The 56,963-nt window shown below is 62.0% G+C and carries 61 protein-coding genes, 4 tRNA genes and 1 pseudogene (2 of these 66 cut by a window edge); 25 read left to right on the top strand and 41 right to left on the bottom strand.

Annotated features, from left to right (window positions below):
* The 17 genes and pseudogenes from ruvC to AAFP29_RS12325 form a co-directional block, all read right to left on the bottom strand.
* Positions 1-542, bottom strand: partial view of a crossover junction endodeoxyribonuclease RuvC gene (ruvC, locus tag AAFP29_RS12405; RefSeq protein WP_419217665.1) — the 5' portion only. The gene continues 37 nt to the left of window position 1, outside the view; only the first 542 of its 579 coding nucleotides appear in the window; the start codon lies at positions 540-542; its stop codon lies beyond the left edge, outside the window.
* 178 nt (positions 543-720) lie between these two features.
* Positions 721-1,476 carry a YebC/PmpR family DNA-binding transcriptional regulator gene (locus AAFP29_RS12400; protein ID WP_419217664.1) on the bottom strand — a complete coding sequence of 252 codons (756 nt, stop codon included), beginning with the start codon at positions 1,474-1,476 and terminating at the stop codon, positions 721-723.
* A 95-nt stretch (positions 1,477-1,571) separates the two neighbouring features.
* The gene (pdxT, locus tag AAFP29_RS12395) at positions 1,572-2,273 is read right to left on the bottom strand and encodes a pyridoxal 5'-phosphate synthase glutaminase subunit PdxT (protein ID WP_419217663.1); all 702 of its coding nucleotides are present in this window, start codon (positions 2,271-2,273) and stop codon (positions 1,572-1,574) included.
* The gene (locus AAFP29_RS12390) at positions 2,270-3,127 is read right to left on the bottom strand and encodes an acyl-CoA thioesterase (RefSeq protein ID WP_419217662.1); all 858 of its coding nucleotides are present in this window, start codon (positions 3,125-3,127) and stop codon (positions 2,270-2,272) included. The genes pdxT and AAFP29_RS12390 overlap by 4 nt, the downstream gene beginning before the upstream one ends.
* Before the next feature lie 63 nt (positions 3,128-3,190).
* Positions 3,191-3,706: a response regulator transcription factor gene (locus AAFP29_RS12385; RefSeq protein WP_419217661.1), complete on the bottom strand. Its 516-nt coding sequence runs from the start codon at positions 3,704-3,706 to the stop codon at positions 3,191-3,193.
* Between the two features lie 165 nt (positions 3,707-3,871).
* Entirely contained in the window at positions 3,872-4,594 is a 723-nt protein-coding gene (locus tag AAFP29_RS12380; protein ID WP_419217660.1) for a hypothetical protein, read from the bottom strand.
* 332 nt (positions 4,595-4,926) lie between these two features.
* Positions 4,927-5,700 (bottom strand): annotated as a pseudogene (locus AAFP29_RS12375) (PP2C family protein-serine/threonine phosphatase); the annotation flags it as partial.
* Between the two features lie 67 nt (positions 5,701-5,767).
* Positions 5,768-6,673, bottom strand: a complete 906-nt coding sequence (gene pdxS / locus AAFP29_RS12370; RefSeq protein WP_419218088.1) for a pyridoxal 5'-phosphate synthase lyase subunit PdxS — start codon at positions 6,671-6,673, stop codon at positions 5,768-5,770.
* Between the two features lie 162 nt (positions 6,674-6,835).
* Positions 6,836-7,339 carry an NUDIX hydrolase gene (locus AAFP29_RS12365; RefSeq protein WP_419218087.1) on the bottom strand — a complete coding sequence of 168 codons (504 nt, stop codon included), beginning with the start codon at positions 7,337-7,339 and terminating at the stop codon, positions 6,836-6,838.
* Between the two features lie 17 nt (positions 7,340-7,356).
* Positions 7,357-8,481 carry a glycosyltransferase family 4 protein gene (locus tag AAFP29_RS12360; RefSeq protein ID WP_419217659.1) on the bottom strand — a complete coding sequence of 375 codons (1,125 nt, stop codon included), beginning with the start codon at positions 8,479-8,481 and terminating at the stop codon, positions 7,357-7,359.
* Positions 8,478-9,440 carry a phosphatidylinositol mannoside acyltransferase gene (locus AAFP29_RS12355; protein WP_419217658.1) on the bottom strand — a complete coding sequence of 321 codons (963 nt, stop codon included), beginning with the start codon at positions 9,438-9,440 and terminating at the stop codon, positions 8,478-8,480. The genes AAFP29_RS12360 and AAFP29_RS12355 overlap by 4 nt, the downstream gene beginning before the upstream one ends.
* Complete coding sequence (pgsA, locus tag AAFP29_RS12350; RefSeq protein WP_419217657.1) at positions 9,440-10,123, bottom strand: phosphatidylinositol phosphate synthase; 684 nt, start codon at positions 10,121-10,123, stop codon at positions 9,440-9,442. The genes AAFP29_RS12355 and pgsA overlap by 1 nt, the downstream gene beginning before the upstream one ends.
* Entirely contained in the window at positions 10,117-10,680 is a 564-nt protein-coding gene (locus AAFP29_RS12345) for an HIT family protein (protein WP_419217656.1), read from the bottom strand. The genes pgsA and AAFP29_RS12345 overlap by 7 nt, the downstream gene beginning before the upstream one ends.
* Entirely contained in the window at positions 10,673-12,733 is a 2,061-nt protein-coding gene (thrS, locus tag AAFP29_RS12340; RefSeq protein WP_419217655.1) for a threonine--tRNA ligase, read from the bottom strand. Before thrS ends, AAFP29_RS12345 begins: the two co-directional genes overlap by 8 nt.
* A gap of 122 nt (positions 12,734-12,855) precedes the next feature.
* Entirely contained in the window at positions 12,856-13,272 is a 417-nt protein-coding gene (locus tag AAFP29_RS12335; RefSeq protein ID WP_419217654.1) for a TIGR02611 family protein, read from the bottom strand.
* Positions 13,273-13,285: 13 nt separating this feature from the next.
* Positions 13,286-14,692 carry a glycosyltransferase 87 family protein gene (locus tag AAFP29_RS12330; RefSeq protein WP_419217653.1) on the bottom strand — a complete coding sequence of 469 codons (1,407 nt, stop codon included), beginning with the start codon at positions 14,690-14,692 and terminating at the stop codon, positions 13,286-13,288.
* Between the two features lie 94 nt (positions 14,693-14,786).
* A complete protein-coding gene (locus AAFP29_RS12325) occupies positions 14,787-15,740 on the bottom strand; it encodes an alpha/beta hydrolase (protein WP_419217652.1) in 954 nt (317 codons plus the stop codon).
* An 80-nt stretch (positions 15,741-15,820) separates the two neighbouring features.
* Between AAFP29_RS12325 and AAFP29_RS12320 the strand changes: the two genes are divergently transcribed.
* Positions 15,821-16,222, top strand: a complete 402-nt coding sequence (locus AAFP29_RS12320; protein WP_419217651.1) for a MerR family transcriptional regulator — start codon at positions 15,821-15,823, stop codon at positions 16,220-16,222.
* Between the two features lie 34 nt (positions 16,223-16,256).
* Here AAFP29_RS12320 and AAFP29_RS12315 read toward each other — a convergent pair.
* Positions 16,257-16,328: transfer RNA gene (locus AAFP29_RS12315), tRNA-Val, on the bottom strand.
* A gap of 239 nt (positions 16,329-16,567) precedes the next feature.
* Between AAFP29_RS12315 and AAFP29_RS12310 the strand changes: the two genes are divergently transcribed.
* The 3 genes from AAFP29_RS12310 (at position 16,568) to AAFP29_RS12300 (ending at position 16,856) form a co-directional block, all read left to right on the top strand.
* Positions 16,568-16,640, top strand: a tRNA-Gly gene (locus AAFP29_RS12310).
* A gap of 44 nt (positions 16,641-16,684) precedes the next feature.
* Positions 16,685-16,758, top strand: a tRNA-Cys gene (locus tag AAFP29_RS12305).
* Between the two features lie 23 nt (positions 16,759-16,781).
* A tRNA-Val gene (locus AAFP29_RS12300) sits at positions 16,782-16,856 on the top strand.
* Positions 16,857-17,825: 969 nt separating this feature from the next.
* On the opposite strand, the gene AAFP29_RS12295 is transcribed toward AAFP29_RS12300, so the two are convergent.
* Entirely contained in the window at positions 17,826-18,125 is a 300-nt protein-coding gene (locus AAFP29_RS12295) for a hypothetical protein (RefSeq protein WP_419217650.1), read from the bottom strand.
* Positions 18,126-18,272: 147 nt separating this feature from the next.
* Between AAFP29_RS12295 and AAFP29_RS12290 the strand changes: the two genes are divergently transcribed.
* The 7 genes from AAFP29_RS12290 (at position 18,273) to AAFP29_RS12260 (ending at position 22,976) form a co-directional block, all read left to right on the top strand.
* The gene (locus AAFP29_RS12290) at positions 18,273-18,908 is read left to right on the top strand and encodes an MspA family porin (protein WP_419217649.1); all 636 of its coding nucleotides are present in this window, start codon (positions 18,273-18,275) and stop codon (positions 18,906-18,908) included.
* 57 nt (positions 18,909-18,965) lie between these two features.
* Positions 18,966-19,280 (top strand): hypothetical protein, encoded by a 315-nt coding sequence (locus AAFP29_RS12285; protein WP_419217648.1) that lies wholly within the window; start codon positions 18,966-18,968, stop codon positions 19,278-19,280.
* A 512-nt stretch (positions 19,281-19,792) separates the two neighbouring features.
* Entirely contained in the window at positions 19,793-20,656 is an 864-nt protein-coding gene (locus AAFP29_RS12280; protein ID WP_419217647.1) for a hypothetical protein, read from the top strand.
* 623 nt (positions 20,657-21,279) lie between these two features.
* Positions 21,280-21,660, top strand: coding sequence for an NlpC/P60 family protein (locus AAFP29_RS12275; protein ID WP_419218086.1), 381 nt, complete (start codon positions 21,280-21,282; stop codon positions 21,658-21,660).
* On the top strand, positions 21,657-22,229 hold the full coding sequence (locus AAFP29_RS12270; protein ID WP_419217646.1) for a DUF3558 family protein: 573 nt from the start codon (positions 21,657-21,659) through the stop codon (positions 22,227-22,229). The genes AAFP29_RS12275 and AAFP29_RS12270 overlap by 4 nt, the downstream gene beginning before the upstream one ends.
* A 167-nt stretch (positions 22,230-22,396) precedes the next feature.
* Positions 22,397-22,597: a hypothetical protein gene (locus AAFP29_RS12265; protein WP_419217645.1), complete on the top strand. Its 201-nt coding sequence runs from the start codon at positions 22,397-22,399 to the stop codon at positions 22,595-22,597.
* 76 nt (positions 22,598-22,673) lie between these two features.
* On the top strand, positions 22,674-22,976 hold the full coding sequence (locus tag AAFP29_RS12260; RefSeq protein WP_419217644.1) for a hypothetical protein: 303 nt from the start codon (positions 22,674-22,676) through the stop codon (positions 22,974-22,976).
* Between the two features lie 24 nt (positions 22,977-23,000).
* Here the strand turns inward: AAFP29_RS12260 and AAFP29_RS12255 are convergent, their stop codons facing one another.
* Positions 23,001-23,714 (bottom strand): DUF1266 domain-containing protein, encoded by a 714-nt coding sequence (locus AAFP29_RS12255; protein ID WP_419217643.1) that lies wholly within the window; start codon positions 23,712-23,714, stop codon positions 23,001-23,003.
* A gap of 52 nt (positions 23,715-23,766) precedes the next feature.
* Positions 23,767-24,369, bottom strand: a complete 603-nt coding sequence (locus tag AAFP29_RS12250; RefSeq protein ID WP_419217642.1) for a DUF664 domain-containing protein — start codon at positions 24,367-24,369, stop codon at positions 23,767-23,769.
* A gap of 107 nt (positions 24,370-24,476) precedes the next feature.
* Between AAFP29_RS12250 and AAFP29_RS12245 the strand changes: the two genes are divergently transcribed.
* Positions 24,477-25,028: an N-acetyltransferase family protein gene (locus AAFP29_RS12245; RefSeq protein ID WP_419218085.1), complete on the top strand. Its 552-nt coding sequence runs from the start codon at positions 24,477-24,479 to the stop codon at positions 25,026-25,028.
* Between the two features lie 9 nt (positions 25,029-25,037).
* Here AAFP29_RS12245 and zapE read toward each other — a convergent pair whose 3' ends face one another.
* The gene (gene zapE / locus AAFP29_RS12240; RefSeq protein ID WP_419217641.1) at positions 25,038-26,051 is read right to left on the bottom strand and encodes a cell division protein ZapE; all 1,014 of its coding nucleotides are present in this window, start codon (positions 26,049-26,051) and stop codon (positions 25,038-25,040) included.
* Between the two features lie 101 nt (positions 26,052-26,152).
* On the opposite strand from zapE, the gene AAFP29_RS12235 reads away from it, so the two are divergent.
* Genes AAFP29_RS12235 through msrB form a run of 4 tightly spaced genes read left to right on the top strand, consistent with a single transcriptional unit; the run spans position 26,153 to position 30,259 of the window.
* Complete coding sequence (locus tag AAFP29_RS12235) at positions 26,153-26,872, top strand: dihydrofolate reductase family protein (RefSeq protein WP_419217640.1); 720 nt, start codon at positions 26,153-26,155, stop codon at positions 26,870-26,872.
* Between the two features lie 36 nt (positions 26,873-26,908).
* On the top strand, positions 26,909-28,495 hold the full coding sequence (locus AAFP29_RS12230) for an alpha/beta hydrolase (RefSeq protein ID WP_419217639.1): 1,587 nt from the start codon (positions 26,909-26,911) through the stop codon (positions 28,493-28,495).
* A 52-nt stretch (positions 28,496-28,547) separates the two neighbouring features.
* Positions 28,548-29,831 carry a glycosyltransferase family 87 protein gene (locus AAFP29_RS12225; RefSeq protein WP_419217638.1) on the top strand — a complete coding sequence of 428 codons (1,284 nt, stop codon included), beginning with the start codon at positions 28,548-28,550 and terminating at the stop codon, positions 29,829-29,831.
* Positions 29,828-30,259: a peptide-methionine (R)-S-oxide reductase MsrB gene (gene msrB / locus AAFP29_RS12220; RefSeq protein WP_419217637.1), complete on the top strand. Its 432-nt coding sequence runs from the start codon at positions 29,828-29,830 to the stop codon at positions 30,257-30,259. The genes AAFP29_RS12225 and msrB overlap by 4 nt, the downstream gene beginning before the upstream one ends.
* 33 nt (positions 30,260-30,292) lie before the next feature.
* Here the strand turns inward: msrB and AAFP29_RS12215 are convergent, their stop codons facing one another.
* From AAFP29_RS12215 to AAFP29_RS12190, 6 genes are all read right to left on the bottom strand, one after another.
* Positions 30,293-30,748 (bottom strand): DUF6611 family protein, encoded by a 456-nt coding sequence (locus AAFP29_RS12215; protein WP_419217636.1) that lies wholly within the window; start codon positions 30,746-30,748, stop codon positions 30,293-30,295.
* A gap of 101 nt (positions 30,749-30,849) precedes the next feature.
* On the bottom strand, positions 30,850-32,370 hold the full coding sequence (locus AAFP29_RS12210; protein ID WP_419217635.1) for a hypothetical protein: 1,521 nt from the start codon (positions 32,368-32,370) through the stop codon (positions 30,850-30,852).
* A 56-nt stretch (positions 32,371-32,426) separates the two neighbouring features.
* Complete coding sequence (gene hemQ, locus AAFP29_RS12205) at positions 32,427-33,122, bottom strand: hydrogen peroxide-dependent heme synthase (protein ID WP_419217634.1); 696 nt, start codon at positions 33,120-33,122, stop codon at positions 32,427-32,429.
* A gap of 58 nt (positions 33,123-33,180) precedes the next feature.
* Positions 33,181-34,791 (bottom strand): AMP-binding protein, encoded by a 1,611-nt coding sequence (locus AAFP29_RS12200; protein WP_419217633.1) that lies wholly within the window; start codon positions 34,789-34,791, stop codon positions 33,181-33,183.
* Between the two features lie 13 nt (positions 34,792-34,804).
* The gene (locus AAFP29_RS12195) at positions 34,805-36,151 is read right to left on the bottom strand and encodes a lipase family protein (protein WP_419217632.1); all 1,347 of its coding nucleotides are present in this window, start codon (positions 36,149-36,151) and stop codon (positions 34,805-34,807) included.
* Positions 36,148-37,461, bottom strand: a complete 1,314-nt coding sequence (locus AAFP29_RS12190) for a lipase family protein (protein WP_419217631.1) — start codon at positions 37,459-37,461, stop codon at positions 36,148-36,150. The genes AAFP29_RS12195 and AAFP29_RS12190 overlap by 4 nt, the downstream gene beginning before the upstream one ends.
* Positions 37,462-37,561: 100 nt before the next feature.
* Here AAFP29_RS12190 and AAFP29_RS12185 point away from each other — a divergent pair, with 100 nt between their 5' ends.
* Positions 37,562-38,221, top strand: a complete 660-nt coding sequence (locus AAFP29_RS12185; protein ID WP_419217630.1) for a TetR/AcrR family transcriptional regulator — start codon at positions 37,562-37,564, stop codon at positions 38,219-38,221.
* On the opposite strand, the gene AAFP29_RS12180 is transcribed toward AAFP29_RS12185, so the two are convergent.
* Together AAFP29_RS12180 and hemE are read right to left on the bottom strand one after the other, a co-directional pair.
* Entirely contained in the window at positions 38,218-39,573 is a 1,356-nt protein-coding gene (locus AAFP29_RS12180) for an FAD-dependent oxidoreductase (RefSeq protein ID WP_419217629.1), read from the bottom strand. The genes AAFP29_RS12185 and AAFP29_RS12180 overlap by 4 nt on opposite strands.
* The gene (gene hemE / locus AAFP29_RS12175; RefSeq protein WP_419217628.1) at positions 39,570-40,625 is read right to left on the bottom strand and encodes a uroporphyrinogen decarboxylase; all 1,056 of its coding nucleotides are present in this window, start codon (positions 40,623-40,625) and stop codon (positions 39,570-39,572) included. Before hemE ends, AAFP29_RS12180 begins: the two co-directional genes overlap by 4 nt.
* 101 nt (positions 40,626-40,726) lie before the next feature.
* Here hemE and AAFP29_RS12170 point away from each other — a divergent pair, with 101 nt between their 5' ends.
* Positions 40,727-41,347: a DUF3000 domain-containing protein gene (locus AAFP29_RS12170; RefSeq protein WP_419217627.1), complete on the top strand. Its 621-nt coding sequence runs from the start codon at positions 40,727-40,729 to the stop codon at positions 41,345-41,347.
* A gap of 3 nt (positions 41,348-41,350) precedes the next feature.
* Complete coding sequence (locus tag AAFP29_RS12165) at positions 41,351-42,628, top strand: HRDC domain-containing protein (RefSeq protein ID WP_419217626.1); 1,278 nt, start codon at positions 41,351-41,353, stop codon at positions 42,626-42,628.
* A gap of 60 nt (positions 42,629-42,688) precedes the next feature.
* On the opposite strand, the gene AAFP29_RS12160 is transcribed toward AAFP29_RS12165, so the two are convergent.
* From AAFP29_RS12160 to AAFP29_RS12135, 6 genes are all read right to left on the bottom strand, one after another.
* Complete coding sequence (locus tag AAFP29_RS12160) at positions 42,689-42,913, bottom strand: hypothetical protein (RefSeq protein WP_419217625.1); 225 nt, start codon at positions 42,911-42,913, stop codon at positions 42,689-42,691.
* Positions 42,914-43,016: 103 nt separating this feature from the next.
* The gene (locus tag AAFP29_RS12155; RefSeq protein WP_419217624.1) at positions 43,017-43,697 is read right to left on the bottom strand and encodes a DUF4166 domain-containing protein; all 681 of its coding nucleotides are present in this window, start codon (positions 43,695-43,697) and stop codon (positions 43,017-43,019) included.
* Entirely contained in the window at positions 43,694-44,653 is a 960-nt protein-coding gene (locus tag AAFP29_RS12150) for a DoxX-like family protein (RefSeq protein WP_419217623.1), read from the bottom strand. Before AAFP29_RS12150 ends, AAFP29_RS12155 begins: the two co-directional genes overlap by 4 nt.
* Positions 44,654-44,734: 81 nt before the next feature.
* Positions 44,735-46,663 (bottom strand): 1-deoxy-D-xylulose-5-phosphate synthase, encoded by a 1,929-nt coding sequence (gene dxs / locus AAFP29_RS12145; RefSeq protein ID WP_419217622.1) that lies wholly within the window; start codon positions 46,661-46,663, stop codon positions 44,735-44,737.
* 163 nt (positions 46,664-46,826) lie between these two features.
* Positions 46,827-48,134 carry a class I SAM-dependent RNA methyltransferase gene (locus tag AAFP29_RS12140; RefSeq protein ID WP_419217621.1) on the bottom strand — a complete coding sequence of 436 codons (1,308 nt, stop codon included), beginning with the start codon at positions 48,132-48,134 and terminating at the stop codon, positions 46,827-46,829.
* Positions 48,131-50,140 carry an APC family permease gene (locus tag AAFP29_RS12135; protein ID WP_419217620.1) on the bottom strand — a complete coding sequence of 670 codons (2,010 nt, stop codon included), beginning with the start codon at positions 50,138-50,140 and terminating at the stop codon, positions 48,131-48,133. The genes AAFP29_RS12140 and AAFP29_RS12135 overlap by 4 nt, the downstream gene beginning before the upstream one ends.
* Before the next feature lie 151 nt (positions 50,141-50,291).
* Here AAFP29_RS12135 and AAFP29_RS12130 point away from each other — a divergent pair, with 151 nt between their 5' ends.
* Both AAFP29_RS12130 and AAFP29_RS12125 read left to right on the top strand, forming a co-directional pair.
* Positions 50,292-50,957, top strand: a complete 666-nt coding sequence (locus AAFP29_RS12130) for a potassium channel family protein (protein WP_419217619.1) — start codon at positions 50,292-50,294, stop codon at positions 50,955-50,957.
* 52 nt (positions 50,958-51,009) lie between these two features.
* Entirely contained in the window at positions 51,010-51,669 is a 660-nt protein-coding gene (locus tag AAFP29_RS12125; protein ID WP_419217618.1) for a potassium channel family protein, read from the top strand.
* A gap of 27 nt (positions 51,670-51,696) precedes the next feature.
* Here the strand turns inward: AAFP29_RS12125 and AAFP29_RS12120 are convergent, their stop codons facing one another.
* Together AAFP29_RS12120 and AAFP29_RS12115 are read right to left on the bottom strand one after the other, a co-directional pair.
* Entirely contained in the window at positions 51,697-52,338 is a 642-nt protein-coding gene (locus tag AAFP29_RS12120; protein ID WP_419218084.1) for a DUF3159 domain-containing protein, read from the bottom strand.
* Positions 52,339-52,450: 112 nt separating this feature from the next.
* On the bottom strand, positions 52,451-52,825 hold the full coding sequence (locus AAFP29_RS12115) for an OB-fold nucleic acid binding domain-containing protein (protein ID WP_419217617.1): 375 nt from the start codon (positions 52,823-52,825) through the stop codon (positions 52,451-52,453).
* A gap of 124 nt (positions 52,826-52,949) precedes the next feature.
* Here AAFP29_RS12115 and AAFP29_RS12110 point away from each other — a divergent pair, with 124 nt between their 5' ends.
* Positions 52,950-53,654, top strand: coding sequence for an alpha/beta hydrolase (locus tag AAFP29_RS12110; RefSeq protein WP_419217616.1), 705 nt, complete (start codon positions 52,950-52,952; stop codon positions 53,652-53,654).
* Here the strand turns inward: AAFP29_RS12110 and AAFP29_RS12105 are convergent.
* Both AAFP29_RS12105 and dut read right to left on the bottom strand, forming a co-directional pair.
* Complete coding sequence (locus tag AAFP29_RS12105) at positions 53,651-54,442, bottom strand: DUF3710 domain-containing protein (protein ID WP_419217615.1); 792 nt, start codon at positions 54,440-54,442, stop codon at positions 53,651-53,653. The two genes, AAFP29_RS12110 and AAFP29_RS12105, sit on opposite strands and share 4 nt — an antisense overlap.
* 21 nt (positions 54,443-54,463) lie before the next feature.
* Complete coding sequence (dut, locus tag AAFP29_RS12100; protein WP_419217614.1) at positions 54,464-54,967, bottom strand: dUTP diphosphatase; 504 nt, start codon at positions 54,965-54,967, stop codon at positions 54,464-54,466.
* Between the two features lie 14 nt (positions 54,968-54,981).
* On the opposite strand from dut, the gene AAFP29_RS12095 reads away from it, so the two are divergent.
* Positions 54,982-55,527 carry a DUF3093 domain-containing protein gene (locus tag AAFP29_RS12095; RefSeq protein ID WP_419218083.1) on the top strand — a complete coding sequence of 182 codons (546 nt, stop codon included), beginning with the start codon at positions 54,982-54,984 and terminating at the stop codon, positions 55,525-55,527.
* Between the two features lie 100 nt (positions 55,528-55,627).
* On the top strand, positions 55,628-56,086 hold the full coding sequence (locus AAFP29_RS12090; RefSeq protein ID WP_419217613.1) for an SRPBCC family protein: 459 nt from the start codon (positions 55,628-55,630) through the stop codon (positions 56,084-56,086).
* A gap of 59 nt (positions 56,087-56,145) precedes the next feature.
* On the opposite strand, the gene AAFP29_RS12085 is transcribed toward AAFP29_RS12090, so the two are convergent.
* Positions 56,146-56,445 (bottom strand): DUF4193 domain-containing protein, encoded by a 300-nt coding sequence (locus AAFP29_RS12085; RefSeq protein ID WP_419217612.1) that lies wholly within the window; start codon positions 56,443-56,445, stop codon positions 56,146-56,148.
* A 431-nt stretch (positions 56,446-56,876) separates the two neighbouring features.
* Between AAFP29_RS12085 and cei the strand changes: the two genes are divergently transcribed.
* Positions 56,877-56,963, top strand: the start of a protein-coding gene (gene cei / locus AAFP29_RS12080; RefSeq protein ID WP_419217611.1) for an envelope integrity protein Cei. The gene runs 630 nt beyond the window's last position; 87 of the gene's 717 nt are visible here — the first part of the coding sequence; it begins with the start codon at positions 56,877-56,879; the stop codon falls past the right edge of the window.

The raw sequence follows: 56,963 nt of genomic DNA, 5'->3' as shown, positions 1-56,963 counted from the left end.
GCGATGCGTTGTTGATGATGGCGTTGCGCCACCTTGGCCCGACGTTCGGCCTCCGCCATGCGTTCCATCATCGGCCCGCGCCAGCAATGGGTAATCGCCAACGCGAGTGCGTCGGCGGCATCGGCCGGCTTGGGCCGCGTCTGCATACCGAGTATTCGGGTGACCATCGACGTCACCTGCGCTTTGTCCGCGCGCCCCGATCCGGTGACCGCGGCCTTTACTTCCGACGGAGTGTGGAACCGCACCGGAATCTCATTCTGTGCGGCCGCGAGTGCGACAACTCCGGCCGCCTGCGCGGTACCCATCGCAGTCGACACCTGATTCTGCGCGAACACCCGCTCAACCGCGACGACGTCGGGACGATGTGTATTGATCCAGTGGACCGCAGCGGTATGCACGGCCAATAACCGATCGGCCAGATCCATATCCGCCGGTGTACGCACCACATCGACGTCGAGTGCGACGACCGACCGACCCGCACCTGACTCGACCAGTGCGATACCGCACCTGGTCAGTCCGGGATCGACACCCATGACCCGCACACCACACCTCCGACACTCCAAAGCGAACAGCTGTTCGAGAGTCTAGCCGGTGGGTATGACAGCCGAGGGGAGCAACACGCATTGTGCTGCTGCCCACCCAACACCCCCGAAGCCAAAGAGAATCCCCTGCCGCGGCAGGAGATTCTCGGTGGATCAGCAGGTCGCGGCTGCGCCGACGCTAGTCCGCGTCGAGTTCGGCCAGCACCTCATCGCTGATATCGACATTGCTGTAGACATTCTGCACATCGTCGGAGTCTTCGAGCGCGTCGATCAGTTTGAACACCTTGCGCGCGCCATCGGCGTCAACGGGCACCTCGACCGATGCCCGGAAGTCGGCTTCGGCGGATTCGTAGTCGATCCCGGCTTCCTGCAACGCGGTGCGCACGGCGACGAGATCGGTCGGCTCGGAGACCACCTCGAAGGTGTCGCCGAGGTCGTTGACTTCTTCGGCGCCGGCATCGAGTACTGCCATCAATACGTCGTCCTCGGACTGGTCACCCTTTTCCAGCGTCACCACTCCCCGACGAGTGAAGAGGTAGGAGACCGAACCGGGATCGGCCATATTGCCGCCGTTGCGAGTCATCGCGGTTCGCACTTCACCGGCCGCGCGGTTGCGGTTGTCGGTGAGGCATTCGATCAGTACCGCAACACCATTGGGGCCATAGCCCTCGTACGTAATGGTCTGCCAGTCGGCACCGCCGGCCTCTTCACCACCGCCGCGCTTGCGGGCGCGTTCGATGTTGTCGTTGGGCACCGACGATTTCTTCGCCTTCTGGATAGCGTCGTACAGCGTGGGATTGCCCGCCGGATCACCGCCGCCGGTCCGCGCGGCGACTTCAATGTTCTTGACCAATTTGGCGAACATCTTGCCGCGCTTGGCATCGATTGCAGCCTTCTTGTGTTTGGTCGTGGCCCACTTGGAATGTCCACTCATCGCGCTATCGCCTTCCCTCGCACGTCTTCAGTACCCGCACGACGCATGGCGGGCCTGACTTTCGGGCGCCTTTCGGCGCGTCAACCTATGTGATCTTACCGACGCACCTTGGCGACGAAGTATTCGTGCACCCGTCGGTCGCCGGTCACCTCCGGATGAAACGATGTCGCGATCACATTCCGCTGCTCGACGGCGACGATTCGGCCCGCCGCACCAGTCCCGCTCGCTCCGCTCCCGGCGACACCCGCACCAGTCCCGCTCGCTCCGCTCCCGGCGACACCATCGGGCACCCGCGCCAGGACAGTCACGTCATCACCGGCTTCTTCAACCCACGGCGCACGGATGAACACCCCGCGCATCTTCGGCGCACCCGGCTTGTCGGTGATTCCAACGAAGTCGATATCCGACTCAAAGGAGGCGACCTGTCTGCCAAAAGCGTTGCGTCGCACGGTGATATCGAGTACGTCGAGATGCCTCGCGTCCGGTCTGGTGTCCAGAATCCGCGAACTGAGCATGATCATCCCCGCACATGAACCATACGCCGGCAATCCGTCGAGCAACTTATCCCGCAAAGGCTCGAACATGCCAAAGACCCCGAGCAACTTGCTCACCGTCGTCGACTCGCCGCCCGGCAGGACAATGCCATCAATCTCGTCGAGTTCACCGGCTCGCCGGACCGCCATTGCATCGGCGCCGCTCGCCTGCAACGCGGCGATATGTTCGCGTACATCACCCTGCAGCGCCAGCACTCCGATCAACGGACGCGAGGATGCGCCCGCTTGTTCACGTTGGGTCACTTGGCGTCCCGGCCGATCTGCTGTTCGAGAGTCTGATTGCGACCGGTGCGGGCCAACCCTTCCTGGGTGACCGCCGCGACCATCCGCCCCGACTGGTCGAAGATCCGCCCCTGCGTCAACGCACGGCCCGACCCCGCCGACGGCGAGGTCTGGTCGTAAAGCAGCCATTCGTCGGCCCGGAACGGTCGCATGAACCACATGGCGTGGTCAAGTGAGGCACCCTGCGGATGAATGCCGGGATGAACGACATTGGCCGACCCGAGCAGGGTCATGTCGGACATATACGCGAGAGTGCAGACGTGGAATACCTGATCGTCGGGCAGCCGATGTCGATACCGAAACCACACTCGTTGTTGTGCCGCAAAGTAATCCGACGTCGAGAGTTGATCGCGTGGCACCACCCGGATATCGAAATTCTCCCATTCGCGCAGCACCGACGCCAAGTGTTCGGGTGCCTCTTCGACTCGACTGACCAGCCCGTCCGGATCGGGGGCCGGGGGCATCCGGTCCTGATGTTCGATGCCCTCGTCGCCGAGTACGTGGAACGAGGCCGACATCGTGAAGATCGCCTCGCCGTGCTGTACGCCGGTCACCCGACGCGTGACGAAGGATCTACCGTCGCGAATCCGATCGACGAGAAATACCGCGGGGACATCGGGATCCCCCGGCCGCAGGAAGTAGCCATGCAGCGAATGAACGTGGAACTCATCGGAAACCGTGCGCGTCGCCGAAATCAAAGCCTGCCCGGCAACCTGCCCACCGAAAGTGCGACGCAGGTGTGAGGGGAAGGATGGGCCGCGATAGATATCGGCCTCAATCGCCTCGACCTGCAGAATTTCTTCAATGGTTGCCACCGGATCAGTATCGCTTACGCGCTCGCCGCGGGCGCAACCAACTCCCACGCCCCCGGGTGCGGACTACAGTTCGTCGAGCGAGATCAAGCCATCCTGCACGGCACGGGCGACCAGCGATGCCTTGGTCGGCGCCGGGCGACCGATCTCCGCGTACTTCGCTCGAATCCGGGTCAGGTGAGTGTTGACCGTGCCGAGTGAGATGAACAGTTCCTGACCGACCGCCGGCTTGGAGTCGACAAGCAACCAAGTGCGCAACACCTCGGCCTCCCGCGGCGTCAGAACCGGCCGGGGCAGATCGGTACGCACGTGCGAACCGGCGCGCTCTGCATTGTCGGCAGCGTCATTGATCTCGATTGAATCATGTTCTAACACAGGAACTTTCACCTCACGCAGTAGCGGCCGACGACGTTGCCCGGCGGTTGCCGGCCACACCGGCGACTGTTGTCCCGGTAACTGCATACGGCGAGCGGCCAAGCGCGCCAACGCTTCCTCGCGACGTCTAACCGACTCGGCACTACGACGAGCGCTCTGTTCGATGGCGGCGCTGGTGTACCCCTGCGAGATCATGGCTGCGGTCATTTCTCTCATCCTCACTACCGTGTTGTGCCCCAACGCCTTTGACGTGGCGAGCAGTTGATTGCTGGTGTTGGTGAGAACGTTATGAGAAATCGCCACGACCGTCGATGGGGAGAACTACCCATGACATATATGCAGGTCAGATAGGGTAAATATGGCAGAGAGACGCTACGCGCCCTTGGCGTTGCGGTCCGCTTCCTCGTCGATCAGCGGCAGATCATCGCGAGTGACCACACGGGATGCGATCGCGTATTCCACGAGTTTCGTCCGACGGTTGCTGGCGAGTTTGCCCCCGCCGCCACGCATACCCGACACACCGAGTTGATCGAGTTTGTCGCAGACGTTGTCGAGTTTGCGATTGAATTTGGTCAATGACCACCCCAGCCGCGCGGCAGCTTGGGCCGACGATGGGATCGCGCTGGATCCCGTGCCGTCACGACGGAGGATCTGTTCAGCCAGCACAACGATCAGAACCTTTTGCGACTCCGTCAGTTTCGGCACTCCGACGGTTGTCTGGCCAAGTTTGATGTATGGCTGCGTCACCTCGTCGACGCCGGGTGTACCGGCGAACACATCGAGTTCGTAGGTCGTCGGGCCGGCGGTGAACACGACTGTCGTCTTACCGAATACGAGCGGCATCCGCGCGCCGGGACCGACAACCCCGGAAAACCCCACATCGCCAGCAGAGATACTCGCCGACAGGTGTGAGCCCAGGTTCGACAACCACCACATTCCGCCCTCGTAGTGCAGCACGAGGAAGCGACGATGCAAATACGGGTTGTTGTCTACCGATAGGTCGGCCTCGCGACCGATGAAGAACCGGTTCTCGGGTAGCAGCGGGAAACGCTCGCCGCAGTACTCAACATAGGTACCGGTTCCATCAGAACTCATCTGGCTGCGCCACCACGCGGGTCATCGCTCTCGACGTGTTCGGCGGCTACCGACTCGTCAACGGCATCGGCTTCCCCGCCCTCTGTGTCCGAGTCGGCGCCGGAGTCGTTTTCGGCTTCATCGCTATCCGCTTCAACGTTATCCGCTTCAACGTTATCCGCTTCAACGTTATCCGCTTCAACGTCGTCACTCGAATCGTCAACCGCTTCGGTGGCTTCTTCCTCCAGCGCGTCGGTGTCGACGTCAGCTGGTTCGGACTCCTGAGTGTCGACGTTGCCCGATTCCACCACACTTGAGTCGACATCACTCGGTTCAGCCTCGTCGGCTGCGGATACCGACACCACGATCACGGTCACATTGTCATGAGCACCCAATGCCAGGGCCGCGTCAACGAGCGTGTCGACGGCCTCGGCCGGTGTCGCGGCAGAGTTCAGCAGTTCGGTGAGCTCTTCGTCAGGTAGTTCCCCGGTCAATCCATCCGAACAGATCAACAGTTTGTCGCCGGGTTCGGTCTGGAAAGCGAAGAAATCGGCTTGCGGTTCGGACATCCCCGCACCAAGCGCACGAGTGATCACATTGCGGCGCGGGTCGACACGTGCCTGATCAGGTGTCATGAATCCGGCGTCAACGAATTCCTGAACCTGCGAATGATCGATGGTGACCTGTTCGAGAAGCCCACCACGCGAGCAGTAGGTCCGCGAGTCACCGATGTTGAACACCAGCCAGTGCGGCTCCTCCGAGTAGGTCACCAGTACGGCACCGGTCGCAGTGGTACCCGCACGGCGGCTACTTTCCGAGTCGATATCACTGATGGCCTGCTGTGCCTGACGTAGCAGACCTTCGAGTTCGTCGCGGGTCCCGTCTTGGTCACCGAATTGCGGCGTGGCCGAGAGAGTGAGTAGCGCTGCCTCGCTGGCCAGTTCTCCGCTCTCATGTCCGCCCATACCATCGGCGAGGAGGAATCGTCCCGGCAGAACCAGCGCGGCATCCTCATTCGCCTCACGGACGCGTCCGACGTTGCATGCCGCGGACCAGTCGAGCCGCAGCCCGCCGACGACATCAGATCCGGTTGCGGTGTCGTCCCGCACGATATGTGCCGCTGTCATGATCAGCAGATCCTACTCATGCGACAACTGCGCCAGACGATTACCACCGTGAATTATCACGAATGAATTACCAGCCGCGCTCTGAAAGGCGGTGCGGTTGCGGAATGTCGTCGACGTTAATGCCAACCATCGCCTCACCAAGTCCACGAGAAACCTTGGCCAAGACATCGGGATCATCGTAGAAAGTGGTGGCCTGAACGATCGCCGCCGCGCGCTGTTCGGGATTGCCCGACTTGAAGATTCCGGAACCGACGAAGACGCCTTCGGCACCGAGCTGCATCATCATCGCGGCGTCAGCCGGCGTAGCGATACCGCCCGCGGTGAACAGTGTGACCGGAAGTTTCCCGGCCTTGGCCACCTCGACGACGAGATCATAGGGAGCCTGCAATTCCTTTGCGGCGACGTATAACTCGTCTTCCGGGAGAGACGTCAGCCGGCGGATCTCGTCACGGATCTTGCGCATATGCGTTGTAGCGTTCGACACATCGCCGGTACCGGCTTCGCCCTTCGAGCGGATCATTGCCGCGCCTTCGGTGATGCGCCGCAGGGCCTCACCCAGATTCGTTGCGCCACAGACGAATGGCACGGTGAATCGCCACTTATCGATGTGGTTGGCATAGTCGGCCGGGGTAAGCACCTCGGACTCGTCGATGTAATCGACGCCGAGACTCTGCAGGATCTGAGCTTCGACGAAATGGCCGATTCGCGCCTTGGCCATCACCGGGATCGACACGGTATTAATAATCCCGTCGACCATATCCGGGTCGCTCATCCGCGAGACGCCGCCTTGCGCCCGAATGTCGGCTGGCACGCGCTCGAGTGCCATTACCGCGACAGCGCCGGCATCCTCGGCGATCTTCGCCTGTTCCGGAGTGACAACGTCCATGATGACGCCGCCCTTGAGCATTTCAGCCATGCCCCGCTTGACCCGAGCCGTTCCCGCGCCGCCGGTGCCGCCGTCGGCGCCGAGAATGGTCGGGGTGTCCGGTCCGGGCTGCGCCCCTGACTGGATATCGCTCACTGTGGTAACTCCTGGAGTAGTGGACTTCGACTTGTGGGGTACCCACCCGGTGACAGAGTGGCCCCATCAAGTTTAGGCCAGCGTTGTGCGTCGTTCATAAGCGGACACCGCTCGTCAGGGCGTTACGCGCTCGATGATCTCAAAATAGCGCGGGATAGGTGCTCGACCGGCCAGTCGCAGCCAACGAACCAAACGTCGTTGTGCCAGGCTACGGGTATCCCGTACGGCGTCGTTGTAGAAGCGACGAGCCATCATCACCCGTGTCTCGGCGTCGGCCAACTCCGTGGCGAGTGCCACCGGTCGAGCACCGACTTCGATCCGTCCCAAAATCGACGACAGGTGATTCTCCGCAGTCTCTCGCGCGTCCTCGTCCGCAGCCTCGGCGCGGTCCGCGGCAATCACGAGGTCACGTCCCATCGCTGCCCGGTCGGCATCACTTCCGTCCCGCAGCGCCGCCCCGATGGTGCGCGCTACGACGGCGCGACGGTCCAGCGACGACAACAGGGACTGCCGGGCGAGGTCAACTCGGACATTAAGTCGGTCGAGGCGATGCGCGGTGCGGTAAGCCCAGCCGAGAGCCAACACCACGACGACCCCGGCGACGATCAGCGCGGTGATGGTGAATATCGAGGCCACTAGTCGACTACCTGGACTGGTCCCGCTCCAAGCGTCACCGTCTCATACACGCGCATGATCTGATCGGCGACCTGCGACCAGTCATAGCGCCACGCGTGGGAGAAGGCGGATTCCACCAGTTCGGCGCGCGCGGCGTCGTCGGAAAGCAGTTCGATGAGCGTCGCGCCCAGCGCTTCCCCGGATCCAGTGGTGACCAGTTTCCCGGCCCGTCCGCCATCGAGGACGCGCGCGAAGGCGTTCAGATCACTGGCGACCACCGCGGCCCGGGCGGCCATCGCCTCAACCAGCACAATGCCGAAACTCTCGCCACCGAGATTGGGAGCGCAGTACACATCGGTCGAGGCCAGTGCGCGGGCTTTGGTCTCGTCGTCAACTTGGCCGAGGAACACCAAATGGCTGGCCAGATCGCCGGCCCGCCGTGTCAATGCGCGTTCGTTGCCGCCACCGACAATGAGAACCCGAAGGTCGGGAAACTTATCGACGACGGCCGGCAGTGCCCGCATCAGGATGTCGATACCTTTGCGCGGCTCGTCGTAGCGTCCGAGGAACAGCACCGTACGGCCGGGTCGTGGATAACCCTCCAGTGGTTTCGCATCGGCGAACATCGGCACGTTTATTCCGTTCGGAATCTCCACGGCGTCCGAGCCCAGCGACTCCATCTGCCAGCGTCTAGCGAGTTCACTCACCGCGATCTTGCCCGAGATGCGCTCATGGTACGGCCGTAGAACACTCTGAAAAGTACTGAGCCACAACGACTTCGTGGTAGCCGTATGAAATGTTGTCACGATTGGTCCATCGGCGACCATCAACGACAACATCGAAATCGACGGTGAATTGGGCTCGTGCACATGCATCACGTCGAAGTGGTTCTCGGCGATCCACCGTCGCAGACGGCGATATCCGGTCGGACTGAAATTCACCCGCGATACCGATCCGTTGTACGGGATCGCCAGGGCTGGCCCGGCCGAGACCACGTAGTCGGGCAATACGGTATCGGCACCCGCCGGCGCGAGAACGCTAACCTCGTGACCGCGTTCGATGAACACCTGCGCCAACTCCACGACATGCGCTTGTACGCCGCCGGGAATGTCGAAGGAATACGGACAGACCATGCCGATTCTCACGACGACGCCCCGCCTGCGTTGCCCCCGCGACCCGGATTCGCGAGGCGTTCACGGCGTTCCTGCGACCAATCAGCTTCCCAAAACGGTTGCAGCATATGCCAATCGGCGGGATGGGCCGCGATATTCGTGGCAAACGCATCGGCCAGCCGCTGGGTGGTCGCGGCAACTCCATCGGAGGTGTCCAATGCGGCGCCGACGGTGAGCCTCGACGTCGCCCCTTCGGTGAACCAGTGATGTACCGGCATCAGCGCGGCACCGGTGTCGATGGCGAGTTTCGCGGCTCCCGCCGGCATTCGCGTCGGCTCCCCGAACATGGTGACCGGCACACCTTTGCGGGTGAGGTCCCGTTCCCCCATCAGGCAGATAATCTTGCCGTCGCGCAACCGATCAGCCAATTGCGCGAACGGCGGCTGTTCACCGCCGGTCAGCGGGAAGATCTCGAAGCCCAGGCTTTCCCGGTACTCGACGAACCGCCGGAACAGTGATTCCGGTTTGAGCCGTTCGGCGACTGTGGCGAAAGTGCCGAAAAGCTGGACCAACCACACGCCGGCCATGTCGTAGTTGCCGCTGTGCGGCAACGCGAAGATCAAACCTTTGCCCTTGTCGAGTTCGGCGGAGAATCCCGCGACCTCCTCGTCGGCGATGTGGACGTTGGCGGCGGCGGTCGCGAAATCCATTGACGGCAGCCGAAAAGCCTCGTACCAATATCTGGCGTATGAGGCCATTGAGGCCGCCATCAGATCGTCGGGGACCTCATCTGCCGGAACGCCGAGAACGCGGGACAGGTTGCGCCGCAACTGATCCGGTCCGCCATCTCGGGTACCGAAGAACTCCCCCACGTTGCCGAATGCCTTGCGCGCCAGGCTATCCGGCGCGTAGCGGATAGCAGCCCAGCCCGCGCGGTAGCCGGCATCGGTGAGGGTTTCCCGTACCGGCCCGAGTCCGGGGATCCGAGCCATCAGTTAGTACCGTCGCCGACGGAGTCGCCTGGCGTATCAGACTTCTCCGCATCTGCCGGTGCGGCAAGTGGGATCAGGTCGCGCGCGCCGGGTGAGCGCGCGATCGACAGCATCCGCTGACCCACCGTAATCACACTGAGCACCGCGAGTAGCCACATGGCGACGTGAATGGCCCACCACAAACCCATCCCGGTCACGCCAGCGCCGACCAGCACAATGATCAGACGGTCGGGGCGTTCAATCAGCCCGCCGTCACCGTTGAGTCCGCTGGCCTCGGCTCGGGCCTTCGCATAGGAGATCACCTGTGAGGTCACCAGGCAGATCAACGTGGCGACAAACAGCCATTGATGCGGTTCGGTCACAATGCACCACCACCCGAGTCCCGCGAAGATCGCACCATCGGCGATGCGGTCGCAGGTTGCGTCCAGGACAGCGCCGAAGCGGGTACCTCCGCCCCGGGCACGGGCCATCGCACCGTCGAGCATGTCGAACATCACGAAGAACCAGATGACCATCGTGCCCCAGAACAGATGACCGGTGGGGAAAAGGGTCACCGCCGCGGCAATGGAGGCAACGGTGCCGATGAGCGTCATCGCGTCCGGGGTCAATCCGGTACGCAGCAATGCCCGGCCCATCGGCAGTGTCACCTTCGACACCGAGGCTCGCCCGAGAATACTCAGCACGAAGTCTGATCCTGCCATGCCTGCGCGAGCAGTGCGCGGGTGTCGCGGAGCAGCTGCGGCATGACTTTGGTCTCGCCGATCACCGTGATGAAATTGGCGTCGCCCGCCCAGCGCGGCACCACATGCTGGTGCAAGTGCTCGGACAGCGAGCCACCAGCCGAGCGCCCCAAATTGAGCCCGACATTAAACGCGTCCGGATTGGAGACCTTCTTGACCACCGCGATGATCCGCTGGGTGAACGCCATCAATTCCGACGATTCCTCGGCGGTGAGCGCCTCCAAATCGGCTACCTGCCGATAGGGCACGATCATCGTGTGGCCCGGGTTGTACGGGTACAAATTGAGAACGGCGTACACCGACTCGCCACGCGCCACGATCAGCCCGTCCTCGTCGTTCATGGCGGGAATGTCGAGGAACGGGTGGCCGGTGGTGCTGGCCGGTGTCGGCTCGGAGGTGATGTAGGTCAGCCGATGGGGTGACCACAACCGTTGCAGGTGATCGGGTTTGCCTGTGCCGCTATCGCGAAGCGCGTTGTACGCGTCGGGGATGTCAGGCATTCTCAACCTCGGGGGCGAGCAGGTCCGCCGACGGCGATTCGTTTCGGCGCGATGCCACCCAGGCGGCGATCTTCTCGACGGCGTCGGCGATCGGCACGCCGTTAATCTGAGTGCCGTCGCGGAACCGGAAGCTGACGGCGCCGGCTTCGACGTCGCGTTCGCCGGCAAGCAGCATGAACGGCACCTTGCCGGTGGTGTGTGTGCGGATCTTCTTCTGCATCCGGTCGTCGGAATAGTCGACTTCCGCGCGAATACCCTTGTCCTTCAACTGATCAACCGCCCGTTGCAGGTGGTCCGAAAAGGCCTCAGCGACCGGGATGCCCACCACTTGGACCGGTGAGAGCCACGCCGGGAAGGCGCCGGCATAGTGCTCGGTGAGCACGCCGAAGAAGCGCTCGATCGACCCGAACAGAGCTCGGTGAATCATCACCGGTCGTTGTTTGGTGCCATCGGAGCCGGTGTATTCGAGGTTGAACCGTTCGGGCAGGTTGAAGTCGAGCTGGATGGTCGACATCTGCCAGGTTCGCCCAAGCGCGTCCTTGGCCTGCACAGAGATCTTCGGCCCGTAGAACGCCGCGCCGCCCGGATCGGGGACCAATTCCAACCCCGAAGCTGAGGCAACCTTCGACAGCGTCTCGGTGGCCTCCTCCCAAATCTCGTCGGAGCCGACGAACTTCTCCGGATCCTTCGTCGAGAGTTCCAGATAGAAGTCGTCGAGGCCGTAGTCGGAAAGGAGGTCTAGTACGAACTGCAGGGTCTTGGTGAGTTCGTCGTGCATCTGCTCTTTGGTGCAGTAGATATGCGCGTCGTCCTGCGTCATACCGCGCACGCGGGTCAACCCGTGCACCACGCCGGACTTCTCGTATCGATAGACCGAACCGAACTCGAAAAGCCTAAGCGGCAGTTCACGATACGACCGTCCGCGGGAGCGGAAGATCAAATTGTGCATCGGGCAGTTCATCGGCTTGACGTAGTAGTCCTGGCCGGGTTTGCGGACCGTGCCGTCCTCGTTGTACTCGGCGTCGAGGTGCATAGCGGGGAACATGCCGTCGCGGTACCAGTCGAGGTGACCAGAGACCTCGAACAGGTGGCCCTTGGTGATATGCGGAGTATTGACGAACTCATACCCGGCGGCGACGTGCCGTTGCCGCGAATACTCTTCCAGCTCTTTACGAATCAGGCCGCCTTTCGGGTGAAAGACCGGCAGACCCGACCCCAGTTCGTCGGGGAAGGAGAAGAGGTCGAGTTCCAGACCGAGTTTGCGGTGGTCTCGACGCTCTGCCTCGGCGAGGAGGGCAAGATGGGCCTCGAGGGCCTCGGCCGACTCCCACGCGGTGCCGTAGACGCGCTGAAGATCGGCGTTGTTCTGATCGCCGCGCCAATACGCCGCCGACGACCGGGTCAGTTTGACGGCCGGGATGTATTTCGTGGTCGGCACATGCGGGCCGCGGCACAGGTCGCCCCAGATACGTTCTCCGGTGCGGGGATTGAGGTTGTCGTACGCGGTGAGTTCTCCCCCACCGACTTCCATCACCTCCGGATCGTCGCCCGCACCCTTGTCGTCGACCAATTCAAGCTTGTACGGCTCATTCGCCAACTCGGCCTTCGCCTCGTCGAGTGAGTCGTACACACGACGGGAAAATCGCTGACCCGACTTGATGATCTGCTTCATCTTCTTCTCGAGTTTGGCCAGATCTTCTGGGGTAAACGGATCGGTGACGTCGAAGTCATAGTAGAAGCCATCGCGAATGGGCGGACCGATGCCGAGTTTGGCCTCAGGGAAGATGTCTTGCACAGCCTGAGCAAGCACATGTGCGGCGGAATGCCGGATCACACTGCGGCCGTCTTCGGTATCCGCGGTCACTGCCTCGACGTCGGTGTCGAGGTCGGGCGCCCACGATAGGTCCCGCAGTTTTCCCTCTGGGTCACGCACCACGACAACGGCCTGTGGGCCCTTGTTCGGGAAGTCCAGTTCGCGCAGCGCGGTGCCCGCGGTAGTCCCGGCTGGCACACGGATCGTGGCTGCGCTGGTGACTATCTGGTGGTCGGGCACTGGTGACACTCCTTAGAGGAACGGGCCACGTTTCACACGCGGCAGAACACGCATCGCCGACGACGATGCCTGCACAGTATGGTATCTGCGCACGCCGGGCGGACTCGCGGCGCATTGTGAGTTCAGTCGAAGATCGGGCTGTCCAGCCACGCGGCGTCGATGCCGAACCAACCGCCGACCATCGACCACATCCCGAATAGCCACAGGGTGACAACCACGATCGCACAGGTGGCCAGCCCGAAAAGGCCCTGCACCCAGAGGGGTTGACGCTTCATCCAGTCCAGCCAGGCGTCGTACTTTCCGCGCGCGAAATGCAGCAGGCGATGCGCCCAGGCGAATTCCGATGCCAGGATGGCCAATCCGAGGAAGACAATCAGCCAGCCGGGTCCGGGATACGGGATGGTGACAAACCCGACGACCAGCACCGCAGCACCAACGACGCCGACGCAGATGCGATAGGCCAGATTCAGCTTGGGATTGGAGTGCACGACATAGCGAAATTTGCGAGCTCGAATTCGGATTGAAGTCCACGCAGACATGGAGCCAGGTTAGCTACGGCGTCGGAACAGTCTCCGCGACGGCTGCTTCGTCGTCTCGCGTTGCCGGTCCGCTCGTCCGGACGCAGACCAACGTCAACACCACGGTGGCGCCCAACACCAAGAGGTAACAGCCGGAATAGAGCAAGGCGGGCGGGATATTCCACCAATTCGACGACGAGTAGCGCGGCATCATGAACAAGCCAAGCGCGATCGCATGGTCCGAGGTGAGGTGGCGCCCGGAATCGAACCAGTTGTACACATAAGTGAAACTGAGGCCGACCAGGCCGATCGGCAGCGCCAGGAACAGCCACCAACGACGTTGGCGCGCAAGCCATCTGCGATAGACGACGTCGAGCGCTATTACGAGCAGCGGAACAAACCACACCCAGTGATGCCCCCACGCGAACGGCGAGACGGCACACGATGTCATACCGACGATAGTCACGGCGAGGAGTTCACGGCCGGTGCGGTACGCCCTCACCGCAGCCCAAAGTGCCACTACCGCAACGGCCAACGCCGCACTGATCCAGAGCCAACGTGGCGCGTCGAAGGCAGACGGGCCGACGTCTTGGTGAACCAGGTAGCGCCGGATATCGAAATAGGCCGTCAGTTGGGACAGAAACCCGTGCACAGATTGGTTTGCCGGTGAGTCGACCCGGCCGACACGTTGTGCACCGCTGACATCCTGCGTCCAGTAGGACCACGCGTCGTGCGGGATGACTGCGAAACCGATGGCGACGGTCGCGGCCAGTGTCGTGGCAGCGGTTATACAAGCTCGCCACTGCCTTGTCGCGGCGAGATAGATCAAGAAGAAGCCCGGCGTTAGCTTCAGTCCGGCGGCGAGCCCAGTCCCGAAACCGCGCCAACGCCCCGAATCGCCGGATCGTCGGCGCACGAGGTCGGCGACGACCAACAGGACCAGGAAGACGTTGATCTGCCCGAGCCAAATGGTCGTGCGGACCGGTTCAAGCGCGGTGACTGCGATTGCGAGAAAGGCTGCGGCCCAATACATTCTGGCATCGACCCGGTAGCCGAGACTGCGAAAAGACAGCACGATAACCGCAACTAGGGCGAAATACGTCGCGATCCACCAGGTCAACGCCGCATTGGCCATACTCATTGTCGCAAGCGGAATAAAGGCGATCGCCGCTATCGGCGGATACGTGAAGTCGAGATGCCACAGCACCGGTCCGCCGTAGAGCGAGACACCGTAGATTACGGTGCGCCCACCCGCTCGGTAGACCTTCAGATCGGTGTAGTTCTGGAACAGCCCGTAGAACTGATTGTTCATCTCGATGGCGGTGACCTGCCAGATAGCGACGAGTCCGGCAACGGCAGCAAATCCGGCAACGACCTGCCAACTCAGCGAGATTTGCGCTCGGTCGACCGAGCCCTCAACCCGCGATCTGGCGTGGGACACGGTGTGAGAATACGCCGCAGCCTGCCGAAAACGTCCCCGCCACGACGGCAGACGGCGATATAGCGTTTGGTCCGCTACGGGGACAGTTCAGCGGTCACCGAGACACTTCCCCTTTCGCAATGCCTTCGCGCACGGCGGTAGCCAACTCGACGATCGCGGTACGAGCATCGTCGAACGGATGCCGGAGGAACTCGTGAATCATCCCGTCATATCGCCGCACCGTTACCGGCACGCCGGCTTGTCTGAGTCGATTCCCGTACTGCTCACCCTCATCACGCAGGGCGTCATACTCAGCGGTGATGATGTACGTCGCTGGTAGACCCCGCAGATCGGGTTCGAGTAGAGGCGACACGCGGGGATCAAGCCGCTGTTCACGACTGTCCAGGTAATGGTCCATAAACCAGGTCTGCGCTTCTCGAGTGATGTTGCCGTAGTTACCCGCCAACCGGGTAATGGATTCGTTCTCGCGTCGAAAGTCAAGATCGGGGTAGATGAGAGCCTGGAAGGCTACGCGCGGTCCGCCAGCGTCGCGCGCGTTGAGCGCCACGGTTGCGGCTAGGTTGCCACCAGCACTGTCGCCGACCACCGCCAGACGGTCAGCGTCGACGCCGAGTTCGTCGGAATGATCGGCGATCCACTCGGTCGCGGCCAATCCGGCATTCACCTGAGCTGGGTACTTATGCTCTGGCGCGAGTGGATAGTCAACGGAGATCACTACCATCTCAGCGGCGTTGGCGAGGGAGCGAACCAAAGCGTCGTGCGACTCGATGTCGCCAAGGACATAACCGCCACCGTGAAAGAACACTGCGACCGGTGAGGCCGCATTCCGTGTGAGCGTCGGGCGGTAGATCCGAATGCGGAGTTCGCCGACTGTAGTCGTAACCAATCGGTCGGTAACCTCCGCCACCGATTCCACCTCGCGAATCGAGGCAGCGGTGAGTCTGTGGGCACCTTCGCGTGCCTGTTGCGGCGAGACAGTGTGCAGTCCAGCAAGATTGACGGCGCTGAGTCGGGTCAGGTGGGCCTCGACCTGGGGATGGAGCGGCATGGTGAGTCCTTGTTGTTTCGATGAATGGCTTGCACAATCGAGGATGCGACTTGAACCACGCTTCAAGTCAAGGAGGTCACATGAGTCAGGATCTGGACATCGGAGAAGTAGCCGCGCGCACCGGCACGAGCGCATCTGCCTTGCGGTTCTACGAGCGGCGCGGGCTCATCGCCTCGCGGGGTCGCAACGGCTTACGTCGAACGTTCGCGCCCGAGACTATCGATCGGCTGCTATTGATTCGATGTGCGCAAGATGCTGGTTTCACTCTCGCGCAGATCGGGCGCTTCCTGGTCGCGACGCCGGACGACGACGCACTGCGCGAGCGGATGGGCCAGCGAGCACTCGAACTCGACGATGACATTGCGCGGATGATGCGTATGCGCGACAGCCTGCGCCATGCTGCTACGTGTACTCACGTACCTCTGGTGGAATGTCCCGACTTCAAGGACCGACTGCTGCCGACGGATGCGGTTGAGAGCTGATTTCGAATCAATGATCGGCGAAAGCTGTGTTGGGTGGTCCCAGCTGGGTTCGAACCAGCGACCTCTCGCGTGTGAAGCGAGCGCTCTTCCACTGAGCTATGGGACCGGGCGGGAAATCCCGTGCACGAGGGAAGACACTAGCATGATGCCCCCTCGCATATCCAAATCGTTTTGCGCAGCTTCCCGCATCCGGTGCGATGCGGGGACCGTTGACGAATGACAGCGATGTAGTGCACGATGAAATGTATCTGACCAGCGGATTTGGTGAACAGCGATTGCATCCGATAATGTTTCTCCTCGCACCGCGAACGACGCCGAGTACGGGGGTCGACGCAGTGTGGGAATGCGGATGTAGCGCAGTTGGTAGCGCATCACCTTGCCAAGGTGAGGGTCGCGGGTTCGAATCCCGTCATCCGCTCGGAGTAGATTCGCAAGGATCTGCAGCGAGTTCCACTCGCAACTGGTGGTGTGGCCGAGTGGTGAGGCAACGGCCTGCAAAGCCGTGTACACGGGTTCGATTCCCGTCGCCACCTCCACCACCACCGAATTTCATAGTCTCGCGCGATTAGCTCAGCGGGAGAGCGCTTCCCTGACACGGAAGAGGTCACAGGTTCAATCCCTGTATCGCGCACCAGAGTTTACGCAGGTCAGGCCCCCCTTTCGAGGGGGCCTTTCGCGTTTGCGTGCAGAATACGTGCGGAATTCGATCAGCCCGGTAGGTACCCACACCACCGAAGGGCAAGACCATGACCATCAGCACTGCCATCGCTCCCGTCACCAGCGAAGTTGAGATCGTTCAGTTTGATCGCCACGACCGAAACGGCACCCCAGAGGGCGTTCACCTGTCGCTCACCCGACACTCCGACGGAAGCATGGAACTGTTTATGTTGGCCGAGATCCTCATCGAAGCCTCCGGCGCGGAGAGTGATCCCGCTGAGCTCCGTCAGCTCTCCGCAGCGTTTAACGAGGTAGCTGATCGCCGTCGAGGAGGTTCGACGAGTTGTCGGCGTCCTGTCTGCGCTGGAGTCCTCGAATGCCACGGCCATCGCTGGGGAGAGCAAGTACGTGACGGCCACCAACGACGGCGCATTCGCCTCACAGTTCTTCACGGTCTGAGAGGTCGCACTAATCGGTCGGTGCCATCCAGATACCGTCCGCCGAGCAATACGGAACTATCAGGATGGGAACCCCGGACTGAGGGCTCGACGCCGGGCGGGTTCAGGCCCCTTTGGCCCTTACCTTGTTGAATCAGCAGATGTTGACGCGTGGATAGCTAGCTAGCGTCGTTTAGAGGACTTCGTCGATCACGGCGTCAACTAGCCGGCGAACTGACACCTGAAAGTGGTCGTTTTTGGATTGCATGTCAAGCGTCGGCCCCGCTGAATGTCGGGTCGTTGGCCGAGTCGCCACAACAGCAGCGTCTCGGTGTTAGCGACTGACATTGAGTTCAGATCACGATCATCGACGGCCCGTCCAATCTCACCGCCAGTCTCGTCGCGGATGATCGTGATCGAGCGCGGCTTGTAGGTCTTACCGTCCATCTCGGTGATCGGCGAGGTGGTGACAATGTCATCACCTGCAATCGCCGCCTGTCGGTCTCGAATCAACGTCCGCCGCGATACTCCGGTAGCTGATTCGACGGCCGGTCACTCAACCCTGACACCCGCAGCGACGCAACGACTTCCGAACGCTCCCCGCGAGGCAGGCGCAGCCGCGACGTCCCGAACTCGCGGGTGCAGTAGTCGTCCCAGGACGTGTATCCCAGTGCCGCCCAAGCGCGTTCGGTGTACGCCTGTTCGATGAGATGCCAGCCCGCCTCAACCCCGACCTTGGTCTTGTCGGTGAGCGCGCGCGCATCGGTAGCATTCAGGTTCTGCTGCACACATATGGGGTCGGTTCTCAAACCTGCAGATTGTCTGCTTTACCCTTTTCCACCTACTTCCAACTGCCACAATTCGGACTTGCCATTGCTAACGCCACATCACTGTGCTTCCATGCATAGACAATTCAAGTTGTCGCATGCATGCGGTGTGAGCATTGGGGATCAGGAATGTCTCGTCGACTAGGGGTTGGTCTCACTGCCACCGTCGCGGCACTGGTAGTCGCGTCAGGGGTAGCCAGCATCACACTGGCGGCTCCGTCGTCGTTTGCCAATCAGACAGTGTCTAAGCGCACCGATGACGGCTGGCTCGTTACAGCCTCGAAACTGAACGAGAAAGTCCGTTCAGTGCCGCCGTTGGATCAAAGCCCGTGGACGCGTGAAGGGTATTTGTCGTTGAAGGGCACCGCCGATATTCGCGGCACTGGCAAGGTCGCGGTCAACTCCGGGGCACTCTCAGTCGGGTTCGCTGTTGCCTGCAACACCGACGTCACCTCCGGCGTCACCCTCGGCGTCACCGGTGGCCCGACAGCGCAGATGTCAATCAGTTACCCACCCGCAGTGATCTTGGGTGCGCAGGTGATGCCGAACATCTCCACCACCCTGCGCCCAGGCACCATTTCTGATGTGTCGTTCGGTTCGAAAAAGTTGGCTGCTGCGCACGCTGGGGTGGAACTCGACGGCGTCCATTTGAAGGTCTCGGGATGCCTCGGGCCGGTCGCCGTGCGCGCGTATGTGTCAGTCGCGATCTCAACACCATTGAACGACAACACCATCCACGTCTACGGCACACCCCACTACCTGTGATCAGGTCGTGCCGCGCCATCGCCAACAACGAACGCCCACACCGGAGAGACCACCATCATGACCACTAGTTCTGCACAAACCGAACCCATCTCGGCACTCGACAACACCTCCCGCGAACATCTAGCCACCCCGCCCCCGGCGCCGGCCGATAAGGCTGACGGCATACCAGTACTCAAAGTAGTGCTGTTCGTTGCCGGTACCGCACTTTTGATCGTCGCCGCAGCGAACCTCAATCACATGGGTGACTGGACCACCCGGTGGGGACAGATTCCAGTGTTCCTCGTGTTCTTCCTCATCATGTCCCTGGCCGGACGCTGGTTCTGGACCGGCGCAGATGCCATCGTTTCAGCGATCGTCGGGAACAAACGATGACCCACACCCAGCGGACTTTCTGGACACGTAAAACCACAGCAACCGTTTTCGCCGGCGCGATACTAGGAATCGGCGGTGGGCTAGGCATCGCAACCACGGCCGCCACACACTCCCCCGCGACGGCGGACGCATTATGTGATCAGATGCGTGCCCAATACGGCTCCAACTGGCCCTGCATCAGCGTCCCCACCTACACACCACCACCGACCCAAAACACTCCACCACCCACTGCTACCGGAAACAATGGCAGCAGTGGCGGAGTCAACATCGGAGCCAACCCCGGCACCGGACCCGGCGAAGGCAACGGCACACCCATCGTTCCCGTACCAGGCCAACAACGATCGGGGACCGGTACGCCCACCATCCGCACCCCGGCAGGCACCCCGACGGCCCCGACACAACAACCGCCGGCAACGCGTCAAGCAACACCACCGGCGCCTAGGCCTCAACCAACAAAGACCGCACCCACCCCGGTCAGCAATCCTGTTCAGCGCGAAGAAGCACTCTCACCGGTGCCCACACCGATCAAACCAGAAATCCCCATTAGCATCTGGCTGCTCACTGGAGCCACCGCAGTAGCAGTCGCCAACCCGAGGGTCCGGCAATCTCTAACGCCACGAAGTCAGACCACAAGTAGTGGCACTGGCCTTCTCGGGAACCTACTCAACTTCGGTCGCCACGACGCTGACTTGCCGGTTCCACAAGGTATCCCACGCCCCTTCCCTCCGATACCGCAGGAACCACGGGTTGTTCCTGCCAACAATCCATCGATCCCAGATCGCATCTACACCGCGGAAGATGCCGCGAAAGCGTATTTCGCTCTTTACAAGAGACCATTCTCGCGCAAACTTTATGACCATTTCCTCGGTAACACCGGCACCGACTATGTATACACAGAGCAGGAGGCACTGCAGGTCGCTAAGGCCACAGACGGGACAACACAGGCACAACTAGCCACCGCCGCACAGCAGGCCGCGAACAACGCGAAGAACGATCCCAGCCTCTACGGCAAGCCGCAGTACATCAACTCATCCTGGCAAGACGTGTACCAAACCGAAGATGGCGACATAACGACCGCACTCGGCCACTACTGGACTTCGGTAACTACGACGGTCGTGGTAACAAAGACCGCCAACCCCGATGTTGTCCACTACGAAATGAAATACCAGGTACACTTCTGGGACTACTATGATTTCGATATGGACTACCACAACTGGCTCGCACAGCTCAAGGACGGCGACATGGTTACATGGCTCAAGATGAATGTTGATATTGAAATGCAATGGCTACGTAAGGCAGGCTTCGCCAAGTACTTCCAGAATTACGGCAGTACGCCTCCAATGAGCAAATCCGGCGGATGGTCAGACTCGGTTTGATCTCAAATAGATGAGTTTACAAAGCGAAATCATACTCTGGCTATGCGGGATCACGATGCTAGCACTTCCGTTCTGCGCAATTCCAGCCATTAGAAACAGGAAGAGGAGCTCGCTAGATAAATTCATCCTTGTTCTCGCAATTGCAACTGCAGAGGTAATCATCGGCGGTCTTGCATTCTGGTTCCTTGTATTCTCAATTCCCCCCTATCCGTAATCGACTACGAACGCGCCTTCGATCGGACGCTTTCAGCGTAACGCAGACAACGCCCCCTGCGTCATTCGCAGGGCGCGTTGTTGTGCACGCCTCTTCATTCACCCACACGCACGCGCGAGATCGGGAAAATACAGTCGCCGCGGCTTCACGACTTATTCATTCGTCCGTGAACCCCAATAAGTTGCTTAGTCCAATTGGCGCTTCATCTGAAGTAGCCGCAAGAAGATTCCAACCACTCCAAACCAACGATTCGACAGATGACCGAGCGTTACCATGTAAACTGGCAGAGCCAGTGTCATATTCCCCCGAAGTACTTTGCCTTCGATGCGAGCTGCAGCGTTATGACTCTTACCAAACTTCCAAGACTGGAGGTTAGTCGACTAATAAGGTCGTTTGTTGCCACGTCTTCATTCGCTGCTCCGGGCTTGTTCGACTGGCCGTCTACGAATCCACCGGCAAAGACCTGTATTCGCCAGCCCCGAATGCTGATGGAAGCATGGGTAAGGACTCCAGTACCAACGGAATGCTCCGCTCGAAAGAGCTGTCCAACCCCAACACTCAGATATGGACGGGCGCACCCAGAAACGTCGACCCAGGTTCCCTGGGTGCTCAACCCGGAGATCTGCTGTTCTATGGCAAATCGGCATCCCCAACCGCACCGAACACCCACCATGTCGCGATCTACGTCGGCAACGGGGTCATCATCGAAGCGCCCCAGTCAGGCGAAGTCATCTCCATGAACCTATGGACCCCACACGACGACCTCGTCGGAATCCGGAGAGTCTCATGAACCCCCCATCACGCCTGCTCACCGCAACACTGGCCCTGACATGCACAATCGGACTGCTCGGCACCGCCGGCTGCGCCAACGCAGACCCCGACCGCCCACCTACATCGGGCGGCAATCCATCAACAACGACTCCAAGTACGTCGGACACCAGCAAAGACAACGCATTCTCCAACTGGAATCCCTGCGCCATTAGCCAGAAGGCGATCGCCGCGGTCGGCCTCTCGGGAGTCCAACCAAAACGCGCAAACTATGCGCAGCTGTGCACCTGGGACGGCCACGCACGCTCCGCGATAGTCAGAGCAATCGGTGCCCCGCCCCATGAAGCCCTGCAGCAGGGGTACTCGTCTGGGCCGAGCACAGAAGTCACAGTCGGAGGTCGCCGCTGCCTGTTGGCCACCAACGACGAGCGCGGCCAAATAGTCGCATGGTGGATTTTGATCCCGACCCGCCAGCACAACACGGTTGTCGCAGCCATCAATTTCCCATCGTCGCAGTCATCGAAAAACGTTAACGGCCTTGTACTGGCGAAAAGTTTCGCGACCCTCGTCATTCCATCAATCCCCGAATAGCTTCGCCCCTCGTTGCATCGGACTACCTACTTATCGTCGCAACAAACCTATTGATGGCGGTGTACTATCATTTATCACATATCCATATTGCCGAATTGGCGATATGGCAGCCGGGCTCTGGCGTACGCCGGTCCTGATGTCAGCCGAGTCAGCCCGAGGAGACCACTATGTCAGACCGATCCGGTGATCCCCTGTATCTCGCGTACGTCGAGTTGACCACCAATAGATTCGCCGAAACGGCTGAGGCGGCTGGGTTGGGCGCCCGCGGCACGATCCTCGAGATCTATACCAATCCGAACAACGGAGAAGACACGTCTATGAGATCTACTTCTCGCGCCCGAGCGATGGCGCGGATACGGAGAGCGTAGTCGCCGAACTCTCAGATTTCCGGGCCTTGAGGCCGATCCCCGGAACACGCGAGCCGAGCCAGTTTCGGCGAGATCAATGAGGATCCGGCAGAACCACAAGCCCGCATATCTACAGAAACGGGCAGGCGTGGAATGCTCGGATTTCGCCAACTTCCTCAGAATGGACGCCGCCGCATTGGCCAGGCACGGAGCACGTTCCAACGATCATTGGCGCGAAGATCGCCTACTCCTGGACTGGATTGACGACACTCTCGCAGGCGTCGAGAGCGGAAGCGTTCAGGTCACCACGCGATTGATCGACGAATGGAAGGAACGCAGGCGAATCGTGTTCCATTTGCCGCGTTGGCTTAATCAACGTGATATTCGTCGCGGAAGGTGACTCTCCAACCAATCGACCACTCCCTCACCACGGCAGCCGAATCCATGGGCTGCTCGGCTCGGTCAGCAACGAATCAATCAGCGGCAGAGTCTGTTCCAACGATTTCTCCGCCGCACCCGGACGGCCATCGCAACTCCACAACGCGCGCCCCAGCACGAAGGAATTGCCGAACTCACGCCAGTCGCCAAATGTGTTGCGAGCTCGCGCAGCACTCTCTACAACCAGTGGCAGCACCTCCTCGGGAGTGATCCAGTCGGCGGCGACGGTGCGGCGTGCCAGCATCGCCAACCGAACCACATCCCACGCGTAGGTGGAAGGCGGAAGCGGCGAGAGCATCTGCGGAAGCGACAGTGCCGCAATCGCTTCGCCAGCCAATGCCGACCCACCGAACCCGTGCTCGGAGCGCAGCGCACGCAGCAACTCATGCTGATGCTCCTGCGGGGCACCGACGGCGGGCAACACGACCGAGATCAGCTGATCGAACTCTGGCGCGTGCATCCCGTCGAGCAGGGCGGCCATCGTCTTCATGGCATCGTCGTGGCCCCGGATACCCCAGCTTCGCTTCAGTCCTGACCGATTAGCGATACGAAAGGCCGCGTTGTAGTCGAGGTCGTCGCAGTGATCAGCGGTGATGCCGTCACGAGTTTCCATCGCCAGATACACCGCTCCCGCAGCGAACGCCCGCACCTGCTCGGTCGTGTACTTCGGAGTTTCCAACCACCTATAGACGATCGACATGGCCATGAACCTAGCCGACGACGCCGCACCACTCCGCACCGCTGTGGCCCAATTAGGCCCGATCGGCACCGATCGTCGCTGGCTCCGGAACATACGGAGTGAAGAACTGATTGGCGGGTGCGCCTTCCAGCGTCATCACCAGCGCCGGCACCGACATGCCGTCGATCTGCTCGCGAATGATGTCAGCATGTCCGGCATGGCGCGCGTACTCCTCGACGAGGTGGTTGAGAAAGTAACGCAGGCGGATCGGCCGAGCGTCGTAGATACCGCTCCAGGGCGCGGGAGGTGCGAGCGTTTCGGCATTCGGGTTACTGGCCAAGACCAGATCACGCAACCGCGCACGCGTGGCGTCGAAGTCGCTGAGTAAGGCATCGACGGACTCATCACCGCCGACCACAAAACCAGCGAGGTACTCGGCGATGCCGTCCGCCGACATCTCCGGGGTCGCGTCTGCACCGCCCAGCCGATCGACCGCGTCGCGCATCCCGTGGAGCGTATGTTTAATCAGACCGCCGACGGAAAGTTCGCTGCGGCAAGGTGTTTCGCGCAGTTGGTCAGCGGTCAGTCCAAATGCCGCCGCACGAATAGCGTCGAGTTGCTGGTCGATGTAGTTAGCGATGCCGGTTGCCTCGTCGTCGCGCTGGGGCAGATACATGTCGATTCTCCTTGGCTGAAGGTTGGTGTGCTTCCACAGACGAGTGTTCAACACCTTCCGGACAGTTTCTGTCCGCTATTCAACAGACATCCATTCGCTACCGTGTCCTGGTGACTGTGAATACGAATATGTCTGTCTCCTTGGCCACCGATACGGACCTCGCCGAGTCGATCGCAGAGGTCGCCGCCATCACCTTCCCGCTCGCCTGCCCCCCGGATTCACACCCCGATTCGATAGCCGAATTCATCGCGAATCAGTTGGCCCCAACGAACTTTCACACCTACATCGCCCACGATGACGCCGAAGTCCTTATCGCAGAACAAGACTCACAGATCATCGGCTATAGCCTGGTATTGCATCGGGAGCCGCCAGACTCCGACGTCGCCGCAGTCGTGACCGCTCGCCCGGTCTCAGAGGTCAGCAAGATGTATGTCCTGCCCGACCATCACGGCGCAGGGGCCTCCCACGAGTTGATGAGACACGCCATCGAGTCGGCGCGTGCGCGCAAAAGTGCCATCATCTGGCTGGGAGTGAACCAGGAAAACCACCGGGCACAACGCTTTTACGCAAAGATGGGTTTTGACGTCGCCGGAACCAAGACCTTCGACCTCGGCGGCACCATCGAGCACGACTATGTGATGACGCGCCTGCTCGCGTGAACGACGGCGCTATACGCCAGCCTCAGCGAAACGCGACAACGCCAGCAATCGCGACGTCGCGCGCAGGTATTTCTTCTTGTATCCGCCGTTGAGCATTTCCTCGGTGAAGATCTGGTCGAGTTTGGCGCCAGACACCATCACCGGCACACCCGCGTCGTACAGACGGTCAGCGAGCACGACGATGCGCAATGCCACCGACTGGTCGTTAACCGGATGCACGTCGCTCATGCATACCAACGTGACGCCGCTGACGAGCGCCTTGTATTTCGACGGATGCAGCGTCGCCAGATGCGAGCAGAGTGCGTCGAAGGCATCCAGGGTTGACCCATCGGTCGACTCGGCCAGTGCGATCAATTCGGCGTCGGTATGCGGGTCCGGCGCCGGCGGCAGGTCGCGGTGCCGGTAGTCGGGTCCGTCGACGCGGATGGTCTCGAAGATTCCGGACAGTTTGCGAATCTCGCGCAAGAAGTCCTGGGCGGCGAACCGTCCCTCGCCCAACTGTCCCGGCAACGTGTTCGACGTCGCGACGATGGACACACCCTTCTCAGTCAACTCGGCGAGCAACCGGGACACCAGCATAGTGTCGCCCGGATCGTCGAGTTCAAACTCATCAATGCAGATCACGCTGTGATCGGCAAGGCGCTCGACGGCGTTGATGAAACCCAACGCGCCGACCACCTGGGTGATCTCGACGAAAGTCGCGAAGGCCTTGGGACCCGGCATTGAGTGGTAGATCGACGCCAGCAGGTGCGTCTTACCGACGCCGAATCCGCCGTCGAGGTACAGACCAATGCCATGTGGCGCTGGCTTCCGGCCGAAAAGCCCGCGTTTACCGGTACGCGCTTTGGTCGCCCGTTCGACGAAACTACGCGCGGCAGAGACCGCTGCGGCCTGCGACGGCTCATTCGGATCGGGAATATAGCTGTCGAAGCTCACGTCGTCGAATGTCGGCGGCGGCACCATCTCGGCGATGAGCGCTTCCGGCGCGACGACTGGGTTTCGATCGCACAACTTCGACGTCATCAACGCACCTGATCGGCGGGAACGACGCGAGCGGGCCCGCAGTTTCTGGCCACACAACTATTCATGCAGGCAAGGGTAACCAGCCCAGGCACAATGGCATGGTGTTCCTATTACATAAAGCGACCCAGGTCACAACTCCCCCGGTGCCCGAATCGGATTCTGAGCTGAACAACTGGTTGGAGCAGGCGTACTCCTATCCAGCCGTCGACACGCCATATCTGCGCGTCAATTTCGTAGCATCGGTTGACGGCTCGGCAACGTTCGACGGGCGTTCGGGAGGACTGGCCAACGAAGGCGACAAACTCATCTTCGGAGTGCTTCGCAAACTCGCCGACGCGATCATCGTCGGCGCTCGCACTGCGGTCACCGAAAACTACCGCGCACCCGAGAGCGGGGTACTGATCCTGGTGTCATCATCCCTGTCGATTCCGTTGGACTACGAGGCTTTGTCGTCGCCACGCGTCTTGATCGTCACGTCGAAGACTGCCGACGCCGATCGTCGCGCCGAACTCGTCGATGCCGGCGCGACGATCATCGACGGCGGCGAGACTGCTGTCGACATGCCCGCGTTGGTCGACTTTTGCCGCGAGCGCGGACACACAAAGCTCCTATGCGAAGGCGGGCCGTCACTATTCGGCACGCTGCTCGCCGACGATTTGGTCGACGAATTGTGTCTCACCACGTCACCGACCCTCGCCGGCGGAGTCGGGAATCGAATTGCCCACGGCCCCAACCCAATCGACCTTCGCCCCGTCGCGCTGCAGCAACTACTCGGCGACGACGACGGATATCTCTACGCGCGCTGGACGCGGCGGGCCTGATCAACGGTGCCGTCCGCTCCGACTACCCTCGCCGATATGCGACCTCGCCTGATCCTGGGTGCCTGCCTCACCGCGGCGGCCATCCTCCTCGCCGGCTGCGCCACCGGCCCCGACACCGGCCCCGCGATAGTCACCGGCGGGAATGGCGGTGACAACCCGGCGCCGTCCACGTCGAAGGCACCGCCGGTTCCGGTACTGCAGGCTCCACGCACCGATCTCAGCTGGACCGACTGCGCCGCATCCGTGCTCGACCGCTTCAAGGTCGCGGCGCCCGCCACGGGCACCACCATCGAATGCGCGTCATTCACCTCACCGATCGACCCCACCCAAGACTCCGAGCTGCTCACCATCGACGCGGTGCGCGTTCGTACAGCATCGACGCCGAAGACTGCGCCGCCATTGGTGCTGACTACCGGAACCGACCTACCCGCGCAGCGGGCCCTGTTGATGCTCGCCAGCGGTGACGGAAAGTCGCTGCTCACGCGCAACCCGGTCGTCGCGGTGGAGATGCGCGGAACCGACTCTCGTTCAGCCATCGACTGTATGACGACTATCGACGCATCAACAATCGTCAACAATGGGATCGCCGGCTATCCCGGCCCGTTGCGTGCACCAGGCAATGCGACAACGCAACAGCGCATCGACCGGCTGGCCAAGTCCGCGTCGTCGGCCGCCGACACCTGTACCGACACCCTCTCGCCCAATCAATTGAGTTTCAGTTCCCAACTGGCCTCGACTGACCTCAATGCATTGCGCGCCAAATGGGGTGTCGAGAGGCTCGCGATCCTCGGACTGGGCAGCGGCGCCGACGTCGCGTTGTCCTTCGCGGCTCAGTATCCCGACCGCGTCGGCCGGCTCATCCTCGACACACCGACATCGGTCGGCGCGAATACCCGCGATCGGGCCGCGACGTCGGCCACCGGAGTGCAGCGCGCGCTGACGACGTTCGCTCAGCAGTGCTCTCAACTCGCGCAATGCGGGTTGGGAACCAACAATCCCCAAGCAACTATCGCCTCAGTGCTGAACAAGGCCGGGCGCGGACAGATACCCGACATCTCCGACACGAACGTCCTGACCGCGATCACGACTGCCCTGGGCACCGCCCTGACCGATGCTGACCGCGCCGCGCTGGCCACCGCGATCGGCGCGGCCGACCGGGGTGACACCAAAGCGCTCACCGCGTTGGTCAGCGCCACGACGCGCTTGCGCTCGACCCAACCGCAGCTACTGAGCACCTGCAACAACTCGTCGGGATCGGTCGGCCTCGACCAAATTCCGGGCCTGATAACTACCTGGACGAAGCAGAATCCGCTGACTGGCACCGACGCCGGGTTGTCGCTGGTGCGATGCAACGGTTGGGGCACCACACCAGCTCCCAAAGCTCCGACCACCTACGCGATCGCGCCGTTGGTCCTTGCCGGCACCAACGATCCGATCAATGGCAGTGACGCGACGGCACTAAGTTCTGGGTTCGCCAAATCTGGGACCACTCCTGTCTCGGTAAGCTGGGATGGTTTGGGCTACTCAGTCGCCGCGCATAGCTCCTGCGCGGCCGACACGGTGAGCGACTATCTGAAGCCGGAACCGCTCGTCGGCCCCGCCGAGCGCGCATGTCCGAGCTGACACGCGCACGCGGTATTTTTCTCCGCAAACGACGACGTAGTAGGGTTCGCGAGTGGCCATAGCCAACCGTGTCTTATATCCGCAGATGAATGTGCAACGGATCATCCCGATGATCCTGTGGCCGATCAGCATCATGATGGTCCTGCAACGCGCGATCATCCTGGGCGTGAACGGCGATCGAACCGACGATTTCACGCCGGTCTATCAGGCTGCTCTGCGATTCCTCAACCATCAGTCGGTGTACGGCGAGGCGTACAACACCGTCGAACCGCACTACCTGTACCCGCCGTCGGGAACCCTGTTGATGGCGCCGCTGGCGGTCATCGATCCCGAACGCTCTCGCTGGTTGTTCATCACATTCAGCGTTATCGCATTGATCTTGTCCGCCTACCTGCTGACGAAACTCTTCGGATTCGGTTGGCGGTCATGGGTTTTCCCGACCGTGCTGTTCTTCTTCTTCAGCACCGAGACAGTTGCTCACACCCTGATCTTTACGAATTTCAATTCATTCGTGCTGGTCGGCATGTTGGCCTTCATGATCTTGATGCTGCGCAATCAGCAGTGGTGGGCGGGGGTGCCCATCGGGTTGGCTCTGGCGGTGAAGCCGGTGCTACTTCCGCTCCTGTTGCTGCCGCTACTGAATCGTCAGTGGCGAATTCTGGTGACCGCGATTGGCATCCCGCTGGTGCTGACGGTCCTGGCCTGGCCGGTCAGCGTCGACCCGATGGACTTCGTCAAACGCACCTACCCGTATCTACAAGAGGCACGTGACTACTACAACTCGTCGATCGCGGGCAACGGACTCCACTACGGCGTAGACAGTTGGCTGATCCTGATCCTGCGCGCCGCATTCGCCGTGATGGCTGTCTTCAGTCTGTGGTTCCTCTACCGCTACTACCGCGAGGCCAACCCACTTCTCTGGCTCACCACCTCCTCGGGCATCTTGCTGTGCAGTTCTTTCCTCGTCGGACCACTTGGCCAGGGTTACTACTCGATGCTGCTCTTCCCGCTGCTGATGTCGGTGTTCATTCCTGGGTCTCCGATGCGCAACTGGCCGGCGTGGCTGGGCGTCTACGGGTGTTTCAGCTTCGACACCTTCTTCTCCACCCGGTGGGAACCGTTCGGACGGCTGCTGGAGTACAACAAGGTGACCTGGGGTTGGTCCCTATTGATGATCGCGGTGTTCTGCTCGTTGCTCTTCCGCTACCTCGATCTGCGCAGGGCGGGCGAAGCCGGACCGTTCCTCACTGAACTCGCCAAGTCCGACGCTCCTTCGGTGCAACCAGACGTCGAACCTGGCAGTACCGCGGCACCGGTGGCTACGCTGAAGAAATGACCTCTGATTCACAGCCCGCACCCGTCGATGACCTGAGCAATCTGACCGACGAACAATGGCGGGAACGCCTGACGCCGGCCGAGTTCAAAGTCTTACGCAAAGCCGGCACCGAAGCGCCCTTCGTCGGCGAGTACACCGACACCAAGACCACCGGGATCTATCGCTGCCGCGCGTGCAATACCGAGCTATTCCGCAGTGATGAGAAATTCGACTCCCATTGCGGCTGGCCGTCGTTCTTTTCCCCGCTCGCCGGTGACCGAATCATTGAGCGCGCCGACAATTCACTCGGCGCGCATCGCGTTGAAGTCTTGTGCGCCAATTGCGGCAGTCACCTCGGTCACGTGTTCTCCGGCGAAGGCTACGACACCCCAACCGACCTGCGGTACTGCATCAATTCAATAAGTCTGACGCTGGAGTCAAGCGAGTAGAACAACCGGCCGCCGGCGACTTCACATCATGCGTTACTGCCCGATGTAGTCGTACGCCCGTTGCCAGTCACGTCGGTATGCGCTCGCATCGAGCTGTCCGTGCCGATATTGGTCGCTCGATTCGATGAGTCGTTGGGCGACCAGTAATGCTGCGGTGCCGCCCGCGAAGTAGCGGGTATTGGGTGGGGCCAGCGTCAGAACTTCGGCTACCCGTGTTCGGATTCCGCGCACCCGGACGGCCATTGCGATCGTCAGGACGAGCGGAATCGCGATCGAGACAACGACCGCGAGTGGTGTCGCTAGATGACCGGCGACAACGAAGAACAGGACAATGCCACAGATGATTCCGACGATCGGCCATGCACGCCACGCCCGCAACCAGCCGCGATCATTGCGGCTGCACTCTGGTGGAAATACCACCATGTGGACGCGGTGCAGCCCGTAGCACTCGTCGGACTCGGTATAGGAACCCCATTGATAGCTGGCCATGAATCAATCATGTTGCCGCACAGCTGATCATCACGCGTTCTATACGAAAATTATGCGGTGCGAAGATCAACTCCTACGCGGTCTTGACAACCCTGGACGACCTACGGCGTCAACGTCAACGTCGTCAATGTTCCGGTCGCATCGGCGGCTCCATCGCCTGCTGACGACGCATCGATCGACCCGATTTCGCCGCGCCTGCCGATTGGTTCGACGTCGGTGCGCACAAGTTCTGCCAGTGTCACCTGATCGGTGATCAATGCGGGGAAACGTTCACCGTCATCTGTACGTCCGATAACCCATCCCCGGGTCGGAGTGCCGTCACGATCGAATTCGACAGTGTAGGTCTCCACCACACCGGCGCCCTGGTCCGGCTCGATGATCGGCGGATGCTCTTGAGGGTTGGCCGGCGCCGCTCCCCCGCTGAACGGCTCGGCCGGTCGCTGCGAATCCAGTACCACCGCATGGTGTTTGGTGAGCATGCCACCATTGGCGTACACCAGACCCAAGCCGCGCTCCTTCCGAAGACGTTCGGTGACCGCGACCAATCCGTGCGTCGAGTAATTGTTTCCCGGCCCGCCGAATGCGGATAAGCCGCCGGTCGAAGTCAGTCTGGCGTCGAGCGGATGGCTGAGCACCTTGGCGGCGAATTTCACAACCACGGGGAAACAACTGTAGATGTCGAGGACGCCAACCTCCGACGCGGATACACCGGCGCGATCAAGCGCCGCCCGCAGAGCCGACTCCAGCGCGACTGAGGAATGGAAGTCGCTGCGCGACAGTAAATCCACCGGCTCGGCGGCACCAGCGGCGGATCGCACATAGATCCACTTCGACTCGTCGATGCCGGCCTCGCGAGCGACGGCGACGTTGGTCACGACGACCGCCGCGGCCTGGTCAACACCGATCTGGGCATTCATCCGCACCGGATACGGCTGACAGATCATCCGATTTGCCGGTGTGACAGTGCCGATCTCTCCGGCGGTCCGAATATGCGGGTCCCACGCCGCCGCCTGGCGCGCCGCAACGGTGGTGAAGTCCGCGAATAGTTGCGCCGATTCTTCTTGGGCAGCAGCGAAGTTCAAGCCTCGTTGCGCACGAAATGCGTTCTCGTACAGTGGATAGCAGCGAGTGGGCAAACCCAGGTGATACCGCATCATGACATCCGATGCGATTTCCGAAACGTCAACGCGTGTCAACGCGCCGGGCGTCCAGTCGGGCACCTGACCGGTACCCAAAACCGCCCGCAACGAGGCGACGGCCTCGGCTCCACCCACGATCGCGACACTGCTGGTGCCGGCTGAGATCGCTGCCGCGACGTCGTCGAGGATCTGGCCGGGCTGATTTCCACCCATTGGTCCGGAAATGAATTGTGTTGGCCGCGCGCCGATCTCGCCGCCGACGATGGCCGGGAGATTGTCGTACCCCCAGGAGGCGACATCGGTGGTGCCGATGGTGTCAGCCTGCGTCACGATCGAGGGAGCGCCGGAGTCGGCGGCCGCCCGGCCGATCGCGTCGACGAATAGGTCGAGCGGCGACCGCGCCGCTTGCGGGTCGCGGTCACGATTTGCGCGGAGTTGCCCGACGCCGACGATCACGGGCGTGCGGTTATCTGCTGTTGACATACATCCCTTTGGTCAGGCCGGCGCGTTCAGTAGCGGCCGTGTCGAAGAAGTCGCGATCAGGGTAATGCGGTGACCAATTCGGCTGGATCGACCCGCGGCCCGGTGAAGAACGGGGTTTCCTCGCGTACATGCATCCGCGCCTCGGTAGCGCGCAGATCACGCATCAGATCAACGATGCGAATAAGTTCGGGTGCCTCGAACGCGAGTATCCACTCGTAGTCGCCCAGAGCGAAAGATGGCACCGTGTTGGCACGCACGTCTTTGTATCCACGCGCTTGTTTTCCGTGGTCGGCGAGCATCTTGCGGCGCTCTTCGTCGGGCAGCAGGTACCACTCGTAGGAGCGGACGAATGGGTACACGCAGATGTATTTGCCGGGATCCTCACCGGCAAGGAAGGCCGGGATATGGCTCTTGTTGAACTCGGCGGGCCGATGGACGGCAACATTGCTCCATACCGGGTTACTGGCCCGGCCGAGTGCGGTTTCCCGACGAAAGCGCTGGTAGGCAGCCTGTAGGTCTTCGACGTCCGGTGCGTGCCACCAGATCATGAAATCGGCGTCGGCACGCAACCCCGAGACGTCGTACATCCCTCGAACCACGATCCCGCGGTCCTCCACCGATTTGACGAACTCGCCTAGTTCGTTGGCAGCCTCGGTGCGATCGGCTGGTAAGTCTCCCGGACGCACCGCGAACACCGAGAACATCAGGTAGCGCACGGTCGAGTTGAGTTCGTCATAGTCCAAGCGGGTCATGAATCCATCGTGCCACTGCACTGCACCGCGTTGACCGCCAGGCCCACACCGCACCGGGCTAGAGTTCGGTTCGTTGGGTCTTCGCCGCCATTTCCGTCAACGTCGCGCGGTGGATCTTTCCGGTGACAGTCCGCGGCAAGTCATCGACGAACCTGACATCGCGTGGCACTTTGAACCGGGCAAGATGTTCTCGCACAAAAGTTTTCACCGCAGCTTCGGTTAATTGCCCGTCCCCCACGACGAACGCCGCGAGCCGCTGACCGAATTCATCGTCCGGCACACCCAACACCGCGGCCTCGCTGATCTGCTCATGCGCGTACAGCAGGTCCTCCACTTCGCCCGGAAACACATTCTCCCCACCGGAGACAATCATGTCGTCGTCGCGACCGTCGATGAACAGGCGACCACCCTCGTCCCAATGTCCGACGTCGCCGGTGCTCATCAACCCGTCGACGATGCGTTTGGACCCGCCACCGGAATAGCCGCCGAACGCGATCGAGTTGCCAACATAGATGGTTCCTCTACGATTGGGCCCGTCGACCGGCCGTGCGTCATCCTCGTACAGACGCACGGTGATTCCCACCGGAGACCGTCCCACTGTTCCCGGTGCCGCCAGCCAATCAGCGGGCGTCGCGATAGTCGCGGTGCCGGTTTCGGTGCAGCCGTAGAAGTTGTAGATCACCGGCCCGAAGTGTCTGATCACCTTGTCCCCCAACGACGATGGCAATGCCGCGCCCGCGGAGAAGACAATCCGCAGGCTATCGGTGGAATACGCGGCAAGAACTTCCGCACCCAATTCGACGATACGACGCAGCATCGTCGGCACGACGACCATGGTCGTCACGTTGCGCTCGCCCACTTGTGCAAGGGCTCGCCGGGCGTCGAATTTTCCGTGCAGGATGTTGGTGCATCCCAAGTTGAGCGACAGAATGAACTGCGACAGCGCGGTTCCGTGAAACAGCGGGGCGCACAACAAGACCACATCACCGTGGCGCATCGGCACCTTGTCGAAGAACTGCGCTGCGGCCAACGGAGACTCCACCTTACGTGGCACCCCCTTTGGCGTTCCGGTTGTTCCGCCGGTGAGAATTACGAATCCGCCCTGACGTGCCGGCGGCGGCAGCGGTGAACTGACCAGATTCGGCGGCACATCAGTGCCGAGCCTGCGGACCCGTGCGGGCACTCGCGCGGCAATGGGTGCGAACTCGTCGTCGACCACTAAAGCGTCCACCGACTCCCGGTCCACGACGTCGGCCAGTTGCGCAGCGGCGAAACCGGTGTTGAGAAAGACCACTCGACTACCGATCTTCGCTGCTGCGACGATGGCGCTCACGAGTCCGCGATGGTCACGGCATAAGACCGCGATCGTCGATTCCTCCCCCAGACCGTCGGCCAGCCAGTGGCGGGCCAGACTATCGGTCTCCTCCTCTAGTTCCGAGTAGGTCACCGAACCCTTCGCGTCAATGACGGCGACATTGTCGCCATACCGGCGCGCGGACAGCCGGACGGCCCCGGCGATCGGGCCGAGGGTTCTGATCGTATGCGAGGTCCGCAGTAGCCGGTCAGGGCGGCGCAGATCAATCAGACCTGAATTATGCAGCACGGCAATCTGTTTGACGCTGACGATCGCGGATTTCGGTGTCGCGCGCAGCGCTGCCAGGAATGTCATCAATACCTCGAAATTATCGGCCGGGAAAGCCCGGCGGCAGTGGTGAGGGATAGTCGAACTTGAACTTGGGTCCGGGGCCGACGCCCCGCAGGATTGCCGATAGCCATGCCACAGCAGGCGGCCAGCCGGCAACCGCGTTCGCGCCATGTTCGGGGACAGGCATCGTGTAGTAGCGCAGATCGGCTCCGCGCCGCCAATAGTCGTTGACCACCGGCAGAATCGTCTCGGTCGGAATCAGCTCGTCCCACACGCCGTTCCACCACAGCAGCGGAAAGTCCGGAACCTGCTTTCCCGGGCTGTTGAGGCGGAGGATCCGTTGCACGGCAGGGTCATTGATCCCCTTCGATCCAGGCGCGTAGTACTCGTTGATCGGGCGATACATTCCGGTCAATGCCGCAGAGTAGACACAGCGGCCCGCCAGATCGGCAAGAATCCGCTGGCCCGCGACGTTGAGCAACCGCTTGGGGTCGATCTCGCGTGGGTATGCTTTCGCCAGACTCGCCATACCGAGCCACATCGTGAAACTGTTGGCGCCGGTGACTCCGGGGCGTCGCACCCCCGCATATTTGGATAGGGCGACGAAGTCGGTTGGCGCACCACCGAACGCCGCAGCATTGATCTTGACGTCGGGTGCGTACGATTTACGTAACTCGGCGGCCTGGATACTTCCCAGAGCGCCACCGGAGAAGCCGTAGAGGCCAATCGCCGACTTGGACAGGTTCAGCGATGTGTCATTCTTCATCGCCCGGAGACTGTCCAGCACCATATGGCCCTCATCACGGGTCAGCCAGGTGTTGTTCTTACCGTCGAAATCGGGGATGTTGAACGCGAAGCCCTGCGCGACCCAATACTGCAGCAACGCAATCTCTTTGAACGTTCCCGTCTGCAAGGTATGAGATGGATTACACGACGAATCAGCTGCGTCAATGGCCTCCTGAAAGGAGATCACCGGGCGCGGACTGCCGACCCACGGTATGCCAGGAACAATGACGGTTGTCGCCGTGGCGATCGCGTTCCCGTGGACGTCGGTCGACCGAAACAACAACTGTTTGCTGAAGACCGGCACCGGGATGCCGAGGAGCCTGGTCTGCACCACGCGGCTGCGAATGATCTGGCCTGGTTTCAACTCGGCAAGATCGGTCGGATCGTCGTACCAGCGATCAGCGGCTGGAGTCTTGATCGGCAATGCTCGATAGATGTCCCGCTCTTTGGGAAGCTCGGGTAGTTGGTTCTGGTTCGGCGGGAAGGTGCGCGGAAAGGGTGCTGCGAGCGCCGTAGATGCGCCGAGTCCGATGAGCAACGTCGCGATTGTCAGAATCAACAAAAGTCGCTGCGACACAACGGGTTTGCGTGTACTCATGCGCCCGGAAACCCTTTCGGCAGCGGAGCGGGATAGTCGAGCATGAACGTCGGCCCTGGGTCGATGCCGCGCAGGACCGCACTGATCCACGTCTGTGCGGGCAGCCATCCGACGCCGGCATTGACCACGTGTTCGGGCAGCGGGATCGTCACGAACCGAAGGTTGGCACCCGCTGCCCGGTATTTGCGGACCGTGGGTAGCACCACCGTGGTCGGCGGGATCAGCTCGTCCCATATCCCGTGGAACCAAAGGATCGGCGAGTCGGCGATATGCTTGTCAAGGCTGTTGTCGCGCAGCACCTTCATGACATCGGGTTGTGACTCCAACGACATGCCCGGTCGGAAGTAGTCGCTGATCGGACGCCACATTCCGGTCATCGCGGCCGTGTACACGCAGCGGCTCGAAAGGTCGGCTACCAACTTCTGACCAGCCGGGGTAAGCAGCCTTCTCGCGTTGAAGGCGTCAGGGTATTCGCGCGCCAATGCCGCGAATCCGAGCCACATGGTGAAGTTACTGATCCCGGTCACGCCAGGCTGATCGACAGTGGCGTACTTGGCTTGTGCCACAAGGTCACCTGGCGTTCCGCCAATCGCGGTGCCGAGCAGCTTGATGTCGGGAGCGTAGCTCTTGCGCAGTGACGCCGCACGAATCGATCCTGAACCGCCGCCCGAGTAGCCGTAGAGTGCGATCCCGGATTTGCGCAGGCCAAGGGTGCGGTCATTCTTCACCGCACGGAGGCTGTCGAGGACCATCTTGCCTTCGTCCCAGGTGTTGAAGGTGTTGAACTTGCCGTCGAAATCAGGCACATTGACCGCGAAACCCTGCGCGAGCCAATAGATCGCAAGAGTCGCTTCCTTGAATGTGCCCAGTTGCAGCGTGTGTGACGGGTTGCAGGACGAGTTCGTCGAGTCGATAGCTTCCTGAAAGGACACCACCGGACGGGCACTGCCCTGCCAGGGGATTCCGGGCACAATCACCGTCGTAGCCGTGACAATGGGATCGCCGTGGACGTTCTCCGACCGGTAAAGCAATTGTTTGGTGTAAACGGGGAACGGAATACCGGCGACACGGGTCTGCACCTGCCGAGTTCGTACGATCTGACCAGGTTTGAAGGCTGCGATGTTCGCCGGATCGCGATACCACGGGTCAGCCGCTGGCGTCTTAATCGGAAGCAGCTTGTAGATATCGGGTTCGCGCGGGAGCTGCGGAAGCTGATTCTGATTTGGCGGGAACGACTTCGGGAACGGCGTCGCCGTTGCCACCGCGCCGGAAGCCGCGAGCGCGGTGACGACAATCAAAATTACGACCACAATGTGGCCTAGCTCTCTCCGAATCACGGGAGTGAGTACAGCACACTCTCATGTTCTTAACAAGAGATCTTGTTTCAAAATGGCCCGTATACTCTTCTCTGTGACTGCCAAAGCTTCATCGCAGCCCCAGACCGCGGGCCGCCGCATCCGAGGACTCGACGCAACTGAGCGGGCCGGGCAACGGCGCCAGTTGATCCTTGACGCAGCGCTTGAGCTGTTCGCACGCGACGGATACGCTGGCACCTCCATCGAGACGTTGTGCCAGACCGCATTCGTCGGCAATAAGGCCTTCTACGAACATTTCAGCACCAAGGAAGCCTGCTACCTAGAACTGTTGCAGCGCAACACAAATGACGCCGTACGGGCCGTCACCGAGACACTTGGCCGGCTGTCAGCCGATGAGACCGACGGCACGCGGGAAGTAATCGCGACACTCGTCGCGGCACTCCTCGACGATCCCCGCGTAGCGATAGTCACTTTCGGCCAGGCCGCTGGAATCTCCCCGACCATCGACCGTCAGCGACGAGCCAACCGACGTGAGTCGGCCCAGCTCGTCCAGTCGGTCTGGCAGCACTTCGGCCACGCAGGAGACCAGTCGCGTCAGCATATGCTGGCGGTCGCCGTCATCGGCGGATTATTCGATCTGATCAGCGACGCGCTCGACCGCAACAACAATTCGATGCCCGCAGCCGAGATCGAACAGTTGATCATTGACATGACCGACTTCGCCCTCGTCACCAGCGCTGGGCTGCGCGCTTAGAACGCCACTTCGCTGACTACGGCATCCACTGCCTTGCGCGCCTGCGCGATACACGCCGGCACGCCGACCCCCTGGTAGCTGGCGCCGGCGAATCCGAGACCAGCCGGACGAGCGTCAAACACTCGCTTCATCGACGCCAGATGCCCCGGAGCGTATACCGGCAGACCAGACGGCCAACGTTGTACTACCGCGTCGAGCGGCGAAGTATCGACAGTCACGCCCGCGGCGTCGCAGATGCGCGCGAGATCCGCTGCCGCCCAGCCGATCAGAGTGTGATCGTCGCCGGCGATCGGCTGCCGAAAGCGACCGAATGACGCGCGCACCCAGGTCGCGTCGGAGCTCTCGTAATGGGGCCACTTTCGTGAGCTGAACGTGAATGCCTTGGCGTGCAACGATTCTCCGGTAGCCACCAACACGCCGGAGTTCTCCGGAAGCACACTATCCGGTGGCAGAGCAAGCGCTACCACCGCTGAGCCCGCCATCGCGACATTGCCCAATTCCGCCGCGACGGCGGGAACCGTATCGGCCAGCAGTGAGGCGGCATCGGGTGCCGGCAGCGCGACGATCACCGCGTCATAGCCGACGTCGGCTACCTGCCAGTCGCCCGGTCCGCCCATCAGAGCGGGTTCAATGCCTGAATGCCATTGCGCGCCAGCGGCTTCGAGCAGTCGATCCACCACCACCCGATAACCACCGCGCACCGCACCGAAGACCGGTGCCGTATTGGTCGCCGCCGGTAGTAGACCGGCGACGGCATCGGTCAAGTTGGGCGTTCCGGCATCGAGCCGAGCTGCGAGCGCCGGAATCGCCTCGCGCACACCGATATCGGCAGACAAACTGGAGTACACCCCGCCGAGCATCGGGTCGACACTACGCGCGGTGACCGCCGGGCCGAACCTGTCGTCAACCAGGTCGCCGACCGACATATCGGTTCCCGGCGGCCAGTCCATCGGCCGCTGTCGCTCAGCGTCGATATGAAGGCGATCAGCATCGTCGACCAGATTGCCGACGGCGGCGACATTCGCGGGGATCCCCATCAAGGCGGGCGACGGCAATGCATGCAGGCCATCGTTAGCCCAGACCGCCGGGCGCCGACCCGTCGGAGATACGACTTGATCGGCCAGGCCCAATTCGGCGACCAGCGCCAGAGCTTCGGGACGGCGAACGACGAATGCCTCCGCCCCGACGTCTACCTGCCGCCCAGCCACCGAGGCCGACCGCAAAATCCCGCCGGGACGCTCGCTGCGCTCGAAGATGTCGACCACGGCATCGGCGCCCAGCGCCTGTCGCGCGAAATAGGCGGCGGCCAGCCCCGAGAGCCCACCGCCGATAATCGCGAGACGTGCGGTCACAATTGGTGAACCAATTCGACCGTCCGGGTCAGCACGTCGGGGTCGGTCGGCGGAAGCACCCCGTGCCCGAGGTTGAATATGTGGCCGATGGCGCCCGCGTCGATGGCTTTCTCGCCGTCACGGATGATGCGGCGAACTTCGGCCTCGACGACGTCTGGCCCGGCGAACAACAACGTCGGATCGAGGTTGCCCTGTACCGCTTTACCCGGACCGACACGACGGGCCGCCTCGTCGAGCGGCACCCGCCAGTCGACCCCGATTACGTCGGCGCCCACGTTGGCCATCGGTGCGAGCAATTCGCCGGTTCCGACGCCGAAGTGGATCCGGGGCACGTTGTACTCGGCGACCTCGGCAAGCACCCGCGCGCTGTGCGGCGCGACGTAGGTCTGGTAGTCGGCCACCGACAGTGTGCCGGCCCACGAATCGAACAGTTGTATCGCGTGGACCCCGGCGTCGAGTTGGACGCGAAGGAATTCGATCGTGATGTCAGCGAGTTGAGCCATCAGCTGGTGCCACAACTCGCTGCGCCCGTGCATCATGGCCTTGGTGTTCTCGTAGGTACGACTCGGACCGCCTTCGATCAAATACGAGGCCAGCGTGAACGGTGCACCTGCGAACCCGATCAGGGCCTGCGCATCGGTCAATTCGTCGAGGATCAGCCCGACGGCTTGGGAGACCGAGCCAACCGCGGCGGCGTCGAGTCGTGGCAGCGCCGCGACGTCGTCCGCGCTGCGCACCGGGTGTGCGACGACCGGGCCGGTGCCCGCGACGATGTCGAGGTCGATGCCGGCTGCCTTCAGCGGCACGACGATATCGGAGAACAATATGGCGGCATCGACGTCGTGGCGCCGGACCGGTTGCATCGTGATTTCGCAGACGAGCGCGGCGTCGAAGCAGGATTCGAGCATCCCGCGGTCGGCACGGATCGCCCGGTATTCGGGCAGCGAGCGTCCGGCCTGGCGCATGAACCACACTGGACGGCGACGCGGCGATCCCCCGGTTGCCGCGGCGATCAAGGGTTTCGATGACGTATTAGCTGGAGCCACGACCATTACTGTGCCACGACCGTCGCGAAACCCCATATTTCGCCGAGGCAACTGGTACAACGGCGCGCCTCCACCGCCGAGCGCGGCGCGAGTCCTATTTTTGGCAGGTGACCACTTCTGGTGCGCCTCGCGGCGCTGCGACCGAGCCCACGGAGTTTCGCGCGGCCGTCGAATCGCTGCACGCGGCTCGAGTGCGCCCGGAAATCGAAGTCGGTGCGATCCGTCCGCCACAACGACTGGCTCCGTATAGCTACGCCGTCGGGGCCGAGGTGCGCCAGCTAGCCGAGGACGCTGATCTCGACTCTGTCCCGACAGATTCGCAGGGCAGCGCCTTCGGCCGCCTGATCCTGCTATACGACCCCGATGGTCAAGAAGCATGGAACGGCAGCATCCGGTTGGTCGCCTACATTCAGGCCGAAGTCGAAGCGGCACTCGCCATGGATCCGCTGCTTCCGGAAGTAGCGTGGAGTTGGTTGACCGACGCACTCGACGTCGGCGAAGACTCCGACTCAACTGAGGTCACCGCCCTCGGCGGCACGGTCACCTCAACCACATCGGTACGCTTCGGCGACATCGCCGGCCCTCCGCGCGCCCACCAACTAGAGCTGCGCGCGTCCTGGACCGCGACGCGTGCCGACATCGCATCGCATCTGGAGGCGTTCAGCGAAGCGCTCTCCTCGGCTGCCGGCCTGCCGCCGTTGGGAATCACCGAACTCAAGTCGTTCTAACCGATGGCGACCTCAGAACTCGACAATGCTGACGGGGACACCGCCGACGGAAATTCGGTCGATGCCGAGGCACCTGCGCCAACCCCGTTACCCGAACCTCGCGACGGAGTGCCGCCGGTGCTACTGCAGCCCGGCGACTTCGCCGATGCCGCAACCAAATTGGCTGCCGGCAGCGGTCCGATCGCGGTGGATACCGAGCGGGCATCGGGATACAAGTATTCGGCGCGTGCCTATCTAATTCAGTTGCGACGCACGGGATCTGGCAGCTTTCTTATCGATCCGATCGAGCATCCCGAGGCATTGGGACCGATTATCGACGCCCTCGATGGTCCGGAGTGGATTCTGCATGCCGCCGATCAGGACCTGCCCTGTCTTCGCGAACTCGACTTCCACTGCGCCACCTTGTACGACACCGAATTGGCCGGACGGCTACTGGGACTGCCGCGGGTGAATCTCGCCGCCATGATTGCTCACTTCCTCGGGCTGGGGCTGGCGAAGGGACATGGCGCGGCGGATTGGTCGCGACGACCACTACCCGCCGATTGGCTTAATTACGCCGCGCTCGACGTCGAGGTGCTGGTCGAGTTGCGCGATGCTATCGCCGACGAGTTGGCGGCGACCGGCAAATCTGAGTGGGCCGCACAGGAATTCGCGTACATTCTCAGTCGACCGCCATCGCCACCACGTACCGACAGATGGCGTCGGACGTCGAATATTCACTCCATCAAGACTCAACGTGGCCTCGCGGTTGTGCGTGAATTATGGTCGGCCCGTGAGGAAATGGCGGCACGCCGGGATATCGCGCCGGGGCGGATCCTACCCGATTCGGCAATCGTCACCGCCGCGACCGCAAATCCGAAGTCGATGTCGGAGCTGACCGGACTCCCGGTTTTCGGGGGGCCACGACAAAAGCGGCAAGCCAGCCTCTGGTGGTCGGCGATCAATCGGGCCCGGGAACTACCCGATGCCGAACTGCCGCCGAAGAAGACAGCGCAGGTCGGATTGCCCGCGGTGAATCGTTGGGATCAGCGCAATCCGCCGGCTGCCGCGCGCGCCGCGGTGATACGCCCCGCTATCAAGGATCTGGCTCAGGAACACAACCTGCCCGTCGAGAATCTTCTTGCCCCCGAACTTGTTCGGCAGATCTGCTGGACCGGCGTCGCCGGAGATATCACGACCGATGCCGTCGATGCGGCATTGACGATCGGTGACGCCCGCCCGTGGCAGCGTGAGTTGACCGCCGAAACCATCGCAGTGAAACTTCGGGAGACCGCGGGCTGATCAACGACTTCGGTCCCCCGCACGATGCGAGGGACCGAATGTCATTGGGGGCCTTCAGTTCTAGCCCGTCTTGCCTTCCAAAGCGGCCAAAACGCCGGCGACCGCGAAGTACTTGTTGGTGCCGAGATCTCGAATTGTCTTGATATTCAAGGATTCTTTCAGCGCCTCGTCGTGCTTCTCGGTGAGACCCGCGAGTGCCGACGGGGGTGCGTCAAGGATCTCTGACAGATCCTTGTCTTCATAGGCCTTATCGAGCGCCTTGGCCAGATTTACCGATACAGCCATGATTCTCCTTCGCTGAAATGACGTTCCCCACCCACGGGCAGCGTACTGGCCGGCATGCGCAAACGCCGCCGATTGAAGCACGGTGAGTCGAAGTATTCAACGACTATTCACGGCGTTCTTCGCGGATCGGGCGAACGTCGATTGGGATCTCCTCGGCGGAGCAGGGACGCTCAGTCACTGAGAATGTCCCTCGGTAACCGAATAGCTTGCCGAACCGCCGGTTTCGGACAGCGACATCGATGTGAAACTTCTGATCCGCTTCCTCCCACCACTCGCTAACCTCCGCGACTCCCGAGAACAACATCGGAAAGCGAAATCCGATCACTCCCTCGTAGAAGCGTTGGTCACCGCTGTTCAGCGTTATTCCACCCCGGTCGTCAACCGTGATGTCCAGATCTACGGCCAGATGTTGGTGGGTGCCGAGGTAATCCACGACGCGGCCGCGTTGGGCACTCATGATCATCGTTGCGTCGAAGGCACGTATCCGTCGCCGCATCCTGAAGCGTCTGGCGAAGGTCACGGTTTCGCGGCCGAAAGAGTCGACGTACGCATAATTTTCGATGGTGAACGGGATATCGGTGCCACGGCCGGGAAACAGCACGCGCCGCGTCGAACCGAGTAACAGGAACGGCAACGTCCACAACGGTCCCCGCCACACTTGCGCCATTGTGCCGTGGCCGATATGGGCCACACCGTCCACCGAAGAAAAGCCGAAGCGCCACTGCATCTTTGGATGGAGTCGCTCGAATTCATCGCCGAGTGCGTCCCGGAAGATCGACGTCATGGCAGGTCGCCGACGTCGGGTTGCCGGTCTGGCATATCGCGCAGCGGCGTTCGCCCCGAAGGGCGACCCTCGTGAGTTGCCAACGCGACGAGTGCTAGTCCTGCCGAAGCGATATTGAGGGTCGCTGGGTTGAACGCGCGAGCGAACAGTTTCCGCTCAGTACCGAAGGCTCCGGCGGCCAGCAGCGGCATCGACGCGGCAGTGATCACGAACGGCCACTTGCGGTCTGACCAGCCAGCGACCGCTCCGCCGAACGCCAGCTCACCTACTCCGATCACGCGGACCACAGCCGCCGCCGCGCGGTTCGAGTACCCCCGCCGCAACCAGAAGATCCGCTCGTCCTCGTCGGCGAAGATCAGCTTGGGAATCAGTCCCTGATACATCCAGATGGCCGCCAATGAACCGGTCGCAGTCGCGTGGGCTAGCGCGGTATTGCGTGATGTCGCTGGCGGTATACCTTCTTCCAGCCAGAGACGAAGACGATCGAAACTCCAGGCGGTACCCCAGCCGAACAACGGCCGGAACGCAACCTTGTCGAGCCATTCACCTATCGGTCCCCATCGCGGGCGATAGTCGTAGCGGGTGAGGAATCGTATCCCGCCGTCGGTCGGGACATATCGCCAGTAGCCTGCTCCGGACTTAATTATTGATCGAGGGTCGTCGGCCCAGAACTTCAATCCGGACCAACGGGTGCCATCTGGGCGATCGCGATCGCCCAGAGTTTCGCCGGTGCCCGCGACCGTGAATCCAGGTATTACGGTTGTCGCATAACGGAATTGCTGGGGCTCTCCGTCGACCTTCGCCAAATATTCGATCTCGCCGAAGCGCAGATCCCAGCGACTATGCCGCTTCGGATCCTGCGTGGCATCCCACAGTGCGTCCATTGAGGTGCGGATCAGCGACTCCACGTAGATCGGCTTACGACGACGCATTCGCGATTTGAGGCCGGAGTTCACAATCGCCAGTAAACACCGTCAGGCTCGGGCGAGACATCGGCCGGACAGCTGACAGACACTCGGTCAACAACGAGTTGCCGCCTAGCGGCCGGCAGGCTCATCGATACTCACCTGCGCGGCGGGCGACATACTCGACACCGTCGCGGTGATCGCACGCGAAAGATCCTGCGCGGTCAACCCGAGGTCGGCCAGAATCTCGCCGCGCGAGGCGTGCTCAATGAAGCGCTTGTCGACCCCGCGGCGCACCACTGGGATATGAACACCACTGCTTGACAGCAAGTCACTGATTGCCGAGCCCACACCACCGTCAACCAAGCCATCTTCAACGGTGACGACTAACCGATGATTGCGTGCGAGATCGGCAAGCGACTCCGGTACCGGCAGAACCCACCGAGGGTCCACAACGGTCGCCTCAATCCCCTGCTGCGCCAACCGTTCGGCCGTGTCAACAGCCAATCCGCAGAACGCTCCGACGCCGACGATCAACACATCACCGGATAGCGCGCCACCGACGGCGCGCGCCTGATGCAACACATCTACTCCGTCGTCGAGTCGCCGTGTCGCCCGAATATCCTCCGGCACAGCGCCTTTGGAGAATCGCAACGCGGTCGGACCATCGTCGGCGGCGAGCGCTTCGTCCAATTCCTCGCGCAAGCGCACCGCGTCACGGGGCGCGGCCACCCGCATCCCCGGAACGATCGACATCAGCGACAGGTCCCACATCCCGTGGTGACTCGGCCCGTCGGGGCCGGTGACACCGGACCGATCCAACACTATGGTTACCGGCAACTTCAGCAGCGCGACATCCATCAGCATCTGGTCGAATGCCCGATTGAGGAATGTCGAATAGATCGCCACCACTGGATGCATACCACCGAGCGCTAAGCCGGCCGCCGACGTCATCGCGTGCTGTTCGGCGATGCCCACATCAAAGAGTCGATCCGGGAAACGCTCGCCGAATGGTGCCAGTCCCGTCGGTCCGGCCATCGCCGCGGTGATCGCGACGACGTCGTCGCGCCGACCACCCGCTTCGACCAGCGCACTGGAGAAGACTGAAGTCCAGTCCTGTGCCGCAACCGATTTCGATCGACCGGTCGCGGGATCGATCACCCCGATGCCGTGCATCTGGTCAGCTTCGTGATTCTCGGCGTGCGCATACCCCATCCCCTTGCGGGTCACCACGTGCACGATCACCGGCCGGCCGAACGACTTCGCCGAACGCAGCGCCGCCTCGAGAGCCTCCTCGTCGTGGCCGTCGACCGGGCCGACGTACTTCAGGCCGAGGTCGGTGAACATCGCCTGCGGCGCGAGAAGATCCTTCAATCCACTCTTCATCCCGTGCAGCACCGCGTAGGTCGGCGGACCGACGATCGGCACCTGTTTGAGCGCCCGACGACTATCGTCGAGGAACTTCTCGTAGCCAGGCTGCAGTCGCAGACCAGACAGATGCTGGGCGAGCCCGCCGATGGTCGGCGCATACGACCGACCGTTGTCGTTGACGATGATGACCACGGGTCGCCGCGCGCCCGCGATATTGTTCAATGCTTCCCAGCACATTCCGCCGGTAAGGGCACCATCGCCCACGACGGCGACCACCGTCCGATCCTCGTCGCGCAGTTCGAAGGCCTTGGAGAGGCCATCGGCATACGACAGTGCCGCCGAGGCGTGAGAGGACTCGACCCAGTCGTGCGGACTCTCGGCGCGTTCCTGGTATCCGGTCAGCCCACCGCGCTGGCGCAGTTGATCGAAACCGTCCCGGCGCCCAGTGACGATCTTGTGCACATAACACTGATGACCGGTGTCAAAGACCACTGGATCATGAGGTGAATCGAATACGCGATGAATGGCGAGAGTCAGTTCTACAACGCCGAGATTGGGTCCCAAGTGACCGCCGCTGGCGGCCACCTTGTCGATAAGGAATTCCCTGATCTCGCGTGCCAGTTCGGTCATCTGCTGCTGGTCCAGTCCAGCCAGATCGGCCGGTGAGCTGACCGTGTCCAGCACACTCATTGCCTATCCTCCTCATCGGTCCCCGCCCGGCTACCCATCCCAGGTCGGCGGTCCCACTCGTCGCTACGACGCAGTCTTGGCGGCGTCGCCTTAGTTTGTGGTTAGTCTACGGACTTACCCTTCCCGGTCTGGTGCATCTGTCGCTCGAGGCCCGGGAAGGTGATCAACCAGACACTGGCACCAGCGCGGCGATCGCCTCGACGTGATGCGTCCGCGGAAAGGCATCGAAGCCGCGAATCTCTACCGCTCGGTACCCACGGTCGGCGAACAGTCCCACATCCCGTGCGAACGCGGCGACATCGCACCCGATGTGGACGATGACACTCGGATCGGCGGCCGCCACCGCTTCGATCACATCACGTCCGGCGCCGCTGCGCGGAGGGTCAAGCACGACGACATCCGGCGCTGGCAAAGTCCCCGCCACGGCCAATGTCGCGCCGCGGTGAACGCTGGCCCGCGAGTCACCCAACGTGGCCGACGCGGCCTGCAATGCGGCAGCATCGGTATCAACCACGTGCGCCTGTCCCAACTCGACACCGCTCGACGCAGCGGCATCGAGCAGGCCAGCGGTGAACACGCCGACACCGCCGTACAGATCCCACACCGTCGCACCGTCGGCCAACCCGTGATGCGCTCGGACCAGCTCAACAACAGTGTCTGAGTAGACCTGCGGAGCCCTACGATGTGCCTGCCAGAATCCGGTCGACGATATCTCCCACTCGCGCGAACCGACCGAGAACAACGCCGTCGACGATCCCGCGATCAAGTGTGTACTTCGACGCTGCGCCCTGGCCCGATGTCGCTGCGCTTGCGCGCGGCCGGGCGTCCGACGTTGCGCCGACGGTGGCGAATCCTCGGCCAGCTCGACGACGTGTACCTGCTCGCGGCCATCGCGTACGACGACGACTTCGCTGCCTGGCTGATACCGGTAGTCGTGCACGGTCGAATGCATCTCGCGATGCAGCGCGATACACGGCTCGGTGACAATCTGAGCGTCGTGGTGCCGATGGAAACCCGGGTGCCCCTGGCCGTCGACGCTCAACCGCGCGCGGACCCGCCACTGCGAACCGTCGTCGGGGTCGATCAACGGTCGCACCCGCACGTCGACGTCGGGCAATCGGCCCACCCGAGCCAGCGTGTCACCCAGTACTTGTGCCTTCAACTCCCGGACGTGCTCGAGGGTCGCAAACGACAGGTCACAGCAACCCGCACCGGCCGCTGCCGCCGGACATGCCGGGTCGATGCGATGGCGACTCGCTTCGAGAATTTCGACTACTTCCGCGTGACAGAACGCGGCCTTGCGGTCGTCGACGACGACGGCGCGCACACGCTCGCCAGGCAATCCGCCCCGGACGAAGACGACACGGCCGTCCACTCGCCCGACCCCCGCACCACCATGGGCCAATCGATCCAACGCAAGTTCCACTTCTCGTCCCGACCATGCGCCGCGCGACGCATCCGCAGTGCTCACCGGTGATCGGAGATGTCGCCGAGCGCACGGCGCACATCGCCCGGCGCGGTGTACACGGCGTCGTGGTTTTTACGGCGATCCGATGATGTCAACTGCCATGGAACCGACGTCACCATCACTCCGGGCTCAAAGAGCAATCGCCCCTTGAGGCGTAGCGCCGACTGGTTGTGCAGAATCTGCTCCCACCAGTGCCCGACCACGTACTCCGGAATGAATACGGTGATGACGTCGCGCGGCGACTCCCGACGAACGCGCCGGACATAGTCGATAACCGGCCGCGTGATCTCTCGATAGGGCGACGCGATCACCTTGAGCGGCACGGTGATATCGCTGGCCTCCCACTGCGACACCAACTTTCGGGTATCGCGGTCATCGACATTGACGGTGATCGCTTCCAAGGTGTCCGGTCGCGTCGCGCGTGCGTATCGAATGGCCCGCTTGGTTGCCAGATGAAGCGTGGACACCAGCACGATGGAATGTGTGCGGCTGGGCAACACCTCGTCGTCTTCCGCCGAATCCAATTCGACCTGCACCGTCGCGTAGTGGTGATGGATCAGCTTCATGATGGCGAACAAGATCACCATCGCGACTATCGCGATCCACGCCCCCGCCGCGAATTTGGTGATCAGCACAATCACCAGCACCGTCGCGGTCATCACCAAACCGATCGCGTTGATGATCCGGGATCGGTACATCCGCTTACGCGCCCGTGGATCGGTTTCGGTCCGCAGGTGTCGCGTCCAATGCCGGACCATGCCGGTCTGACTAAGGGTGAAGGAAACGAATACCCCGACGATGTACAGCTGGATCAGCGCAGTGACCTCCGCACCGAACGCCACGACAAAGATGATCGCGGCGACTGCCAGAAATACGATGCCGTTGGAGAATGCCAGCCGATCGCCGCGCGTATGCATCTGGCGAGGCAGGTATCGGTCCTGCGCCAGAACCGAACCCAAGACGGGGAATCCGTTGAAGGCGGTATTGGCCGCGAGCATCAGGATCAGCGCGGTAGCAACGGCAACTACATAGAACGCAGGCGAGAATCCGCCGAAGATGGCATGGGCCAACTGCGCGATCATCGACTTCTGCTGATACCCGTCAGGCGCTCCGATCAAATCCTTCGCCGGATCGGCGACGTATTTGACGCCGGCTTCCTGCGCCATCAGGACCAGTCCCAGTAGTAGGACGATGGAGAAGCTGCCAAGCAACAGCAGCGTCGTCGCCGCGTTACGCGACTTGGGTTTACGGAAGGCTGGCACGCCGTTGCTGATGGCTTCCACTCCGGTGAGCGCGGCACAGCCCGACGAGAATGATCTCGCGAGCAGGAAGACGAATGCCAATCCGACGAGGTGACTGTCTTCGGCACGCAACTCAAAGCCCGCGCTCTCCGCGCGGATCGGTTCCCCGAACACGATATCGATGGCACCCCAGACCAGCATTGCCGCCACACTCACGATGAACAGGTAGGTGGGGATGGCGAGCAGGGCACCGGATTCCTTGATACCGCGCAGGTTCACTGCCGCGATCAGTGCGATCGCGAGCACCGAGAAGAACACCTTGTTGTCATGCACCAGCGATGACGCCGAGCCAATATTCTCCATCGCTGACGAGATCGAGACGGCGACCGTCAGGACATAGTCGACCAGTAGCGCGCTGCCGACAGTGAGACCGGCGTTGGGGCCAAGGTTGACCGTCGCCACCTCATAGTCACCGCCGCCCGATGGATAGGCGTGAACGTTCTGGCGATAACTCGCGACGACGACAACCATGACGAGCGCGACGGCGACCGCGACCCACGGCGCGTAGACGAAGGCGGACAGTCCGGCGACCGACAGCACCAAGAAGATTTCCTGCGGAGCATAAGCAACCGACGACATCGCATCGGACGCGAAGACCGGCAGCGCGATGCGCTTGGGCAGCAACGTATGACCGAGTTTGTCACTGCGGAACGGACGTCCGAGCAGCAGCCGTTTGGTCGCTACCGACACCGTGGAGAGTGTGGACACTCAGCAAACACTAGGGCCTGGGCTGCCGCACCGCCATCGCCACCCCGATCGATAGCCGACATTGGTCAGCATCAATCACCCAGATCCGGCACGCCGGACGTCGTCGCAGACATCCCGACTGCCGGCGGCATCGATCGGGTACGGTCATGGCGTGCAGGTAGTCATCATGGGGTGCGGCCGCGTCGGTTCGTCGCTGGCCATGGCAATGCAAAAGCGTGGACATTCGGTGGCGATAATCGACCGGGACGAAGTCTCATTCGCCCGGCTAAGCCCCCATTTCACTGGAACCAAGGTGCGTGGCGTCGGCTTTGACCGCGACGTCCTCGTGCGCGCGGGGATCGAGTCGGCAGACGCGTTCGCCGCGGTGTCCTCTGGTGACAATTCCAATATCATCTCCGCACGGGTCGCCCGCGAAACCTTCGGCGTCGAACGCGTCGTCGCTCGCATCTACGATGCCCGGCGCGCGGAAGTCTATGAGCGCCTTGGCATTTCGACTGTCGCGACGGTTCCGTGGACCACCGAGCGCTTTGTATCCGAACTCGGCGAAACGTCGACGACCGCCGAGTGGCGAGATCCGTCCGGTGCGCTCGTCATCATCCGACTCGATATCCACGAGTCCTGGATCGGCACCACGGTCGGCAAATTCCAGGAGTTGACCGGAGCTCGCGTCTCATTCCTCGAGCGGGTCGGTCGGACCATCCTGCCCGATGTCAAGACCGTCCTGCAGCAGGACGACCTCATCTTCGCCGCCGTGTTGACCGACAATGTGGCCAACGCACGCGCCCTCGCCGCTGCCCCGCGGGAGATCGCCGAATGACAACCGGTCCAACGCCCAGCGACCGAATGACGAAAGAACGGGTGGGAAGTCGATGAAAGTCGCCATCGCCGGAGCAGGAGCCGTTGGGCGTTCGATCGCCCGCGAATTGCTAGTCAACTCTCACGAAATCACCTTGATCGAACGCGATCGCGACCATATCGACGAGAAATCCGTCGAAGGCGCGCGGTGGCTGCTCGGCGACGCATGTGAGTTGACCAATCTGGAACAGGCCGACCTGCAGAGTTACGACGTCATGATTGCCGCGACGGGCGACGACAAAGCCAATCTGGTAATCAGTTTGCTCGCCAAAACCGAATTCGCGGTCAATCGTGTCGTCGCGCGCGTCAACGATCCGCGCAACGAATGGCTCTTCGGTGAGGAGTGGGGCGTCGACGTCGCCGTATCGACACCGCGGATCCTCGCATCGCTCGTCGAAGAGGCGGTCTCAGTCGGAGATCTGGTGCGGCTCATGACATTCCGTCAGGGCCAGGCGAATCTCGTCGAACTGACCCTGCCCGACAACACCCCGTTGGCCGGCCGTCCGGTCGGGAAGTTGAAACTGCCCCGCGACGCCGCGTTGGTCACCATCCTGCGTGGTGGACGGGTCATCGTGCCACAGAGCGATGACCCCATCGAAGGTGGCGATGAACTTGTCTTCATCGCACCTGTCGAAGCTGAGGCTGAACTGCATACCGCGATGGAACTGGGCTAGCGTCAAAGCCAGCTAGCGTCAAACCCTCTAGGGGCCCGCCTTAACGTCGGGCCCAGACTCGGCGTTGGGCTCCGATTCGGAATTCGACTCAACGTCGACGAGTTCACGTTCGTCTCGTTCGGCGCGGCGGACCAAAAGTACGGTGCCCAGTACTGCGGCAGCGGTGAGCGGCCAGCCCATGCCGATCCGCGCGACCGCCAGCCAACCGGTGTGACTGCTGTCGTAGAGCGAGGACTGCACCAGATAGCGCGCACCGAAGACCAAGGCCCACAACGCGGTTGCAATGTCGTAAGCCACTAGGGTCGGGCGATGTTTACGCCAGCTGTGACCGTTCCCGTTGATGGCATTCCAGGCGACACCGACCAGCGGCCAGCGAACCAGGATCGATAGGACGAAGATTCCCGCGTATACGAGCGTGACCCAGATGCCGAATAGGAAGTAGCCTTTCGCGCTGCCGGTCCGATGCGCGATATACGCGCAGATCGCCACACCGAAAAGACCGGAAATCGCGGGACTCAACTGCTCTCGGCGGACCAACCGGATGACGAAAATCACCATCGCGCATGCCAGCGCCGCGATGATCGCACCGGTCAGATTGAAGATCATGTTGGCGGGAACGAATACGACGATCGGCAACGTGGAGTAGATCAGGCCGGAGACACCGCCCATCTGCTCGAGCAGGGTGGCCGTCTCTCGCGCGGGCTCGGCGTCGTCGACCGGGCGTACGGAATCGTCGACGAACTGAACCCGGTCGGTCTCGTGTTCGGTGGCGCCCGGTTCGTTACTCGTCGGCACCGTCGAGCTCGTAGTACGGGTTGTAGATGACCTTTTCACCGTCTTGCTGCGCCAACCGCCCCCGGACAGTCAACTTACGGCCGGGCTCGATCCCCGGAATTCTGTTGCGCCCCAACCACTTCAGCAATACTGTGTCGGTGCCGTCGAAGAATTCGGCCTTGACGCCGGTATGCGCGGCCTTCGAGCAGGTCTGTACCGAACGCAACTCGCCGTGAATATTCACCTCTTCGCCGCGCGAACACTCCGACGCGCATTGCGCACCGCGCGCACGCGACTGAGAGGCGATCTCTTCAGCGTCCGCGGTGTCGAGATCCTCGACCAGTTTCCGCGTCAAACGCTTCAGATAACCAGTTGCAGCCATCCCACCCTCCCGGGGCGATCAGTTCGTTGTTCGTTGAGTACGCGATGGGCTTACCGGCACTCCTAACGGCCACTGTAGACCTCGCCGCGCGACCGCTCCACCGGGCGGGGCATCATCTGATGACATGGCTGCCTCCCCGCCCGTCGGAGCCCTGGTCGCAATGCCCGGCACCGGCTCCGACGCTGACTATGTCGAACGCGCCTTCGGGCGCGCCGCGGCGATGCTCGGCATCGAATTGATCGCCCTGGAACCCACCGCGAATCTCGTCACCGGCTATTTCGATGCACTCGACGTCGCTGCCAACACTCACCGCAGAATCCTGGTCGGTGGTGTGTCCATCGGCGCGAGTATTGCGACGTCATGGGCGCTGCGCAATGCCCCGACCTGCGCCGGAGTCTTGGCCGCACTACCACCGTGGACCGGCTCGCCAGGCGATAGCGTCGCCGCGGCGTCGGCGTCGGCGACAGCTGCCGCGCTGCGCCGGGACGGACTGGAGGTCACCATTGACACGATGACCGCCGGTAGCCCCAGCTGGTTGGCCGACGAGTTGAACCGTTCCTGGCGACGGCTCTACCCCGATCTGATCAATCAACTCGACGCCGCAGCATCATTCGTCGGCCCTACGCAAGCCGAACTGGCCGACCTCGACCTGCCGCTTGCGATCACCGTCGCCACCGACGATCTCATTCATCCGATCGACGTCGGTCGCAACTGGGCATTGGCCGCACCGCGCGCGACCGTTCACGAGCTGACATTGACCGCGTGGGGCACCGATGCGTCATTACTTGGCGTCAGTTGCGCGCACGGATGGCTGGAACTGACGACCTAAGGTTTCCGCTGGCGCAGTTGCTGCAGGGCCGAACCGGATGTCGGTGGCGCTGTCGCGTCGTCGGGAGCGTCGACGGCATCAACAGCCTGTTCGTCGACGACATAGGACGGCACGTCGCCCTGGGGCGACAGGTCATCCACGTCGACGCCGGGCGGCAGGTTATCGGGAGCAAATGCCCCGCCGCTGGCCATTTCTTGCTGTGCTGAGGCGACCTGGTCCGCCAGGATCTGCGGCAATACCACCGGCAGCGGTTCGCGCGGCGGGAACGGGTCCGAGCCACGTCGCACGACCGTCTCGGCTAACACAGCACGAGATAGCTGGGCCAGGTGTTCGTCGTGTTCGGCCGGACCACTCGCTATACATCGCAACATCCACCGCGGGCCATCGACGCCGAGGAAGCGGTGGACTTCGCCGGGCACCTCGGCAACGATTTCGCGGCCCCAATGACCATCCTCGACCCGAGTCGCCGCACCTTCCGCGCGAATCGACTCAGCGAGTTCGCGAACAACCTCACGCCACTGTCCCGGCGATTTCGGCGCCGCGTAAGCGGCGACGGTAATGCGGCCGATCGGCGTGATGAGGTAGACGGCCTCTGGCTGATGGTCGATCGTCATTTCGACGCTGACCTGCCCCCCTTCGACCACTGGGACCAGCACCGAACCCAAGTCGAGGTGCGACTGGGCAAGATCTTCGTCACTGTTGGTCAGCGACTCGATGTCATAGGGCCCCGCGGCATCGCCAAGCGAATGAGTCTGCGGCTGATCAGCCGTCCTGCCGGTTGCTGCCATCTGTGCTGTTGCCTCCTTGTTCTAGGCGCCTGGAGAAACGGCGCCCTCATGCAGGCGCGCGTGCCCTCCGCTGGAGCCATAGCCGCCCGCACCGCGACTGGTCTCGTCAAGTTCGTCTGTCTCGACGAGGTCCGGTAGTTCCACGCGCTGGACGATCAATTGTGCGATACGGTCGCCGCGCGCGATGACGATGGACTCGTCGGGGTCGAGATTAATCAAGCAAACCTTAATTTCGCCTCGATAACCCGCGTCTACGGTTCCCGGCGTGTTGACAATGGACAAACCCGCTCGCGCCGCCAGCCCGGACCGCGGGTGGATGAGACCGACCGTGCCGACCGGCAGCGCGATCGCGATACCCGTACCCACCAATTGCCGTCGGCCAGGGGCCAATTCGAGATCCGTGGTCGAAAACAAATCGACACCGGCATCGCCGGGATGCGCGCGCACCGGCAACGGAAGATCACGATCAAGCCGTTTGACGCGAAGGGGCTGAGCAGTCAACTGCGGTGAAATTTCGCTAGACACACCCGCAGACTACGCTGGGTCGAGTGTCATCCCCGCGAACGCCGTCCGACGCGGCCACCAACCCGTCGCCGGCCAACGTCTATTCCGAACGTCTCTACGTGCCCGCATGGTGGTGGCTCGCCGGAGCCGTCGTCACCGGCGTCCTCGGCTATGAGATTTCGTTGGCCGCACACGGCTCGTTGTGGAGTATCGCCGGGTACGTCATCGTGGCGCTACTTATCGCCTGGCTGTTGTGGTCGATGGGACGGATACGAATCCGCGTCACCGCTGACGGTGAATTGATCGCCGACAAGGCGACACTTCCTCGCTCGGTCATCGATCGTGCGGCATCGGTTCCGCCGTCCGCCAAAAGTGCGGCACTCGGGCGCCAGTTGGACCCCGCCGCATATCTCATGCACCGCGCGTGGGTGAAGTCGATGGTGTTGCTCGTGCTCGACGACCCCGACGATCCAACGCCCTACTGGCTGGTGTCCACCCGACATCCCGAACAGGTTCTGGCCGCTCTGGATCTGGTTGATGCCCGACATCGGCCAGCACCGAAGCAGACCGAACAGGACTGACCCCTTCGCAACACCCAATGTCGCACGCCACAGTGGATCTGGCATTCTTGGCCACAAAGTTCGCCCCGTCGCGTAGTCAGCGACAGTCAAGGAGTCCAACATGACCGTCATCAGCCGTCAGGTAGTCGCTAGCGCACCGCGTGAACTCGCGTTCGCGCACGTCAACAACTACAAGTCAGTCCCGACATGGATGTTCGGCGTCACCAAGTTCACTCCGCTGACCGATCAGACCGAGGGACTCGATTCGACCTTTGACGCGGTGATGAAAATCGGGCCGAAATCGCTGCATAGCACCTTGAAGACCACCGAGTGGGTGGAGAACGAATTGATAAAGCTGGAATCTGTCGACGGTATCAGCGCGGCAACCACGTGGCGCTTCGCCGACGCCGAGGGCGGCGGCACCGCCGTCGACGTCGAATTCACCTACAACTTACCCGGCGGGCTGGCCGGTCGCGCCCTGGCTGCGATTGTTGAACCCGTTGTGGGACAAGCGATCCGATCCACCGAGACCACCCTGACCAAGCAGGTCGAGAGCGCAGCCGCAGCGACGGAAGACTAGCGCGGCAATAACCGGCGGCGAGCCGCCAGTCTGCCGCCTCCCCCTATCGACCGCGCCGATCAGGCGCAGTCGACGCAGATCATCTCGCTGCCGTTCTCATGATCGAGGCGGCTGCGGTGGTATACGAGAAAACAACTCGTACAAGTGAATTCGTCGGCCTGCTTCGGCACGACCCGAACCGACAATTCTTCCCCGGATAGATCGGCACCGGGCAGTTCGAAGGACTCCGCGGTGTCAGCCTCATCGACGTCGACCGACGCCGACTGCGCTTCACTGCGGCGGGCCTTCAATTCCTCCAGCGAATCCTCACCGATCTCCTCGGATTCGGTGCGACGCGGAGCGTCGTAGTCAGTAGCCATTTTCCCGCCTTAATTCATTGTCATCACGCAGCCTGTCGCCGCGTGTTCAACGCCACATTCCAACTCGTGGCCGGGTGCCGTTGTGCCTGACCGATGAACGAGATGTTTTGTACACCGGTCGGTGTTACAACGCCACTGCCCCTGCATTTGTTGCCGCCAATCCGGGCCATTGCGGTGATGTTTATCACAGAATGGAAGTCTTGCTGGGCCGTTTCTCCTGGACCGGGCGCGCCACAATATAGCCCACTGTGGACAGTCGGTCAACATTGCCGACGGTGTGTGCCGTGTCAGGTTTCCACCCACCCGACACGGGCGGGACTGACGGCCGCACCGACACTGGACCCTTTAGAGTGGTCGAGGATATCGACCAACCCCCCGCCGGCCAGCTAGTGACGCCCGGTGGCAGAACGCGAACGAAGGTGGCATAGCGCGTGGTGAGCAACATTACGCACGGTCGGGCAACCGACCGGCGTGGACGACCCTTCCGCCGCCGCGCTGTGCTACCCGCGCTGATTCTG

The sequence above is a fragment of the Gordonia sp. CPCC 205333 genome (assembly GCF_048537885.1).
In the GTDB taxonomy this organism is placed as follows: Bacteria; Actinomycetota; Actinomycetes; order Mycobacteriales; family Mycobacteriaceae; genus Gordonia.
The sequence above is the reverse complement of the archived record's forward strand: the minus strand, read 5'-3'. Positions and strand labels throughout refer to the sequence as shown.

Coding starts and splice junctions, on each gene's coding strand:
- AAFP29_RS12400 (WP_419217664.1), bottom strand. CDS start 1,476: ATGAGTGGACATTCCAAGTGGGCCACGACCAAACACAAGAAGGCTGCA.
- AAFP29_RS12385 (WP_419217661.1), bottom strand. CDS start 3,706: ATGACCGCAGCCATGATCTCGCAGGGGTACACCAGCGCCGCCATCGAA.
- AAFP29_RS12380 (WP_419217660.1), bottom strand. CDS start 4,594: ATGAGTTCTGATGGAACCGGTACCTATGTTGAGTACTGCGGCGAGCGT.
- AAFP29_RS12355 (WP_419217658.1), bottom strand. CDS start 9,440: ATGGCTCGGATCCCCGGACTCGGGCCGGTACGGGAAACCCTCACCGAT.
- AAFP29_RS12345 (WP_419217656.1), bottom strand. CDS start 10,680: ATGCCTGACATCCCCGACGCGTACAACGCGCTTCGCGATAGCGGCACA.
- AAFP29_RS12335 (WP_419217654.1), bottom strand. CDS start 13,272: ATGTCTGCGTGGACTTCAATCCGAATTCGAGCTCGCAAATTTCGCTAT.
- AAFP29_RS12325 (WP_419217652.1), bottom strand. CDS start 15,740: ATGCCGCTCCATCCCCAGGTCGAGGCCCACCTGACCCGACTCAGCGCC.
- AAFP29_RS12320 (WP_419217651.1), top strand. CDS start 15,821: ATGAGTCAGGATCTGGACATCGGAGAAGTAGCCGCGCGCACCGGCACG.
- AAFP29_RS12290 (WP_419217649.1), top strand. CDS start 18,273: ATGTCTCGTCGACTAGGGGTTGGTCTCACTGCCACCGTCGCGGCACTG.
- AAFP29_RS12285 (WP_419217648.1), top strand. CDS start 18,966: ATGACCACTAGTTCTGCACAAACCGAACCCATCTCGGCACTCGACAAC.
- AAFP29_RS12270 (WP_419217646.1), top strand. CDS start 21,657: ATGAACCCCCCATCACGCCTGCTCACCGCAACACTGGCCCTGACATGC.
- AAFP29_RS12265 (WP_419217645.1), top strand. CDS start 22,397: ATGTCAGACCGATCCGGTGATCCCCTGTATCTCGCGTACGTCGAGTTG.
- AAFP29_RS12260 (WP_419217644.1), top strand. CDS start 22,674: ATGAGGATCCGGCAGAACCACAAGCCCGCATATCTACAGAAACGGGCA.
- AAFP29_RS12255 (WP_419217643.1), bottom strand. CDS start 23,714: ATGTCGATCGTCTATAGGTGGTTGGAAACTCCGAAGTACACGACCGAG.
- AAFP29_RS12250 (WP_419217642.1), bottom strand. CDS start 24,369: ATGTATCTGCCCCAGCGCGACGACGAGGCAACCGGCATCGCTAACTAC.
- zapE (WP_419217641.1), bottom strand. CDS start 26,051: ATGACGTCGAAGTTGTGCGATCGAAACCCAGTCGTCGCGCCGGAAGCG.
- AAFP29_RS12230 (WP_419217639.1), top strand. CDS start 26,909: ATGCGACCTCGCCTGATCCTGGGTGCCTGCCTCACCGCGGCGGCCATC.
- msrB (WP_419217637.1), top strand. CDS start 29,828: ATGACCTCTGATTCACAGCCCGCACCCGTCGATGACCTGAGCAATCTG.
- AAFP29_RS12215 (WP_419217636.1), bottom strand. CDS start 30,748: ATGGCCAGCTATCAATGGGGTTCCTATACCGAGTCCGACGAGTGCTAC.
- AAFP29_RS12210 (WP_419217635.1), bottom strand. CDS start 32,370: ATGTCAACAGCAGATAACCGCACGCCCGTGATCGTCGGCGTCGGGCAA.
- hemQ (WP_419217634.1), bottom strand. CDS start 33,122: ATGACCCGCTTGGACTATGACGAACTCAACTCGACCGTGCGCTACCTG.
- AAFP29_RS12200 (WP_419217633.1), bottom strand. CDS start 34,791: ATGACATTCCTGGCAGCGCTGCGCGCGACACCGAAATCCGCGATCGTC.
- AAFP29_RS12195 (WP_419217632.1), bottom strand. CDS start 36,151: ATGAGTACACGCAAACCCGTTGTGTCGCAGCGACTTTTGTTGATTCTG.
- hemE (WP_419217628.1), bottom strand. CDS start 40,625: ATGGTCGTGGCTCCAGCTAATACGTCATCGAAACCCTTGATCGCCGCG.
- AAFP29_RS12165 (WP_419217626.1), top strand. CDS start 41,351: ATGGCGACCTCAGAACTCGACAATGCTGACGGGGACACCGCCGACGGA.
- AAFP29_RS12160 (WP_419217625.1), bottom strand. CDS start 42,913: ATGGCTGTATCGGTAAATCTGGCCAAGGCGCTCGATAAGGCCTATGAA.
- AAFP29_RS12155 (WP_419217624.1), bottom strand. CDS start 43,697: ATGACGTCGATCTTCCGGGACGCACTCGGCGATGAATTCGAGCGACTC.
- dxs (WP_419217622.1), bottom strand. CDS start 46,663: ATGAGTGTGCTGGACACGGTCAGCTCACCGGCCGATCTGGCTGGACTG.
- AAFP29_RS12125 (WP_419217618.1), top strand. CDS start 51,010: ATGAAAGTCGCCATCGCCGGAGCAGGAGCCGTTGGGCGTTCGATCGCC.
- AAFP29_RS12120 (WP_419218084.1), bottom strand. CDS start 52,338: ATGGGCGGTGTCTCCGGCCTGATCTACTCCACGTTGCCGATCGTCGTA.
- AAFP29_RS12115 (WP_419217617.1), bottom strand. CDS start 52,825: ATGGCTGCAACTGGTTATCTGAAGCGTTTGACGCGGAAACTGGTCGAG.
- AAFP29_RS12110 (WP_419217616.1), top strand. CDS start 52,950: ATGGCTGCCTCCCCGCCCGTCGGAGCCCTGGTCGCAATGCCCGGCACC.
- AAFP29_RS12105 (WP_419217615.1), bottom strand. CDS start 54,442: ATGGCAGCAACCGGCAGGACGGCTGATCAGCCGCAGACTCATTCGCTT.
- AAFP29_RS12090 (WP_419217613.1), top strand. CDS start 55,628: ATGACCGTCATCAGCCGTCAGGTAGTCGCTAGCGCACCGCGTGAACTC.
- AAFP29_RS12085 (WP_419217612.1), bottom strand. CDS start 56,445: ATGGCTACTGACTACGACGCTCCGCGTCGCACCGAATCCGAGGAGATC.